General features: G+C 59.1%; 55 protein-coding genes, 1 pseudogene and 1 CRISPR repeat array (1 of these 57 cut by a window edge). Of the genes and pseudogenes, 30 read left to right on the forward strand and 26 right to left on the reverse strand.

The features are described from left to right. Positions 1-282: 282 nt before the first annotated feature. Positions 283-474: a hypothetical protein gene (locus tag F6X40_RS10060; protein WP_187627674.1), complete on the forward strand. Its 192-nt coding sequence runs from the start codon at positions 283-285 to the stop codon at positions 472-474. Between the two features lie 182 nt (positions 475-656). Here F6X40_RS10060 and F6X40_RS10065 read toward each other — a convergent pair whose 3' ends face one another. Continuing rightward, complete coding sequence (locus F6X40_RS10065) at positions 657-1,133, reverse strand: DUF6998 domain-containing protein (protein WP_187627675.1); 477 nt, start codon at positions 1,131-1,133, stop codon at positions 657-659. A 220-nt stretch (positions 1,134-1,353) separates the two neighbouring features. Here F6X40_RS10065 and F6X40_RS10070 point away from each other — a divergent pair, with 220 nt between their 5' ends. Continuing rightward, positions 1,354-1,512 (forward strand): hypothetical protein, encoded by a 159-nt coding sequence (locus F6X40_RS10070; RefSeq protein ID WP_187627676.1) that lies wholly within the window; start codon positions 1,354-1,356, stop codon positions 1,510-1,512. Between the two features lie 81 nt (positions 1,513-1,593). Here the strand turns inward: F6X40_RS10070 and F6X40_RS10075 are convergent, their stop codons facing one another. Beyond that, complete coding sequence (locus tag F6X40_RS10075; protein ID WP_187627677.1) at positions 1,594-1,800, reverse strand: hypothetical protein; 207 nt, start codon at positions 1,798-1,800, stop codon at positions 1,594-1,596. A gap of 194 nt (positions 1,801-1,994) precedes the next feature. Between F6X40_RS10075 and F6X40_RS10080 the strand changes: the two genes are divergently transcribed. Then, on the forward strand, positions 1,995-2,342 hold the full coding sequence (locus tag F6X40_RS10080; protein ID WP_187627678.1) for a hypothetical protein: 348 nt from the start codon (positions 1,995-1,997) through the stop codon (positions 2,340-2,342). A gap of 117 nt (positions 2,343-2,459) precedes the next feature. Here F6X40_RS10080 and F6X40_RS10085 read toward each other — a convergent pair whose 3' ends face one another. Continuing rightward, positions 2,460-2,786, reverse strand: coding sequence for a hypothetical protein (locus tag F6X40_RS10085; RefSeq protein ID WP_187627679.1), 327 nt, complete (start codon positions 2,784-2,786; stop codon positions 2,460-2,462). Between the two features lie 13 nt (positions 2,787-2,799). Between F6X40_RS10085 and F6X40_RS10090 the strand changes: the two genes are divergently transcribed. The 6 genes from F6X40_RS10090 (at position 2,800) to F6X40_RS10115 (ending at position 9,450) form a co-directional block, all read left to right on the forward strand. Continuing rightward, the gene (locus tag F6X40_RS10090; protein ID WP_187627680.1) at positions 2,800-3,282 is read left to right on the forward strand and encodes a hypothetical protein; all 483 of its coding nucleotides are present in this window, start codon (positions 2,800-2,802) and stop codon (positions 3,280-3,282) included. Positions 3,283-3,328: 46 nt separating this feature from the next. After that, positions 3,329-4,492 carry a hypothetical protein gene (locus F6X40_RS10095; protein ID WP_187627681.1) on the forward strand — a complete coding sequence of 388 codons (1,164 nt, stop codon included), beginning with the start codon at positions 3,329-3,331 and terminating at the stop codon, positions 4,490-4,492. Positions 4,493-4,688: 196 nt separating this feature from the next. Then, on the forward strand, positions 4,689-5,597 hold the full coding sequence (gene rdgC, locus F6X40_RS10100) for a recombination-associated protein RdgC (RefSeq protein WP_187627682.1): 909 nt from the start codon (positions 4,689-4,691) through the stop codon (positions 5,595-5,597). A 73-nt stretch (positions 5,598-5,670) separates the two neighbouring features. Next, positions 5,671-6,555, forward strand: a complete 885-nt coding sequence (locus F6X40_RS10105) for a queuosine salvage family protein (protein ID WP_187627683.1) — start codon at positions 5,671-5,673, stop codon at positions 6,553-6,555. A gap of 113 nt (positions 6,556-6,668) precedes the next feature. Next, complete coding sequence (locus F6X40_RS10110) at positions 6,669-7,637, forward strand: hypothetical protein (RefSeq protein ID WP_187627684.1); 969 nt, start codon at positions 6,669-6,671, stop codon at positions 7,635-7,637. Between the two features lie 340 nt (positions 7,638-7,977). Then, on the forward strand, positions 7,978-9,450 hold the full coding sequence (locus F6X40_RS10115; RefSeq protein WP_187627685.1) for a T6SS phospholipase effector Tle1-like catalytic domain-containing protein: 1,473 nt from the start codon (positions 7,978-7,980) through the stop codon (positions 9,448-9,450). Between the two features lie 47 nt (positions 9,451-9,497). Here F6X40_RS10115 and F6X40_RS10120 read toward each other — a convergent pair whose 3' ends face one another. The 3 genes from F6X40_RS10120 to F6X40_RS10130 all read right to left on the reverse strand — a co-directional run bounded on the left by F6X40_RS10120 (position 9,498) and on the right by F6X40_RS10130 (position 11,580). After that, positions 9,498-10,001 (reverse strand): hypothetical protein, encoded by a 504-nt coding sequence (locus F6X40_RS10120; RefSeq protein WP_187627686.1) that lies wholly within the window; start codon positions 9,999-10,001, stop codon positions 9,498-9,500. A 98-nt stretch (positions 10,002-10,099) separates the two neighbouring features. Continuing rightward, on the reverse strand, positions 10,100-10,954 hold the full coding sequence (locus F6X40_RS43200; RefSeq protein WP_187627687.1) for a GNAT family N-acetyltransferase: 855 nt from the start codon (positions 10,952-10,954) through the stop codon (positions 10,100-10,102). A gap of 140 nt (positions 10,955-11,094) precedes the next feature. Further along, on the reverse strand, positions 11,095-11,580 hold the full coding sequence (locus tag F6X40_RS10130) for a hypothetical protein (RefSeq protein ID WP_187627688.1): 486 nt from the start codon (positions 11,578-11,580) through the stop codon (positions 11,095-11,097). A 90-nt stretch (positions 11,581-11,670) separates the two neighbouring features. Here F6X40_RS10130 and F6X40_RS10135 point away from each other — a divergent pair, with 90 nt between their 5' ends. Continuing rightward, positions 11,671-11,919 (forward strand): hypothetical protein, encoded by a 249-nt coding sequence (locus F6X40_RS10135; protein WP_187627689.1) that lies wholly within the window; start codon positions 11,671-11,673, stop codon positions 11,917-11,919. 82 nt (positions 11,920-12,001) lie between these two features. Here F6X40_RS10135 and F6X40_RS10140 read toward each other — a convergent pair whose 3' ends face one another. Then, entirely contained in the window at positions 12,002-12,562 is a 561-nt protein-coding gene (locus tag F6X40_RS10140; RefSeq protein WP_187627690.1) for a hypothetical protein, read from the reverse strand. Positions 12,563-12,595: 33 nt separating this feature from the next. On the opposite strand from F6X40_RS10140, the gene F6X40_RS10145 reads away from it, so the two are divergent. Further along, on the forward strand, positions 12,596-13,231 hold the full coding sequence (locus F6X40_RS10145; RefSeq protein WP_187627691.1) for a hypothetical protein: 636 nt from the start codon (positions 12,596-12,598) through the stop codon (positions 13,229-13,231). A 614-nt stretch (positions 13,232-13,845) separates the two neighbouring features. Here F6X40_RS10145 and F6X40_RS10150 read toward each other — a convergent pair. After that, on the reverse strand, positions 13,846-14,526 hold the full coding sequence (locus F6X40_RS10150; RefSeq protein ID WP_187627692.1) for a hypothetical protein: 681 nt from the start codon (positions 14,524-14,526) through the stop codon (positions 13,846-13,848). Between the two features lie 127 nt (positions 14,527-14,653). After that, on the reverse strand, positions 14,654-14,992 hold the full coding sequence (locus F6X40_RS10155; protein WP_187627693.1) for a hypothetical protein: 339 nt from the start codon (positions 14,990-14,992) through the stop codon (positions 14,654-14,656). A gap of 144 nt (positions 14,993-15,136) precedes the next feature. On the opposite strand from F6X40_RS10155, the gene F6X40_RS10160 reads away from it, so the two are divergent. The 7 genes from F6X40_RS10160 (at position 15,137) to F6X40_RS10190 (ending at position 21,210) form a co-directional block, all read left to right on the forward strand. After that, positions 15,137-15,619 carry a GNAT family N-acetyltransferase gene (locus F6X40_RS10160; protein WP_187627694.1) on the forward strand — a complete coding sequence of 161 codons (483 nt, stop codon included), beginning with the start codon at positions 15,137-15,139 and terminating at the stop codon, positions 15,617-15,619. A 622-nt stretch (positions 15,620-16,241) separates the two neighbouring features. Next, complete coding sequence (locus F6X40_RS10165) at positions 16,242-16,865, forward strand: hypothetical protein (RefSeq protein ID WP_187627695.1); 624 nt, start codon at positions 16,242-16,244, stop codon at positions 16,863-16,865. Further along, positions 16,865-17,119: a hypothetical protein gene (locus tag F6X40_RS10170; RefSeq protein ID WP_187627696.1), complete on the forward strand. Its 255-nt coding sequence runs from the start codon at positions 16,865-16,867 to the stop codon at positions 17,117-17,119. Before F6X40_RS10165 ends, F6X40_RS10170 begins: the two co-directional genes overlap by 1 nt. A 1-nt stretch (position 17,120) precedes the next feature. Next, complete coding sequence (locus tag F6X40_RS10175) at positions 17,121-17,381, forward strand: hypothetical protein (protein WP_187627697.1); 261 nt, start codon at positions 17,121-17,123, stop codon at positions 17,379-17,381. A 128-nt stretch (positions 17,382-17,509) separates the two neighbouring features. Next, a complete protein-coding gene (locus F6X40_RS10180) occupies positions 17,510-18,499 on the forward strand; it encodes a hypothetical protein (RefSeq protein WP_187627698.1) in 990 nt (329 codons plus the stop codon). Positions 18,500-18,632: 133 nt separating this feature from the next. Then, a complete protein-coding gene (locus F6X40_RS10185) occupies positions 18,633-19,022 on the forward strand; it encodes a hypothetical protein (protein ID WP_187627699.1) in 390 nt (129 codons plus the stop codon). A gap of 385 nt (positions 19,023-19,407) precedes the next feature. Beyond that, positions 19,408-21,210 carry a hybrid sensor histidine kinase/response regulator gene (locus F6X40_RS10190; RefSeq protein ID WP_262421423.1) on the forward strand — a complete coding sequence of 601 codons (1,803 nt, stop codon included), beginning with the start codon at positions 19,408-19,410 and terminating at the stop codon, positions 21,208-21,210. A gap of 70 nt (positions 21,211-21,280) precedes the next feature. Here the strand turns inward: F6X40_RS10190 and F6X40_RS10195 are convergent, their stop codons facing one another. Next, positions 21,281-22,159, reverse strand: coding sequence for a response regulator (locus tag F6X40_RS10195; RefSeq protein WP_187627701.1), 879 nt, complete (start codon positions 22,157-22,159; stop codon positions 21,281-21,283). 402 nt (positions 22,160-22,561) lie between these two features. Beyond that, positions 22,562-22,707, reverse strand: a pseudogene (locus F6X40_RS10200) (IS30 family transposase); the annotation flags it as partial. 213 nt (positions 22,708-22,920) lie between these two features. On the opposite strand from F6X40_RS10200, the gene F6X40_RS10205 reads away from it, so the two are divergent. After that, the gene (locus F6X40_RS10205) at positions 22,921-23,979 is read left to right on the forward strand and encodes a hypothetical protein (RefSeq protein WP_187627702.1); all 1,059 of its coding nucleotides are present in this window, start codon (positions 22,921-22,923) and stop codon (positions 23,977-23,979) included. Positions 23,980-24,277: 298 nt separating this feature from the next. On the opposite strand, the gene F6X40_RS10210 is transcribed toward F6X40_RS10205, so the two are convergent. Both F6X40_RS10210 and F6X40_RS10215 read right to left on the reverse strand, forming a co-directional pair. After that, entirely contained in the window at positions 24,278-24,550 is a 273-nt protein-coding gene (locus F6X40_RS10210; protein ID WP_187627703.1) for a hypothetical protein, read from the reverse strand. 54 nt (positions 24,551-24,604) lie between these two features. Continuing rightward, the gene (locus F6X40_RS10215) at positions 24,605-24,985 is read right to left on the reverse strand and encodes a hypothetical protein (RefSeq protein ID WP_187627704.1); all 381 of its coding nucleotides are present in this window, start codon (positions 24,983-24,985) and stop codon (positions 24,605-24,607) included. 224 nt (positions 24,986-25,209) lie between these two features. On the opposite strand from F6X40_RS10215, the gene F6X40_RS43475 reads away from it, so the two are divergent. Both F6X40_RS43475 and F6X40_RS10225 read left to right on the forward strand, forming a co-directional pair. Continuing rightward, entirely contained in the window at positions 25,210-25,800 is a 591-nt protein-coding gene (locus tag F6X40_RS43475; protein ID WP_187627705.1) for a helix-turn-helix domain-containing protein, read from the forward strand. Between the two features lie 69 nt (positions 25,801-25,869). Continuing rightward, a complete protein-coding gene (locus F6X40_RS10225; RefSeq protein WP_187627706.1) occupies positions 25,870-26,199 on the forward strand; it encodes a hypothetical protein in 330 nt (109 codons plus the stop codon). A 117-nt stretch (positions 26,200-26,316) separates the two neighbouring features. Here the strand turns inward: F6X40_RS10225 and F6X40_RS10230 are convergent, their stop codons facing one another. The 3 genes from F6X40_RS10230 to F6X40_RS10240 all read right to left on the reverse strand — a co-directional run bounded on the left by F6X40_RS10230 (position 26,317) and on the right by F6X40_RS10240 (position 31,249). Further along, a complete protein-coding gene (locus F6X40_RS10230) occupies positions 26,317-27,393 on the reverse strand; it encodes a ribonucleotide-diphosphate reductase subunit beta (RefSeq protein ID WP_187627707.1) in 1,077 nt (358 codons plus the stop codon). Between the two features lie 124 nt (positions 27,394-27,517). After that, positions 27,518-30,382: a ribonucleoside-diphosphate reductase subunit alpha gene (locus F6X40_RS10235; RefSeq protein ID WP_187627708.1), complete on the reverse strand. Its 2,865-nt coding sequence runs from the start codon at positions 30,380-30,382 to the stop codon at positions 27,518-27,520. Positions 30,383-30,676: 294 nt separating this feature from the next. After that, positions 30,677-31,249 (reverse strand): hypothetical protein, encoded by a 573-nt coding sequence (locus F6X40_RS10240; RefSeq protein ID WP_187627709.1) that lies wholly within the window; start codon positions 31,247-31,249, stop codon positions 30,677-30,679. 201 nt (positions 31,250-31,450) lie between these two features. On the opposite strand from F6X40_RS10240, the gene F6X40_RS10245 reads away from it, so the two are divergent. From F6X40_RS10245 to F6X40_RS10260, 4 genes are all read left to right on the forward strand, one after another. Then, entirely contained in the window at positions 31,451-32,260 is an 810-nt protein-coding gene (locus F6X40_RS10245) for a hypothetical protein (RefSeq protein ID WP_187627710.1), read from the forward strand. Positions 32,261-33,366: 1,106 nt separating this feature from the next. Beyond that, a complete protein-coding gene (locus tag F6X40_RS10250; protein WP_187627711.1) occupies positions 33,367-33,813 on the forward strand; it encodes a DUF551 domain-containing protein in 447 nt (148 codons plus the stop codon). A gap of 646 nt (positions 33,814-34,459) precedes the next feature. Then, positions 34,460-34,906, forward strand: a complete 447-nt coding sequence (locus F6X40_RS10255) for a hypothetical protein (protein WP_187627712.1) — start codon at positions 34,460-34,462, stop codon at positions 34,904-34,906. Between the two features lie 127 nt (positions 34,907-35,033). Next, the gene (locus tag F6X40_RS10260; protein ID WP_187627713.1) at positions 35,034-35,426 is read left to right on the forward strand and encodes a hypothetical protein; all 393 of its coding nucleotides are present in this window, start codon (positions 35,034-35,036) and stop codon (positions 35,424-35,426) included. Between the two features lie 174 nt (positions 35,427-35,600). Here F6X40_RS10260 and F6X40_RS10265 read toward each other — a convergent pair whose 3' ends face one another. Continuing rightward, positions 35,601-36,635, reverse strand: a complete 1,035-nt coding sequence (locus F6X40_RS10265; protein WP_187627714.1) for a hypothetical protein — start codon at positions 36,633-36,635, stop codon at positions 35,601-35,603. A gap of 422 nt (positions 36,636-37,057) precedes the next feature. Here F6X40_RS10265 and cas3 point away from each other — a divergent pair, with 422 nt between their 5' ends. Further along, positions 37,058-39,658 (forward strand): CRISPR-associated helicase Cas3', encoded by a 2,601-nt coding sequence (cas3, locus tag F6X40_RS43480; protein ID WP_410452393.1) that lies wholly within the window; start codon positions 37,058-37,060, stop codon positions 39,656-39,658. 1,511 nt (positions 39,659-41,169) lie between these two features. Here the strand turns inward: cas3 and cas6e are convergent. The 9 genes from cas6e to F6X40_RS10315 all read right to left on the reverse strand — a co-directional run bounded on the left by cas6e (position 41,170) and on the right by F6X40_RS10315 (position 49,756). Beyond that, complete coding sequence (gene cas6e / locus F6X40_RS10275) at positions 41,170-41,820, reverse strand: type I-E CRISPR-associated protein Cas6/Cse3/CasE (protein WP_187627715.1); 651 nt, start codon at positions 41,818-41,820, stop codon at positions 41,170-41,172. Further along, positions 41,802-42,527: a type I-E CRISPR-associated protein Cas5/CasD gene (gene cas5e / locus F6X40_RS10280; RefSeq protein ID WP_187627716.1), complete on the reverse strand. Its 726-nt coding sequence runs from the start codon at positions 42,525-42,527 to the stop codon at positions 41,802-41,804. Before cas5e ends, cas6e begins: the two co-directional genes overlap by 19 nt. 9 nt (positions 42,528-42,536) lie before the next feature. Next, positions 42,537-43,667: a type I-E CRISPR-associated protein Cas7/Cse4/CasC gene (gene cas7e, locus F6X40_RS10285; RefSeq protein ID WP_187627717.1), complete on the reverse strand. Its 1,131-nt coding sequence runs from the start codon at positions 43,665-43,667 to the stop codon at positions 42,537-42,539. 89 nt (positions 43,668-43,756) lie between these two features. Next, positions 43,757-44,263, reverse strand: coding sequence for a type I-E CRISPR-associated protein Cse2/CasB (gene casB, locus F6X40_RS10290; RefSeq protein WP_187627718.1), 507 nt, complete (start codon positions 44,261-44,263; stop codon positions 43,757-43,759). Further along, complete coding sequence (casA, locus tag F6X40_RS10295) at positions 44,260-45,762, reverse strand: type I-E CRISPR-associated protein Cse1/CasA (RefSeq protein WP_187627719.1); 1,503 nt, start codon at positions 45,760-45,762, stop codon at positions 44,260-44,262. The genes casB and casA overlap by 4 nt, the downstream gene beginning before the upstream one ends. A 340-nt stretch (positions 45,763-46,102) precedes the next feature. Then, positions 46,103-46,559: direct repeats of the CRISPR family, unit length 29 nt; unit sequence GTCGACCCTGCGGGAGCAGGGATAGCTCG. 69 nt (positions 46,560-46,628) lie between these two features. After that, positions 46,629-47,621: an aminotransferase class I/II-fold pyridoxal phosphate-dependent enzyme gene (locus tag F6X40_RS10300; protein WP_187627720.1), complete on the reverse strand. Its 993-nt coding sequence runs from the start codon at positions 47,619-47,621 to the stop codon at positions 46,629-46,631. 8 nt (positions 47,622-47,629) lie between these two features. Next, on the reverse strand, positions 47,630-49,006 hold the full coding sequence (locus tag F6X40_RS10305) for a radical SAM protein (protein ID WP_187627721.1): 1,377 nt from the start codon (positions 49,004-49,006) through the stop codon (positions 47,630-47,632). 68 nt (positions 49,007-49,074) lie between these two features. Beyond that, positions 49,075-49,335 carry a hypothetical protein gene (locus tag F6X40_RS10310; RefSeq protein WP_187627722.1) on the reverse strand — a complete coding sequence of 87 codons (261 nt, stop codon included), beginning with the start codon at positions 49,333-49,335 and terminating at the stop codon, positions 49,075-49,077. A 1-nt stretch (position 49,336) separates the two neighbouring features. Further along, positions 49,337-49,756 (reverse strand): hypothetical protein, encoded by a 420-nt coding sequence (locus F6X40_RS10315; RefSeq protein ID WP_187627723.1) that lies wholly within the window; start codon positions 49,754-49,756, stop codon positions 49,337-49,339. Between the two features lie 145 nt (positions 49,757-49,901). On the opposite strand from F6X40_RS10315, the gene F6X40_RS10320 reads away from it, so the two are divergent. The 4 genes from F6X40_RS10320 to F6X40_RS10335 all read left to right on the forward strand — a co-directional run. Then, positions 49,902-50,657, forward strand: coding sequence for a hypothetical protein (locus F6X40_RS10320; protein WP_187627724.1), 756 nt, complete (start codon positions 49,902-49,904; stop codon positions 50,655-50,657). A 389-nt stretch (positions 50,658-51,046) separates the two neighbouring features. Next, the gene (locus F6X40_RS10325; RefSeq protein ID WP_316251803.1) at positions 51,047-52,381 is read left to right on the forward strand and encodes a TolC family protein; all 1,335 of its coding nucleotides are present in this window, start codon (positions 51,047-51,049) and stop codon (positions 52,379-52,381) included. A 33-nt stretch (positions 52,382-52,414) separates the two neighbouring features. Further along, positions 52,415-53,476 (forward strand): efflux RND transporter periplasmic adaptor subunit, encoded by a 1,062-nt coding sequence (locus F6X40_RS10330; RefSeq protein WP_187627726.1) that lies wholly within the window; start codon positions 52,415-52,417, stop codon positions 53,474-53,476. Further along, positions 53,473-55,990, forward strand: the 5' portion of a protein-coding gene (locus tag F6X40_RS10335) for an efflux RND transporter permease subunit (RefSeq protein WP_187627727.1). It continues 518 nt past the right edge of the window; 2,518 of the gene's 3,036 nt are visible here — the first part of the coding sequence; it begins with the start codon at positions 53,473-53,475; the stop codon falls past the right edge of the window. The genes F6X40_RS10330 and F6X40_RS10335 overlap by 4 nt, the downstream gene beginning before the upstream one ends.

Genomic DNA, 55,990 nt, shown 5'->3' on the forward strand with positions numbered 1-55,990 from the left:
CAAACATGTAGCGCCTTGAGTTTAGCCACTGCGACGCCTTTCTTCGGAGAAGGCACGGTCGCTCACGTTCCGCGCTCCTCGGTTTCCCTGACCAGTCGTCCTGGCGGCTAGGCCGCTTCCGAGACGGGCGGCGCGGGGCGGCGCAGTCGATTAGCTTCCGCTGGGGAACGTTTGCCGTTCTACGAGTTGTGGCGGGCGAGGAACCCTCACGATTGAACGTGTTCGCTACACCCTCGACAGGTCACTACTTGGCGAACGGCAACTTTCTAGAAGAGGCAAACAATGTCAAATGAAATTAAACGCATGTGGATTAATCAGCCTTCCACGCTGCAACCCTTCCACGCATTGCACGGAACAAACGTACTGGCCACGCGCGAGTATGGCGACACTTGGCGGATTTATTTTCTGTCCGGGTCTGTTATCAGCCAGCAAATCAGCGCTTTGGCACTGAGCGAGGGATGGCGCAACGCTTAACGCAATTAAGGCCGACACAGATGCCGGCAGAGCCGCAGCGCCGATAGAAGACATTTACCGGCCGCATCACTGGGCCGTCCGTCAGTTTGGCGACGCAAGGGTCGTCAAGACGGCAAGGATGTAAAGAGCGTTGTCTAGCGTTATTCGAAGCGAGTCCTTTTCGGACTCGCTTTTTTCATCAGTTATGCCGCTTCCGAAACAGGCGTCGCGGGTCGGCGCGGGATGCGCTGGTCGTCCGGAATTTTTGCAGACAGGCCTCTCAGGACCGATACAGGGAAACTGAGCAAATCTTCGCCGATACCCTTCCGGTGGCTGTATCTCTCGAAAATCGGCGCGCCGGGGCCGTTGTAGATTTCCTCGAATGTGCCGTCCTCCCGAAGCTGAAAGCCGAGGTAGTAGTCCGGGACGCTTCCGAAGGTCAAGCTGTTCTGGAAGGTGGCTTTCACCTGAACGAGTCGGCCGTCGGAGCAGACACCGTCATGCTTTTCGCGTGAGGTGTCGTCAATTTGCAAGTCATACTCGAGCGCTGCAATCACTTCGCCAATATGGCCGACCAGAAGCCCGTCGATGGTGAAGCTGCGATTGGGAAACGCCAGCCTAAGCTCCCGGATACCTTGGAAAATTTTGGCGAGTGCGGTGCGAATGGAAGCATGGGACATTCAGGTCTCTCCCGGATGTGGTCGTGCCAATTATTCCCCACAGGAGCCTCGTTCACAATGTGTTCGAGGGAATGCCCTAGTTTGTGTTTGCCAGGCGCCCATCAGGACGGCCCCTTATATCACGGAGGAGGCGGCCGAGTGCCTATACTTCTTCTCTCGCACACAGCGTCGCGAAGGATAACCAGGACAAACGTATCGTACCCACACAAGGACACGGCTTATGAAGTCAAGAGATATCAAGGACAGGCTGAGCGCCATCTTCAAAAAGGCGGGCCTCAAGGACGACAAAATCCCGGATTTTGGTCCGGATGATGACGGCGAAGCGTTCTTCGTCTTGCAGCGTCCCTACGCGTTGCCGAACCCTTTCACGCTGCACTAACTCGGCAGCCTTTGATTGAAAAGCCCGTATCGCTCGATACGGGCTTTCTTTTTGTAAAGTGTGCTGAAGGGGCGCGCCGCGTTATTGGAGAACGCGCGGCGTCATCAAAAGCACATCCAGGTCGCGAGCGACCATCTTCCACAGAAAGTCCTTTTCCGGTTCGCGCTCTCGAAGCGCGTCCAGTGTAACGCGCGCCCGTGCGCCCATCTCGTTGCGGGGAAGGGCGGGAAGTTCTGGTCCAAATACAGCCTTCAGCGCTTTGGTTTCGTCTTCGGTGTAGTGGCTCATGATTTTTCCGCTGGGGTTTATTCGACATTTTAGCTTTCTTCGCGCAAAGGCTCAAGAGTGACTATACGCGTTAAGGTCACATTCCTGACCGAGTGAGCAAGGGGCTCACATCGCGTAAACGGCTGCGCTTAAATCTTGCGCAGCTTGTCTGCGCGCCGTGCCATACCCGAGGCTTACTGGGTGAGGAAATCATCATGAAACAAAACGCTCAACAATGTTCGCGTAACTCCAACGTCGTCAAGAATTTTGGCAAGGGCAGCCAGCCCATCGCGAAGACGCTTCATCTTTCTGTGGAGCAATGCGATTGTCTCGCAGCGCAAGCTCAACGAGGTGGTGCAAGCGCCATCGAAGTGCTGGAGGTCATCACGGACTTGGAAAAGCAGGGATACCGCCTTGGCAAGTTCTGGTCGGATTTGAGGGGTATCGCGTTTCACCGCCTGGGTATTGTCGTTGACCCGGCGCTGCTCGAATCTGAGCATGAGGCTGCACTCCGGTTGGATGAACAGCTTACCGCAGCTCGTTTGCGGCATGACTTGTTTTAAACTGCTTCACGTTTATTCCCAAAGCGAACCCTCTCCCGGGTTCGCTTTTTTTTCTCCCCTCGCAGCGGCGACGCCCAAAGAAAACAGGCTCCCAGATAACCTTGGGAAGCCTGTGAATTAAGGTGATGCGTGGTGTTCAAAGCGCCCGGGTGAACTCAGGAGCTTGCGTTTATCCCTGCGCAACAAGGTGCGAACCTTCACCATGCGCGCGCTTTCTCGACTTCCATCGTCTTCAACAAATCCTGCCCACAGAACCTGGCCGTCTGCTGCCAATCGCATTCTCTTTGGGCGCTCGCCGTCAAACGCTTCGAGGCAGATGTTGCCATTCTCGAGGATGCCGTAGGCGGTGTGGCTTTTCCAGCCCGAGCCAAATACCTTTACAAGGCTGTAGGAATTTTTGTAGAAAAACTGACGGAGGCGCTTTGTCTCAGGCGAAATCGCCATAACGAGGCTCCTTATGTATGTCCTATCCCGGTATAGCCAACAACGCGCCGCGCGCAACTGGCGAGACTTTCGCTATGTTCTTCAGCGGAGCGCCGAAGTCTTGCGCTATCCGCACTTGCTCAACCTTACCGCGCTAAACCCGAATATGCCAAAGCCTTCTCAATCAGAGCCTAACGTCTGCGCGTATGACGGTCAGAGTTTCCCGAGCGACGCGGGCTATGTGCGCCACGTCCTCAATCTCGCTTCGACCGACTTTGCTTTTCGAGCCTACGCGCGGGCCAGCATCTCCCGCATCGAGGAGGGCCTGCGCAACGCCCCCGACGCGTCTGAGCGGGCGGCGCTTCGCGACCATCGTGACCCGGATGCCGACTCCATCGAGCGAATAGCTCGAACTCTTCGGCGCCCGCCCTCAGAGAAGGTCAGAGAGGTCTACCGCGCGCTCGCAGCAGCGCAGCCGGGCGCGCCATCGGCAGAAAGCCAACCCGGCGACAGCTAAATAGACACGATACACACAACATTCAGGCTTCTTTTTCGCAGGGCACATGGCCGCCGCATCTTATCTCAAGCCTTTCGTCGTAGCCGCCGCCTTCGTTGTCGCGGGCGGCGGGATGTATTGGGCCTCAAGGTTTTTGCCGGACGTTGGCTTAGACTCGCCTACGGGTGCGTCCAGCCGGCCGCAAGCCAACATTAGTGCTGCGGCTCCGCCCTCGGCTGCTTCCAAGCGGGAGCAAGGGGCGGCTACCGCTGCTTCGAGCAAGCCCGAAGACCTGGTCGCTGCGCTGCGCGGGGCTGGCGCGACCGACATCTACCCCGTTCTGAATGGGTTCGTGGCTGTTATTCCCGGCTCAGCGATGCCGCTGGCTTTTATCTCCGTCGAGAACGAGGGCGACCACCCCGTTCCAACTATGCTACGTGTCGCGCCGCACGCCGTGAGCCCGTGGACTCCCGCCGACAAGCCATACAACCTGCCAACGACTGAGGGTCACCCCGGCTACTATGACATCTACTGCGTGCATGGCGAGCGAGGTAGTGTCGTTGCCACGAACGACCCGCGTGTGTCAGCTGTGGCCGCGCCGGACTACTCGGCGCTCGTTTCCTTGCAGGGGCCGGACGGTCCGCGAGCCATCAGCGGAGCTGTCGCTGCAAGGCTGCTGGAACCGTTTGACCGGGTGCGGCGCGCGAACTCGGGAGACGCCGAGCTGGTCAGACTCGTCGACGAACTCAAGAGCGGGGCATCGGCCGCCTCGTGCCTGAGCGCGCCGCCAACCGCATTGGTGCTCCCGTGGGGCCTTGCTCGAGGCGCGCGAGTGGAAGATGTGCAGGACCTGTCGCTTCCCGGGGTCAAGTGGAAAGAATCGACCGGTGCAGACGGCAGCAGGGCACTGCAGTCTACCGATGCAGGGGCTGGCACAGAAGTGACGGTCTCCTTCTCGCCTACTGGACGTCTCGCGCACATCACGAATACGCTTTATGCCCCGCTTTCGGCGCTTGCAAAGGTGACCGCCACGAAGGTGGACGAACGCACAACACAGTTCGGCCAGCCTTCACATGCCTATGTGCAGCTGCGGGGCGGCTTGCCGATTGGCACGTTCTCATGGACTTGGCCCAACGGTGATGCGATGCAACTGTCGACAGGCTGCAAAAGCCCGACAGCGTGTGTCGTCACGCAAGACACCGTGTTTGCAACGGACGCCCCGGGTTCCTGACGCTTTACAATCGCTAACCGGACCTTTACAAAAACGGTGAGACGGGCTTATCATTGCGCGTCATCCCGTGTGGCCAGTGGGCGCCTGTCCAGTTGCGGTCTTTGCGGGGATGCGAGGGCAACAAATCGAAACGATGACCGGGCGTTGTACCGGGATTCGTGCTACCAGGTCAATTTACAAAAGATAAGGACGCGCTATGGCGGCCAAGTTGTGGTTTAAGAATCTCTCCTGCTTTGCTCTTGCCAGCTTTCCGGCGCTCAGCACCGAAGACCTGAACGAATTGCTGGAGAAGGAGCAATTCCACCCCTGCGGCGAGCTTGACCGTGAGCAGCACGGCTTCGTCCGCGCGTATGACCAGGACATGTTCGTCCGTAAGGCCGGCGACGCGTTCTGGGTGCAGGTCAAATCCGAGCACAAGCTGCTGCCGGGCAACGTGGTGAAGCGCCTGCTGCAGGAGCGCGTCGAGCAGATTCAGGCGAAAGAAAGCCGCCGTGTTGGCAAGAAGGAAAAGAAAGACCTGAAGGAAATGCTGATTGAAGAGCTGCTGCCGAAGGCGCTCACCGCTCAATCGACGGTCACCGCCCTGATTGACCCGAAGGCTGGTTACCTGTTCGTCGACACTGCAGGCGCGAAGAAGGCCGAGGGCGTCGTTTCGCTCCTGCTGCGCGCGGTGGCGGGCATCGACATGGCGCGCATGAACTTCGACAACTCGCTCGCCGGCAAGATGGCGGACCTGCTGCTCGCCGAAGAAAACGAAACGGCATTCACGACTGACAGCGCGCTTGTGCTGAAGGGTCCGGGCACGCCCGCGTCGACCGTGCGCTTCGCGAAATTCAACCTTCACGAACCGGAAGTCGCGGCCCACCTGACGGCCGGTTTGCGGCCCACCTCGATGGAGCTCACGTTCAACGACCGCATCAACTTCACGTTGACCGAGCCGTTCGGCATTCGCAAGCTCAACTTCCTCGAACTGGTTCAGGAAGATTTGGGCGCCGCAGATGGGGGCAACGAGGACGAGCTTATCGACAGCACGCTCACGATTCAGGTCATGGAACTGCGAGAACTCGTACGCGGCTTGACCGACTGGCTGTCTGACGCGCAGTAATCCGTTGTGCCGGTCGAGGGCGGCGCGCGCTGCCCTCGACGCGATTCCGCTCCATGGACCGCGACACCTTCTCATGACCCGCGAAGACCTCATCCAGCGCATCGCGCTCCTGCACGACGCGACCCTCGTCGAAATCAACCATGATGCCATCGGAGCGCTGAACGCGGACTTCTCGACGTTCTACCTCCCGAGCGCCGGTGTTCCCTTCGAGGTCCGGGACCCGGTGATGGCGGCGCGCTATCTGATAGCGCAAACGGCGCTTCAGTACCGTTTCTGGGATGGCTCTGGGGCAGCGTTCCGCCGCTATTCTCTCGGTGGGCAAGTAGGCACGAGAGGGATGGAACTCGGCTTCAGCCGGGCGTGGGGCATGGATTCCTCTGAGGGTCCGGGTATTTTCGACTGTGCACGCAGCGTTGAAGCCGTGGAGTCCTTCTTCGGGGACATTCCGGACGCCCCGTCGCGCAAAGAGATTCTCGCCGGGGTCCTGCTCTCCGGCTCATTGCAGGACGTCGTCAGCCAGCTCGACCATGCAATTCGCAGCGGCGAGGCGACGGTGAGGGAAGCCCAACTGCTCGCGGATGCGTTTCCCGTTGCCTACGGCGACCCGTTCCTCAAAAAGGCCTTGCTCGCGGTCAGTCTGCTGGGGGCTCAGTATCGGGCAGCGGGCGTTTCGGTGTCTCAAGACCTCCTTTGTTTTGCGGACTACCAGTTGCCGAGCGTCCTGCGGCATCTGGGCGTGCTCGAATACGCACCTTCGTTGGCTGTGTCGGTTGGTAGCCGGCAACTTCTCGCCAGAGGCGGGTCGGAGGAAAACTCGATTCGGGCCGCCACTGTCGTCGCTTGCGAAGCCATTGCGCAGCGCTTCAAAGTCTCAGCAGCGGAGGTGGACTGGTTCCTCTGGCGCCAACGCAAGGCGCCAACGGCGCCATTCCATCTCACGACGACAACGGCGTACTGAGAGAGGCCGTGACGGGTCGCATCTTGCCGGGCCGGGCACAGTCCAGAACCGCTGTTCTCTCGCGTCCTGGTAGATGTCCAGGGGCGATATAAATTAACCGTGGAAAAACTTCAGTGAACAAAGCATTTGCGGGTTTAGCGCTCACGTGCGCTGCCTTTTTTGCGTCGACAGCACATGCCGTTGGAGGGCTGACGCCTCTCGCGGAAGCCCTGCCGCCGAGTTCCAGCACCGCGAACGGCGACCTTGTTGACGACATTTTGCTTGCGGTGAAGGCCGGCGGCGTTGGCGCGCATCGCGCGCCCAAGGACCTCGTTGCGCTGCCCGGCTATTCCGACAAGCTGTTTGGAGCTTTCGCGGGACTCCCGGCAGAGAAGACGCAAGTGAGTGAGTTCGCCGCTTGCGACGGCACGCCGGTGTACCTGTATCGCGTTTCCAAGGGCCATGTTCCAGACGATGACTGGGAGGCCACTGACATTGGCTGGAGGGCCGTTGACCTCGCGCAGCTCGCGAAGAAAGACTCTCGAGCCTTGCTGTACGTCCGAAAGGCTGACTTGCCGGGGGAACTCGCGCATACAGGACTCACACTCTATTCAGACTTTTTGAAATCGGACCCGCGCGCCGCTGTCGAGCGCAGTCAGCTTAATCTCAGGATAGGCTTGTTGCAGGACGCCACTATTCCGCAATCCGAGGTTACCCGTTGCGAAAAGCTGGACCCCCGCGCCCGACTATTTCCGGATTCGCTTGTCGTCGCCGCGCGCGCCGGAGCGTTGTCGCTACTGAAGGACGAGACTGGGGATGCATGGCGCCCGATGCGCGCGCATCGCTCGCAGGACCTCACTCTCGAGACGGCGCGGCCGCTTACGTCTCTGCGCGCCGCCCGGACACTCTTTGAAAAAGGGCTTCAGGCTCGTATTGCAGGTGGCGCGCAGCCTGCAGCGGTGTCGAGAATGTCGATACTGAAGGGGGACCGCACCACGGTTTCATACTGTTTTGCGGTTTTCAAATTCAAGGACGGACGCACTGAGTTCCTTTTCATGACCTATCGTCAAGGCTCGGCTGTCCTCACATGGACAGTGTCCTAAAACTTCAAGACAAGACAATGCAGCGTCTAATCATGCTGTATGTAAGGCGGGTCCGGGTCGCCGCGCGGCATCAATGCGGTGAAAGCGTGATGACCACCGAGGAGGATGCATCAGGCAATTACCGCCGTGTAAGGCGAGACACGCTGTATTGCGCCGACCGAAGCCTTTTCATTGACATCCGGGGTTTGGGCGAACACACCCGGACCCAACTGATGACGGGCGCGATGACCAGGCTCTGTACAAGTCGCTTCAGCTAGACCGCGTTGCCACGGGCTTTCGGTTATTCCTGCCTCGTTCGGTCAGGTCGTTATACGAAGCATCCTTTATAACGGAGCTTCGTATGAGCGGCTATAACGATGAAGTCGTGGCGCTGAGCCCCGCAGAGAAAAGCGAGTGGATAAACAAGCTCCATGACGTAAGCGAGCAATTTCTGCCGGCTACCTGTTACCAAGGCGGCGACAATTCGAATAAGCGGGTGTACGTCGTTTCCTTCGATGGCACGTGGAACGACCGCGATAACGTGACGCCTGGCGGCATCCCGACCATTCCGGCGCAGCTGGAGAAAGAGCTGAGCAGCCACTACGATGGCAAACACATGGCGGGGCACTATTACCCCGGTGTCGGCACGCAGACCTCACCGTTGATGGCCAATATCGACGGCGCTACAGGCCGGGGCGCCGAAAACATCGCGGAGAAGGCGTTCTCGGACTACCAGAAGCAGGCCGCCGAGTGGCATAAGGAAGACCCGAACGCGCCAATCGTCGTAATGGTTATGGGCTTTAGCCGAGGCGCCGCGAGCGCCCGCCACTTCATGAATCTCGTCGATGACCGAGGCATCCCCTCTGACGGGGGCAAGGAAATTGAGCACGGCGATATGTTCCACCCGCGCCAAATGCATTACGACAGCTACCTTGCGGCACCGGGGAGCGTGCACACGACGGCGCTCCTGTATGACACGGTCGCAACTGGGCAGGAGCACAACCTGAACCTGGGCATTCCCCCTTCGACCGATTTCGTCGTGCATTACACGGCGGCCGATGAACAGCGCATCACTTTCCCCCTCACGCCCATCTCGCAGCCGGACTTTGACCCGAACCACCTTCGCACTCTCGAAACATCGTTGCCCGGGGCGCACTCGGACATCGGCGGAGGATATCCGGACGGAGTCGATAAGCTGAGCAAGTGGTTGGGGGAAGTGACGCTCGACAAGCTCGGATTGCCGATGAAGGACCCGGGGCCGCCGCCGCTTGATGCTCTCGATGAAGGGCGCCACGACAGCACGTGGAGTGTCGACAAGGTGGCGCTGCCCATCAAGGAAGAGCTGTTTGGCCCGGCCCGACTGGTCGAACGGGTGCCGAATGAAGCGATGACGCCCGCCGAGACAGCGGCTATGGAGCACCACAACGAGATATTGAAAGCAGCAGCGATGGAAAACGGAATCGGCGTGACGAAGTACACGGTTCAGCTGCAAGGCGACGGTAACGGGGTTGTTACCCTTCGTTCGAGCCACCCGAACTCGGTTTCGCTTGACGGACAGACGCACGACGTTTCGATTGAAGGGCAGCCGGCACACCAACTCACCCCGGCCCAAGTCAAGACATTGCTCGACGGAAAAGACGTGACGCTCCAGTTCGACGCGGGACACGCGCTTGTCGGCGCGAATGATAAATTGGCGCCTCAGAACAGCGTTGAACCAGCCGACCAGGGACAGAAGGCCGACGTCCAGAAAGCCGAGGGCCAGAAGCAGGACCCTCAGCAGCCGGCACCGAAGCAGCCATCGCGGGAGACGGCCGGAGCGGACATGACCATGTAGCCGGTGGCGGCCCCCGGGACGCGCGAAAGGCGTTTCCTGCGCAGCGGCTATGCGACCTTGCGCAACGGCGGATGGGTGGGCACGGGGATAACGTCGTCGGTCTCGACGTCCGCGCACTCGACACCGGTGCTACGCAGGTGGTCGACGATGTACCGGCGAAAATGTGGCAGGTCGAAAAAGCTCTCGACTCCGTCCGGGCACTCGGCATCATAGTGTCGCTTACCGCACGCCACCCAGGTATGCTCGCCGAAGCGGATTTGGTGCAGGCCCACCCAGTCGATGCCAGCCGGTTCGTCGATATTCCAGTCCTGAACCATCAGCAAAAGGTCCCAGCGGTCCTCGTCGAGCATGAAGTTGCCGTTGGACACTGCCCAAAGCGCGTTACCCGGCAGCTCCTGCAGGCTGAACTCCAGTTGCGATGCGAACTCTCGCGACAGCTCATTGGTGATTTGGTAAAACGAGGCAGCCTGTCTGGCTTTGATGAAGTCCTTGCGCAAGCGTCGGATGCCATCGCTCAGGTGCTTCCGGAGGGCTTGTTCAGTAAGTTCCATGGCGTGTGGGAGGTCGGTGTTTTGATGGGTCCGCGCGCTGGATGACCCGACGCGCGCCTTTACAATTATCTCACTGACGCAGGCCCCTGAGAAGCGAATTAGTATCCGGCAGCTTCCTGAAGCTCATGCACCATAAGACGCCGGTCCCCCGACAGCATGAACGTTTCCGCGCGCGAGCGGAGCAGCCGGCCAAAAATGTGGTGTGCCAACTTGCCGGTGAGGCTTGCCCACTCGGACTCTAGCTGAGGGATGAGTTCAAGCTGCGGAGCGACGCCCATCTCAGAGGTTACCTGCGGGCCGATGCACACGAGCTCTTCGGCAAATACATCGCTTGCGAAGGTCAACATTGCCGTTGCGGCACCATGCCCCCGGTGCTTTTTTAGAACGTAAATGGAGTCAAGTGCAACGCGCAAAATGATGCGCGCGGCAGCTTGGTGGTCCGTGACCTCCGACCACGCCGCGCAGGACGGCGCGAGATGCAGTTGGAACTGGGCAAATCCCACGATGTCCTGTGCCTCATCAGCTGCAACAATGCAGTAGTGAGCAGCATTTGGGGCCACCCGCATGCCGGTGCTGAACTCGTCAAATGAGGGGACGCGCAAATCTTCGGCGTAGAGGTCAACAGGCGAGATAGCCTCGTCGCTTGAAAAAACGTCGTGAGAGAAGCGGGGTGCAGGGCGAGCGTGACGGTCTGCCTCGAACAGCTCCTTGAGCTCGGAAGGGGGCACGTCACACAAGCACGGCGCCATGATTTCAAACTCCGATTCCGCACCGGCCTGACAGCCGACACCGGCGGACACCGAGCGATGCAAGCCGAGCGCGTCGGGTGAAATGGCATGCTTGAGCGTTATTCGACGCACCGCATCGTAGAAATGCTTCAGGGAGTGACCCATCTCTCTCTCAATCGTTTTTAACGGCGTGTTGACCACATCCGAACCGCGCTCGCCTTTCACGTTACCTGCCTGCCTGACGACAACCGAGTCCGGCCGTGGTGATATAGCGGTCAGTTAGATATCAAAATGATAAGTATAGTCCGACACAAAATAGTTGTGTAAAGGATTGTCGTTGGCGAAGGGGACAGGACGTTATCCAGTCAAAGGCGATTGCTACACGTTTTCACCCTTCTTCTTCTTATCTTCTCATGTCCATCACAACGCTCGAGTTCGCTCCTTTTATCCGCATCGGGCGCGTCCTCGATTTCGTTGAGCAAGGCGATGCCGAGCTCGCCCAGCACCTCTTTGGCAAAAAAGTCGGCAAGGACGAGTGGACTTTCGAGCTGGAGGGCGAACACCCGCATATTTTCGCGCCGACCGAGGAGGCCGTGCGTGAAACGGCCGAGTGGTATCTGTTCGAGGTATGCGGGGAGCGTGCGGTCGAAGCGCTTGCGAAGCTGAAGCGAGCGCGTAAGTTCGATGTCGCTTTCCTGCTTGCGGAGAAAATCGGCTACTGGCGCGCGCGAGCAGAATATAAAACGCGCATTGACGAAGAAATCAAGCAGCTGACGAATCGGCTTCGCTCGCTCGCCAGGTAGCACGTCAGCACTGGCGCTAGAGCAGCCGGCCAGTGCTTCAGGATTCATCGCGTCCTTTTCGCTATACCTCGGAGATTCGAGGTCAACGAGGACGGAAGTCCGCCGCCTGAAAAGGCCGGTTCACATTGAGGCAAAACCATGTATTACTCCACTCCGACGCGCCGCAACGCAGGTCTTGCGCTTTTTGTCTTAGTCGTGGTCCTGTCGGTCGTGCTGCTGCCATTTCTGCTGGTCGAATTCACGCTCGACTACAACTTCTGGCCGAAGTACCGCCGATTCATTGTGGAAAGCTTAAAGCTCTTCAAGCGCGCACCGGCGCCTGTTAAGCCGGTTGCAGTAAGAGCACCGCAACTCCCAGGCAAAACCTGTTCTCTGGCTCGCCGTTGATTTTATGCCGTCTCGTTCGCGAGGCGGCTTTTTCATGCGCGGTCCGCACAGAAAAAAGCCGCTCAGAGCGGCTTTAAATCAACTACGGCATCGAGCGCGGGAGGGGTCTTGCGATAGCCGCCCGGGCGATAGCGGCCGTGGGCGTTCCTGAGGTCGCTGCAGCAGCAGGGGAGGCCGCCGTCACGCCCTTGGCCATATAGCCGAGTGCAAGCAGGTCGGACAACGATGGGTCCTGTTGGGGTTGAGCGGGTGCACGGCGGGTGCGATTCAGCGGTCCTGTGCTCAAGACAAGGTCGCGACCTTCGCCGGCGTCCTGTGCAGTGGACGGTCGGATGCCGTACCCGGTGCTCAGGATGATGTCGCGCCCTTCACCGTTGATGTCTGCGTTGGATGGCCCGATGCCCGTGTCCGAGCCGAGGATAGTCGAGACGCCTTGGGCGTGCGCGAACGAACCCGGGAGGATGATGGCGGCGAGCAAAACGACAGTGCTAACGAAAGAAGCTTTCATATGGGCCTTTTGTAAAGTGTCCTCAATGGGAAAAAGCGGCAGATACAGCAACGTGTAGTGATTGAGCGTTCTCGCACCCCACAGCGCTTCCGTTCCCGTCTTTACTTTGCAAAGGCAAACCCGATACAATGGCAAGCATTGTAAGACTCCTTCAATGTGTTCAGCCCCATGCTACTAGACGTCCCTGCAGCCTCCACCGAACACGCCTCGGCCGAAGAAATCGCTGGCATCAAGTGGGCAGACTTCTGGTTCCTGCACTACGCCGACCCGCTGGGTTCCGACGATGGCGGACTTCACTTCTCTTACAGACCGGTTCAGGTCGGTGCGCTCGATGCAAACCGTCGTTTCGCCAAGAACCGGCTGACGGGAGAGCTTACGCGCTTGCCACCGCATGCCTTTCTGTGCGCGCGTGAAATGTCACTGGACGCCTGGCTTCCGGATTCACTTCGCGTGAGGGGACTACTGCGCGGGCGGCTCCCGTCGATGCTTGACGAGCCGCTGTCGGTTTTTTCGGCTGTTCGACATGCAACACCGGTCACCCGCGCGCCCGGCCGACTCAGCTTCGAGGTGGAAACGGTCGATGAAGTGGAAGGAACCATCGTGACATTGCCGCGATTGGCGACCGATTGGTGGACATTCATTCGGGGTGAGGTGGTCTTGAGGTATGCGGTAGCCGAGTATGCGGAGAGCTACGAGCGCGAGCGTACTTCACTGGCGGCAGGACTGAGCCGCTCGGGCTTCGTCGCACAGCAGCTCCTCGTGCAGCTTGTGGCGGCGTGTCCGACGGACGGTTCGCCGTCGTAAGCACGCCGTTCTGTCGTTCTGTCGTCCACGAGGTCCACATGTAAAAAGCGACCCCTAAAAAAGAACCCCGAAGCTGAGCGCTACGGGGTTCTGCGAATGACACTTTTGTGTAAAATACTTTACAAAATGCGGCGGGATGGCTCAGTAAATCCGAATTCCTCGAATCGCGAGGCGTTCTCGTGCATGTGGGTCATCGCGATGCAGCTTCGGAGCCGTCAGCGCGGTGATGATTGCATCGAAAATTTTCTTGATACGGGTCATTTTGCCCTCCGGGGGTTGTGTTTGATAAGGCATATAGCAACCCGAGGGGTGGACGGACACTAAAATGTCCAGGCACGGCGGGGTTTTACACGCGGATGCGCAATGATAAGGCCGCACCGGCCAGAAAGGAAGCGGAAAAGGATTATTTTCAACGTCCTTTTAGTGCGTCCGGTGGTCCGTCGCAGCAGCCACGTAATTTTTTCCGGTCGTCGCATATAAAGCCAAGTCGGGCACGCCATCCAGAACATTCCAAAGAAAGCAGCCTTCTATGTGAAGACCGGCAAAAGTGTTTACAGGACTCCTGCGGTAACACGCGAGGCACGCCGCCGCGCGCTAAAGACGAGGGGCAGCCCTTATTGGGCTGTTCGAAGTGGTGGCGTCAGTTCCACGTTGAGCCAAAGGTAGCCGGGGACTGTTTGCCCAAAGTCGGTGAGGGACAGTTCAATTGTCTTTTTGTTGGGTCCGACGTTGTGCCAGACGAGTTTGGTCGCTGTGCCATGGACTTCCGCCCCGGGCGTTCCAACTGGCGCATCACTCTTGACCTCAGGCTCGGAGGGGGCGCCGGCGACGCGGACGATTTCGGCGCGCGCGTGCTGGAACTCTCGCACCAGGCGCGAATCCCAGTACCGCTGCGATAGTCGCACCCACACAGAGCCGTACTGCAGGTGGTAGGAGACGAGGGCCCGTTTGAACTTTGTCCCGCCGACCGTTAGGGACATCGGTACCTCGGATACCGCCTTATGGTCTTCGGCTGCCGTCCGATACGCTTCCGCCAACCCGGGAAGATGTGACTGGTCCACGGCCGTCAGCAGTTGTTCCAGAGTGGCTTCTACGCGAGCCCCCTGAGCGTTGTCGGCCGCCTGCGCTGTCTGTGCTGTCTGTGCTGTCTCCGCGAATGCAGGGGTGCCTGCCAGCGCGAGGACGAGGCATGCGCCGGCGAAGACGAAACGACTGGTACGGGGCTTATTCATAAAGTTGAGCGCAAACGTTGGCATAACGACGGCGTGTAGCGACTGAATTTGGATTGCCCACATAAATCTCTTCAAGACATTGTTTCGGCCGTAGGTCTCGCCATCCCTGCCGTTGATACTCAGCTATCGGCCTACGGCGCCCCCAATGAAAAGCGAGAACCGGTTAAGGTTCTCGCGAAAGGCGTTGAAATCAGCTTGCGAAGCTTTCGTCATCCTCTTTCAGCGCGGACCACTCGGCGTCCGTCTCCACTGTCTTGAAGCCACAGCTTGAAAAAATCCCTTTCAGGTAGTTCAGGGCCTTGATTGCGGATTCTTTACCGATGTGGGCCATCGTCATCTGCGCGCTCGAACGGTCACTCAGGGTCTCGGCGACCATCGTAAAGCCCGAAGTCCGGCTGTCTGCCCGGATGTAGGCGCGAACGACGGGTTTTCCTGCTTTCTTGCTGATGGGCGCTTCCGTCAGAACACTCTTGGCCAGCTGTGCAGCGTTGTTCGTTGCGTAGTCAGATTTCGGTGTGATGTTGCGCATAGTTAACCTCGGGAAAAGTCGTGGCGATGTCCTTGCCATCATTGGCTATTGGTATAGCGACCACCAATCGCAACACGACGTCGATTCGTCGGCACTCGAAAGCCACTTGCTGGCGCTAACCTTTTTCTGCTCGATTTCCTTACTATGTACACGCTGCGCCTCCTCACGCAGGCCGACCTTGACCGACTCGAGGCGCTCCTCCTGGGCTTATCGCCTGAAAATCGCCGCCGGCGGTTCTGCGGAAACGTGCGCGACCACAACATCACCGCGTACGTGCAACGCATCGACTTTTCACGCGCACAGGTGGTCGGTGCGTTCACACCCGCAGGCGAACTCGCCGGCGTGTGCGAGCTTGCATTCGCGGCCGTCGGCGATACCTCCGGCGAGATGGCTTTCGCAGTCGCCGAGGCTCACCAAGGCCACGGCCTTGGCAGCCGACTCGTTGCACGCGCTCTCGATTTGGCGCGCGCCGCCGGCGTGCAGGCTCTGGAAGTCCACTATCAGTCGGGGAACACTCCGGCCCGCCGGCTTACGCGCCGATTCAACGGCGTGGAGCGGTGGTACGGAGGAACTGACTGCACCTCAACCGTGCGCGTAGCGGATGGGCGAGCCGTAAGGGCCTCGTGAGGGCCGCGCAGCCTGCGAGGGCGGCACCGGAAGGACTCGGGCTATCCACGCAAAATTCTGGTGACATTACAGCGCAGCATAGTAGCGACGTCGAACGAAGAAAGTAGTGCCCTTGACAGGTCTTGTTTGGTGAAAGCGTTGACGGAGTTTTCGTAGGCGACTACAATACCTTTACAAATACTAGGACGGGCGCCTGCCGTGACTTCCATCTACGCTTACATTGCAACGTGTCCGCAGACTTCCGCTATCATCGGCGTTTGTCTTGACAGCCCTCTGCACGTTCAGCATCTGCATGCCGTTATTTCCGAGTGGACCCTTAACCGGCGCGCACAGGTTGAGAGGGTAGAAGCGAATTCCCTCTTGCAACGGCTACCGCATGACCTCAAGGTCCAGTTGAACGAGGAAACGGGCCGACTGCTTGAATGGCTTGTTGGAATGGACCGCATAGAGGCACTCCAACACGCGCCGACGCTGAGGAACGGCTCGGTGCCGCCGTCCTTCCTTACGGGGCTGGACGCAATGCGCAGTAAGTCGCAAATGGGCACGTCGGCGCTCGCATCCTAACGCGTGGCTCGTGGTCGCGAAGAGCGGTCACTTTACAAAATTAATTTGGACGGGTGCCTTGAAGCGAATCGTTTACATCAGACCCGGCGACATGGTCGATATCCGCGTTATGCAGGACAGTGGACTTCCCCATACTGCCACGGCGTGGAAGGCTCAGTCCCACCCGGAGCACATCCTGCTCAGACACAGGGGAAACAAGCACCTCGCATACTGCGACGCGTCGCTTCGCGTTGACCGAAACTGGGACGACTTGCTGCCCGCAGCCCAGTTGGCTGATAGTCCCACGCCGCCGACGGTCGTTCTCGAGTCAGAGAAGAGCGCGACGGAGAACGCCGACGATTTCGACGGCTTCATCAACGAATACGAAACGCGGCGCTGGCCGTGGATAGGCTGCCGGGTGCTGGTTAAGCTGAGCGACGGCAGTATTGGGACCGGGCACCATACCGGAGGGTCGTGGCGGGTCAAGGGCATGCGAGGTTCGCTTCCCGGCGACCCAACAGCGCCGGACGCGCATACATACCTGCACGTCGTCGGCTGGCAAATTGACGAGCACAACCTTCCGCATCCGGACACGGTTAAAGCGTATAAACAGGGGGTTGCGGCATATCACGCGCGAAGCGAGGCGGTGGTGCAAGCTGGCAACGGGATGGCAGAGAATCCCTCACAGACAAAGGAGCAGTGATGGAGCGGACTTTGGAGGCGATTAAGCTTCGACCGGATATCGGCGCGCGACTTGCCGGTAAAGTTGTTCATATTTTTTCCGGGGAGCACGGATACTACTGGCGCCCCGAAGCGGCTGGTTATACCGGCAACCCCAAGGAAGCGGGGCAGTGGCCTTTTGAAGAGGCGCTGGCTCTCTCCCGGCACGCCGGTAAAGAAAAGCGCATCAAATACCGGGTGGTCGGTTCGGCCTGCGCCGTAGACGTGAGGCGCTAACATGGGCCGACCAGCAATTCACGGCACACCGCGCACTGCAAGCCAGCGGGTGAAGGATTCGGTGAGCGCGCTCCGGCAAGCTGGCGGCGCGCGCAAAACGTTCCGGCTATCGCCCCAGGGCGTGCAGGCGCTAACGCGTATCCGCGCGGCGCACGGCCTTCGTACCGAGACAGAGGTCATCGAGATGCTGTTGAGCGCCGAGAGCGCTCGCATGGAGCAGACGTCAGAGGTTGCCAGGCCGGGCGGCCCCTTGCCCGGATAAAGAGAGGTTTTATCCTTCTTCGTACCCTGTTGACCCGCCGGCTGAGTTCGACAGGTCCTTCGCGCGCCAGGCGCGCAATGCAACGCTCGATGGCGCAGCGCGCCTCGACTTCGATTACATAGTGCTGAATGAGCTCCGAATTTTTTCAAGACACCTCCGGCTACTGCGAGCTGCGCCTTCTACAGGCGGGGCTGGCTGCGCGCGAATGGGTGTCATCCCGCTTTACTCCGCGCACAAAAGAGCGCTTTTTGCCGCTGGAGGACGGGCAGGACGGCCGGTTACTCTGTTTCCAAAGTGGCGCGCAGCGGCCAGTCAGTGTCGAAATCCAGGCAGACCCTTATCCGCGAAACTCTTTCCTTAGTTTGGTGCAGCTCGACCAGCTCGAGCGGACTTTCGGGTTCGGCAGGCTTGCGCAATCGGAGGTTGACTATCTGCTGCTCGTCAACATTCCCGGCCGGTATGCGATGCTGGTGCACCGGGCGAAATGGATGGAAGCGGTCTACACGCTGGCCATTCAGCGTATCGATGTGCGCCATCACAGTCTCTTTGCTGTGCCGGATACGGACGTTCCCGATGCTGTGCTGAGCGTATCGTACGGGCTTGCCGTCTCAAATCTCGAACTGCTGAAGACCTATAAGGCGGCCGGCGGGACTTTGTCCATCTGGGACCTGCTGCCATACGTGGGAAAGCCTGCGACCGCCGACGCAATTGCACAGGCGCGGGCACTTCCAATCGAACGGGCGTACGAAGTCGTGGAAGAGGGCCGCAAGGACCGCAGGCGACTGGCTGAATGGCTTATTACGCCGGGCGATGTGATGATGCCTCTGGACGGGCTGGGTGAGACCTTATCCGCGCTGCGTCCCGACGCGGAAGCCGCGCCAGTGCTCCATCCCCGGATGCGCCTGTTCGTCACCAAGGCGTCGAAGGAAAGCGTGGTGACGCCCGAAATCCTGTCGGTCGTAAGCTGCGTCGAAGGCCGCTACACGCCAGCGACGCCCGCCGTGGGCGCGTTCTATAACAAAGTCCCGTTCGTCGAGTTTTACGCTCCCGCGTTGAAAGCGAGCCCCATCGAGGTGACGATGCATACGCACAGCTGGCCAGAGGACATTGAGGAATGATTCGTCTGGGCGACAAGAAGTCAAGAATATGTTGGAGGCGGTAGGGCAAATCGAGAGGAAACGCCGGCATAACGTTGCTACACAGCGTTAATAGGCGAACCATTCAACGCACCGAGACGTTAGTAACACACAAATGAAGAACCACAACATCGAAGCGATGGCAGAAATGCGCCGGCTCCGCGACACCATTGACGGGCAGGCCACGGAAATCCTCCGGCTGAACGCAATGCTCGAGGAGGCGCGGGAGTATTTTGCGAAACTGATGAGCAGCCACGAGGACATGGAGAAGCTCCTGCAGCAGACGTCCGAACAGGTCCTCAATCTCCAGGAGCAGCTCGCGCAAAGCCAGGGGCAGACGCATCGGACGACAGCCCTCTACGAAAATGCCCTGCGGGCGGAAAACGACGCACGGCGGCGCCTGGAAACGACGCAGGACGAACTCACGGCGGCGTTGCGTGAGCTCGGGCAGCTGCAGCGCAAACAGCGGTTTTTGCCCGGCCGGTCGATGCTCTCCACTGCGTAGGCGTTGCGGCCGGCGGTCGGACTTAAGCGCGCCAGTTCCTCGCGCGGGGGCATCGGCACGCGCACTGTGAATAAAAAGATACGCGAATAGATTCGAAGCAAACTCATCGTGTAAAATCGCCGGCCAGAATCCTAATTATGCTCGCCCGTGCGCCGAAGACCCGGAGCTGATGCGAGTTGAGGAAGGCGTTGTCGATTGCACCTTGGGGCAGCACGCGGGATATGTCATACCAAAATCAGATGCTTGCGGCTTCCCCGCTTACCGCCGCCGTAGGTAGAGCGGGGGCGTCGCTCCCCGCGCTTTCAAGGCTTGACGACAGCTTCGTATCAATCTCGTTGGCCGCAGCGGCGCGCTCACCGGGCAGGGGCGCGCGGCGTTGCTCAAGATGAAGAGATATTTGGCTGAGGTGCCGTTTCGAAAGCTGACTGGGACGTTTCTCATTACGGGCGCTGTTCTTACCTGCGGCGTGTATATGGCGGCGCGTTCCTTCCTGGTCCGCGCTGACGCGATTAGCAGTTCCCCCGTCTTCGACGAAGACATCGACTGGGCACCCGCCGCACTTCGGCGTGCCGACGAGAGACTGTCGGAGGGAGCTGCGTTAGCTCTCGCAAGCGGGCAGAAAGAGGGAGAGGTGCTGGACCGCTTCGGGGAGTTAGAGGCGCAGGTCGACGCATTTCAGTCGGCCGACATGGCTAGACGCCTCGGCAGCCTTACTGCGTATCCGGAAGTGGTCGCTGAAATGACTGCGCTGATAGCGGACCTTCGGTCGAAAGTCGAGGCGCCCGACCGGGACGCGTTGCTTTATATCCGTGAGCGGGTCGCGGCGCTTATTCCGTATCTGAACGACCTGGTCATGCAGGCGCGCGCGAAAGAAGCGGAAGTACGAATGGAGCGTCGCGGTCAGATAAAAGAGAACGGGAACCGTGCATTTATCGCGATTATCGCGGGCTGGGCCGTGCTTCTGGCGCTAGGGTGGATTGTCATCTTGCGACTTCGGGCAGACTCGATAGCGCTTGCCAGGGAGAAGGCAGCCCATGAGGCGGTCGCGGAGGCCGAGCGCGCCCGCCATACCTTCATCGGCAAGGTATCGCACGAAATCAATGCTCCGCTGCAATCGATAGTGACCAATATCCAGCTGCTAGAAGCGCAGCTTGTGAGCCAGCCGTCCTTCGACAAAACGTTAAGTCGCCTGCGCACGAGTCTTGACCAGCTGCGTTTTCAGGTCAATGACTTGCTCGACCTGTCTGAAATCGGGAGCGGAGAGCTAACGCTCGAGCTAGAACCCGTTGACGTGGAGGCGGTTGCGCGAAACGTCATCGCGGTCCAGCAATTGGGTGCTGATTCCAAACGCATCTCCTTGCAGCTCAAAACCGAAAATCTGCGGCGCGTCGTGACTGACGGGCGCCGTTTCAGCCAAATTTTGACAAATCTTGTTAGCAATAGTATTCGGTATGCCGACGCCGGCGTCGTCTCGATATCGCTGAGTCTTGATGCGCTGCGGACCAATGTCCGCCTTGTTGTGGCAGACAATGGTTGCGGTTTTGCCCCCGAAGTCCTCGCGAAGCTGTACCAGCCCTTTACACAGCCCCAAAAGCGTCGCGGAGGAACCGGGCTTGGCCTGGCCATTGTCAAAGGCCTCGTTGAGCAGCTCGGAGGCCGCATAGAGCTTGAGTCTCAGCCGGGGCAGGGCTCGAGATTTACGATTGACATCCCTGTCACGGAGCCGAACGCGAGCGAAAGGCGGCTATTTCTGGAAAGCTTGCCGCCGTGCGCGGCGGCCACTCCCGCGAATTCGGATGCGATGCCCAGCACTGGCGACGAGACATCTCCGCTCGTCCTGCTGGCTGAGAGCGACGAAGTCATACGCGAGACGGTGTGTGACTTGCTGAAGGTGAACGGAATTCGTTGCGACAGCGTTGGGGGTGCTCAGGAGGCGATAGGTCGGATGAGTCAGCGTGAATACGGGGCGATTCTTATCAATGCCCACCTGGGTATGCCTGGATGGATATCCCTCGCGCGCTCGGCCAAGAAAACGGTCAACCGGTTCGCTCCCTTGGTGGGAATGGCCACTCACACTCAGGCGTTCGACGAACCCGGCGCAGAAATTTTCGACGCGCGCGTCGTCGCGCCGGTCGACGCGGCCTCACTGGTGAAGTTGGTCAGAGAGCAGTGCGCACGTGATGACTGACACCAATCGGGAGCACCGCTGTAAGTAGTTCTTGGTGAAACTGCCAAGGGCGTCGATTCTTGCCCGGGCCTCAATGTTTGCCGCGATGTGTCCTCAACATATTTTTCAAAGTCTTGCCCAGCGCAACGTTGTCGACAGGTTTTTGCATATAGATTGCATTCTCTTTTTCGTCTAAAGCTTGTCCAACGGTCTCGTTGGCGTCGCCTAACCCCTGAGAAAGAACCCCTGTCAACAAGATAAGCGGCGCCGCCGCACTAGAAGAGCGCTGAATCCGTCGCATGACTTCTAGTCCAGTGTAATCTCCAAGGTTCCAGTCGACGATGAAAGCGTCGAAGACGGGGCCGTCTCCGTCCGCCTGCAACTCTTCGTAAAACTCAGATACGTCGGAATAGGCAAGAGCGTCCAGTCCCTGTTCCTGCAAATATTCTGCGATAGCCTCGGCGAAACTTGCATCGTCATCGACTATGGCAACTCTATCGCCCTGACCCAAGGGGAAACGCATAACGAAACGGTCAACGATGAATGGCTGAAATCCCGCGCTGGAGGCGAAGTCGACGACTTCCCACCGTCCCTCTTTTTCGAGCGCCACGAATTCTGGGCGTCGGCCTAAAAGGGGAAAGCGTTCCCCCACCCAGAGCTTCCCCGGTATGACTTGCTTCCCAACGATAAAAGTAGCGTCGACAGAACCTTGGTCGGGGTCCGTGGGAGGTTGTAGGAGGCGTTCAGCCTGCACCTCGAAATGCTCCGCGACCTGACGTAGTTGGGGTACGGTCAGTGGACTGACGCCGCGTAGCTTTCTGGAAGACTGGGACGGACTCAAGCCTAATATCTGCGTGAGCTTGCTCGCGCGGGAGCGAGGTGGGATGCCCTTCTCCTCCATAAGTGCGTGGAGGCGCTGTGCCATCTCTTCCGCTTCGTTCTGCGCGAGCGGGCTTTGACTTTCAGACATAAACGACCTTGGAACAGCAAGAAACCAAATTTGCGGGAAGCGGCGGGGGCAGGTGGTTCAAATTTGGGGCTGGAATGAGAAATAAACCTAGATGATAAGGTGCGTACCCCTCGTTTTGCAAATATTACGCTTTATTCCTTGCTGTCGTTATGTGCCGAATATTTGGCGGACGCGAAAGAAGTATAAAAGGCCCCCAAACTTTGGGGTTTTGAGGGCTGGAATTACGAATGAACGAACCTGTCACTAATGACGAACCTGTCACGGCTTCAACATGGAACGCCTATCGAACTGATAAGCTTTTCCCGTCACCCGCGCATAGCACCCATTGACGTCCACACCAGATGTACCACCGACTGCTGCCCGGACACTGGAACAGCGACTTCATAGGGCGCGGCAACCAGTCATGTCGGGAATCTGTCCGCGTCGGTCTGTGCCGCGTGTACGCGGCATGCGTGTGCTGTGGCCATGGCGCAGCCAGGCGATGAGAGGCGCAGTTCGCCGCGCGGCTGGGCGGAGATGGCCGTGTAGAGCGTTTCATGCGATATCTGCTGGGGTGAACATTTCCACTCGAGCAAGGTGAGAACGATACGCCAGCAGAAAAAGAGCTGTTCAAGATACCTCACAGGTGCAGGAGTTCTTTACTCTGGCCACTTTGCACCGCCGTTCCTGACCTTAAGGTGGTTGTACGCTTATTCGCGAATGAGTTAGAGTCCCGAGATTGGGTAGAGAGCCTCGCACATTCAAGCTTCGACGGAGGTAGCGTGTCAATACTTGATGGCATTATTCGCGCGACAGCTCTGATTTCGAGCGGCGTGTTATTTTACCTTGCGGCTTGCGTGTACGAAAACGAAGAGAAGCGTCTCCAAAATAGGATAGAAGGCTGGTGGGCCCAATTTGACGATTTGCGCTCTCAGATGATAAGTCGCAGCGCTGCGCTTTTCGCAATTTCGGCAGAAAAGACCCTTATTGGATTGAACATGCTGCTCCCCGGGTCAGACAAGCGCATAGTTGCCTATGGGCGCTCACTGCTGGCCTGCGGTTCAAGCTTTTTTATCTTTCTCGCCATATTTTGGTATTGCGGTGAGAGAGGTTGGATTCCAAAGTTCACGGGACCTCGTTCGGACTTTGACTCAACCTCCGACATCGTGTTCTGGCTCTTCGGACTAGTATTTCTTGCTGTATGGATTATGGCCGGGTTGGCATTCGAACGTCGATACGTCAGGGGTTTATTTTGGACGGTCATAGGTTTTAGTTCGCTTTTTATTGCCGATGGGCTGGTAGGTCTTGCCCAAGAGGGAGCTAATTCTCTCAATCCGGCGTCTCCCGAGAACCGGGCCGAGCTCGTGTCGTTCCTGCTAGGATTGCCAGTTGCGCTGAAATCGACTCTTTGGATTTCGAGTTGCCTGCGGCGCGCGTTGACATCAGCAGCGACCGGGCACAAAGGACTTCGCTTAACAAAAAATTTTGTCCTCCCGACAGTCTGGGTTGTTGCTTTGGTCCTGCTGAGCATTGTCGCTCCGGCTCCTCACAAAGCAACAAATTATGTGGGATACGACATATTCATCTCAGTCTTTTTAGTTCTTTTGTGCAATACTTTCATCCTATGGGTAGTCACCCTGCTAGCATTCTCAGTTTTCTTGGTCATGCTCTTGCATAACGCAACATGGCCGATTTTAAGCAGACTGCTTTACAACGTTCCTCGCCATGACATTCTGAAACAGAAAAAGACGTTATTCGCAACGTCAGCTACGCTGTTCTTGATAGGCGTGACCGGCATCTACAGCTGGTCCGATTTGCGGCACCTCGTACTAGGAACCTAACCCGTTTGACGATGAATCGCGTCGCGCCTCTTGCCGTACATTCGGGCGTAATAGCCTTTGGATGGTCAGTCGGGAGGCCCGAGGCAAACTATTATGGACACGCCGCCACCTCACCGGGGCCTTTCGGCATGCGCTTTTCTTTTGCGGGGTTGTCAATAGCGGCTAACTCTGGCTTGATTACGTTTTATTCTTGCTGAAGAGGCCCAAGGATATTTGCGCGGACGCAGAGAAAGTATAAAAAGGCCCCCAAACTTTGGGTTTGAGGGCTGGAATTACCAATGACGGGCCTGTCGTAGCTTCAACAGGGAACGCCTATCGAGCTGATAAGCTTTCCGGTGTGGGCGCAGAGTGGATTTTCGTCAGTCTCAACGACGCCGAACCCCACGACCCGCCAGCCATTATTTGTCTGCGCGATGACAGCGTCGCGGATTTGTCCTGCGTTTTCCTGCGCCGCTTCAAAGCTCAGAAATTCTCCGTCGTCCGCCAGAAATGCACATTCGTAGCCACCCGGCCATGCCCATTTGCCATGCTCGAGTGCCTTGTTGAAGTCGAAAACGTGTCTGATGTCCATGTTGGGTCCTAGTGTTGAATGCAACAACGTCTAGCGACTCGAGCGCTTGCCTTGTCAATGGGCCGGGGGCGGCGCGTACGCTTTGCAGGCAGCGATGATGTGCTCTGCGTCGTCGAGCCATTGCTTGAACGCGGACTCCGCGTTCATGGCCGATTTCGGGGCCTCCGCGATAATCCGTAGCTCGTCGTCGCGGCCGATGCGCAAGGAGTAGCCCGTCATGCTCAGGCGAAGCTCGCGCAGAGGGTGGGCAAGCGAGGTTTCCGTCTGTGTTTCAGGAGTGGGTTCGAGGGCGGCTGCGGCGGCGGCAGTGACGCGGCGCGCGACGTCTTCCGTAAGGGCCGTTCGGCCTAGGGTCAGGTGCAGCACCGCTAGCACTGCGCGATGTATTGCCTCTTGCTGAGTGCTGTCGGACGACGGGGACGTAATATTTTCCATGTGCAGTTTCGTACTCGTCCTTTACAAAAGAAGCATTTTACCAAAGCTGGGCGGTGCTCTGCGGTGTCCGCCGGCTTTCGGGGGCATCCTTGCGCGCCGGGCGTACCGGCACTCCGTTTCGGGTTCGACCCCGCCGGCGCGCTGAGTTGCGCATGAGCTGTTCTTGAGGACCAGCGCTGGAAGCGGTATTATATTGGCCCGAAAAACCGATACGAACATTCCCGATGTACTCCACGGTAACCGCCACGCCAACGCGACGTAACGTCGCTCGCCGAATCCGGGAAGTGCGGCTGACGAAAGGCCTCACGGGCCGCAAGGCAGGAAAGCTCGCCGGATGTGGGGAAGGGCACCTTCGACGTATCGAGGCGGGAAAGGTCGATGTACGGCTTGCTACGTTGGAAGAAATAGCGTACGCGCTGGGCACCGACGTGCGAACATTCTTTCGAACGCACGGTGAGGCGCCAACCCACCCCTCGTTCGCTATCGCGCGAGTGGCCAAGAATACACGTCGTTCGTGCATCAAGGCCCGAATGGTCATCGCCGCGTTCGAGCAGGCGGTGGGGCTAGCTACCGGCACCCTCACTTCGATGGAGAAAATAGGACTCGACCTCTCTGTGGATGCCCTCGACAAATTTTGTCGGACGCTCGGAATCGAAGCGGATACCCTTCTCGAGCCTCCGAGTGCTCCAGCATCTCGTACCGCTGTACCGTCCAACGGAAAGAACCAACAACCTAGCCCGATGGTTGCGCTTCCATGGTTTAAGGCCCCTCGCCGCGCGCCGGCCGCCAACGGCGGGGAAAAAGTCGTCTCTTGAGCGTCGGATTGCTCTCCCTGTTCCTGCTGTCGCTAGACGTCGTAGGCCCCCTTATTTGGAGTGACACCCATGGTTAAGATTGACGATGCAGACGCGCTCGACCGTATCGCGGCGATAGAAGGGCAAGCGTGGCTCGACCTGCAGCACCGCAGCAAGGAGAATCCCTACGGGTTCTTTCACTTCCTGGCGGCGTGGAAGGCCAAGCTCGAAGGAGAGCTCGCCCACGACCCCGAGATAAGCTGGAAAGAGTACCTCGAAGGTGGCGACGGAGCGATTTACGGCGCCGGCGGATACCACCGTTACGTTGTAAGCGATGCTGGCGTCATCGGGTTTTCGTCGTTTCACGCGCGCGAAGAAAACAGGGCTAAAGCGCTGGCCGAGGGTTTCGACCTCGTTTGATTCGAAAGCACCAGCCCTTCAAGGGCCGGTGCTTTCTTTGTTTTGGCGGTACCAAAAAGAAAAACCCGCACATAAGACTGTGCGGGTTTCGAATAACATCTGACCAAGCCTACAGGCTCAATCCCAGCTCAACGCGCCGCCCGTCTGGTACTCGACGACACGCGTTTCGAAGAAGTTCTTTTCCTTCTTCAGGTCCACCATCTCGCTCATCCACGGGAAAGGATTCATCTCGCCCGGGAAGAGCGCCGGCAGTCCAATCTGCTCCATACGGCGATTGCAGATGAAGCGCAAATAGCCCTTGAACATCCCTGCGTTCAGGCCGAGCACGCCGCGCGGCATGGTGTCTTCCGCGTACGCATACTCGAGCTCGACTGCCTTTTGGAACAGCTGCATCAGGTCCTGCTTGAAAGCATCGGTCCACAGATGCGGATTTTCGAGCTTAATCTGATTGATGAGGTCGATGCCGAAATTGCAGTGCGCCGACTCATCACGCAGGATGTACTGATACTGCTCCGCCGCTCCGGTCATCTTGTTCTGACGACCCAACGCAAGAATCTGCGTGAAGCCGACGTAGAAGAACAACCCCTCCATCAGACAGGCAAACACAATCAGCGAGCGCAGAAGCTTCTGGTCCGCCTCCATCGTGCCGGTCTTGAAGGCCGGGTCGCACAGCACATCGATGAACGGAATCAGGAAGTCATCCTTCGCGCGAATCGACGGAACTTCGTGATACGCGTTGAAGATTTCCGCCTCATCGAGTCCGATGCTTTCCACGATGTACTGGTACGCGTGCGTGTGAATAGCCTCTTCGAACGCCTGGCGCAACAGGAACTGGCGACATTCCGGCGACGTGATGTGCCGGTACGTTCCCAGCACGATATTGTTCGCAGCCAGACTGTCGGCCGTCACGAAGAAACCCAGGTTGCGCTTGACCAAGCGCATCTCGTCTTCGCTCAGCTGGCCGGTTTTCCACTGTTCGATGTCCCGCTGCATGTTGATTTCCTGCGGCATCCAGTGGTTCGCGCACTGGGCTAGATACTTGTCCCAAGCCCACTTATGAGCGAACGGAACCAGCTGATTTACATCGGTTTTGCCGTTGATGACGCGCTTTTCTGCGGCATTGACGCGGCCGGCGGCAGCCGGGGTGTTGTCCTTCGAAGTCGAGGGCAGACCGCTTTCCTCAAAAATACGCATGATTCAATTCCTTTTGTTTGTCCTGGTACTGCACGTTTTGTAAAAAGGTCCGGGGTAAGTGACTCGCCCCGGACCTCTGGTTAATTACCGAATCCGGGCCGTGATACGGCCCGTCGACTCGTTTTTACTGGCAAGCCTCGCACTCGTCGAAGCCTGCGTCGCCGGGGCGCATCATGCACACCGGTCCCGCTACTTCTTCTTCAGCGGCCTGAACCGACGGTGCTGCTGCCGGTGCTGCTGCGAAAGCCTGCACGCCGCCGTGAGCTGATACAGCATTGAGCTCACCACCGCGTCCCGTCGATTTCTCGGCGGCACTGGCACTCTGGGTGCGAAGGTAGTACGTCGTCTTCAACCCACGCAACCACGCCAGCTTGTACACGTCGTCCAGCTTCTTGCCCGATGCACCTGCCATGTAGATGTTCAGCGACTGGCCTTGGTCAATCCACTTCTGACGTCGCGCGGCGGCTTCGACGAACCACTTCGGGTCCATCTCGAACGCCGTTGCGTACTGCGCCTTCAGGTCGTCAGGGACTCGGTCGAGTTTGCTGACGCTGCCGTCGAAGTACTTCAGGTCCGCCACCATCACCTCGTCCCACAGTCCGCGAGCCTTGAGGTCGCGTACCAGGTACTCGTTGACGACGGTGAACTCACCTGCCAGATTCGACTTCACGAACAGGTTCTGGAAAGTCGGCTCAATGCAAGCCGACACGCCGATGATGTTGGAAATCGTCGCCGTCGGCGCGATGGCCAGACAGTTCGAGTTCCGCATCCCATACTTCGCGATGCGTTCGCGCAGCGGCGCCCAGTCCAGGCCTTCGGTCGAATCCACCTCGAGATAACCACCGCGTTCCTCTGCAAGCAGCTTCATCGAGTCTTGCGGCAGGATGCCCTTGTCCCACAGGCTGCCCGGGTAGGTTTCGTACGTGCCGCGTTCTTCTGCCAGCTCGGACGACGCCCAGTAGGCGTGGTACGCCACCTGTTCCATCGACGAATCCGCGAACTGCACGGCTGCGTCCGACCCGTACGCAATCTTCATTGCGTGCAGGCAGTCCTGGAAGCCCATGATGCCCATACCGACCGGGCGGTGACGCAGGTTCGAATTACGGGCCTTCTCGACTGCATAGAAGTTGATATCGATGACGTTGTCGAGCATCCGCATGGCGACCGTGATGGTGCGCTTCAGCTTCGCTTCGTCCAGCGTCAGGACACCGTCCTCGCCTTCGACCAGGTGCGCGACCAGATTCACCGAACCCAGGTTGCAGACCGCGATTTCATCCTTGCTGGTGTTCAGCGTGATTTCCGTGCACAGGTTGGAGCTGTGAACGACGCCCACGTGCTGCTGCGGGCTGCGGATGTTGCACGGGTCCTTGAACGTGAGCCACGGATGGCCGGTTTCGAACAGCATGCCCAGCATCTTGCGCCAGAGGTTCAGCGCCTCCACCTTCTTGTACACCTTCATCTCGCCGCGCGCGGCTTTCGCCTCGTACTCGACGTACTTGGCTTCGAACGCACGGCCGTACAGGTCGTGCAGGTCCGGAGCTTCGGACGGCGAGAACAGCGTCCACTCACCACCTTCGAACACGCGCTTCATGAACAGGTCCGGAATCCAGTTGGCCGTGTTCATGTCGTGTGTGCGACGGCGGTCATCGCCCGTGTTTTTGCGAAGGTCGAGAAACTCTTCGATATCCGCATGCCACGTTTCGAGGTACGCGCAGACTGCACCCTTGCGTTTGCCACCCTGGTTCACCGCGACTGCCGTGTCGTTCACCACCTTCAGGAACGGCACCACGCCTTGCGACTTGCCATTGGTCCCCTTAATCCAGGAACCCATCGAGCGCACGTTCGTCCAGTCGTTGCCCAGGCCACCCGCAAACTTTGAGAGCAGGGCATTGTCCTTCAGACTGTCGTAAATACCGTCGAGGTCATCCGGAACGGTCGTGAGGTAGCAGCTCGACAGCTGGCTGCGCCGCGTGCCCGAATTGAACAACGTGGGCGTCGAGCTCATGAAATCGAAACTCGACAGAACGTTGTAAAACTCGATTGCGCGAGCTTCACGGTCCGATTCGTTCAACGCGAGGCCCATCGCCACGCGCATGAAGAACGCCTGCGGCATCTCGATTCGCTTTTCCTCGATGTGCAGGAAGTAGCGGTCGTACAGCGTCTGCAAGCCGAGGTAACCGAACTGCAGGTCACGCTCCGCGTACAGTGCTGAACCCAGAAGAGCCAGGTCGAACTCGGCCAGTCGGGGGTCCAGCAACTCCGCTGCAATGCCCTGTTGGATGAACGCCGGGAAGTACTCCGGATACGTCGCCTGCATCTCCTCGGCGCTGAACGGCGCGCCCAGAATTTCCAGGCGGATGTCGTCAAGCAACAGCCGGGCCGTCACGTAGTTGTACGCGGGGTCCTGCTCGATTCGCGTACGCGCCGCCAGAATGGCCGACTTGTTCACTTCGTGCTCGGGGATGCCGTCGTACAGGTTCTTCAGCGTCTCCGTCAACAAACCATCGACGTCGACCTCTGCGTAGCCTTCCGATGCGGCAGCAAAACGACCGCGCAGTGCCCCCAGATTCAGCGGCACAATCCCGCCGCTCGTCAACACAACGTTCAACGGCCGTGCCTCTGCCGTTGGCTGCTGGGCGGCCGTCTTGGCCCGCGCTTCAGCGCGACGTTCGCGGTACAGCACGTACGAACGCGCAACATCGTGCTCACCCGCGCGCATCAGCTGGAGCTCAACCTGGTCCTGAATCTCCTCGATGTTAATCGAGCCACCTTGCGGACGGCTACGAACCAGCGCACCGACGACCGACTCCACCAACTCGGAAACGCCGTCATGCACACGCTTCGAAATCAGCGCGTCCTTACCGCGAACGTCCATGAAAGCCTTCGAGATGGCGACCTGGATTTTCTGCGGCTCGAAACCAACCACCGAGCCGTTACGACGGACCGTCTTGTACTGCGACACATCAACACTGCTCAGATGACCTGACATGATTTTTCTCTCCTAAGCGAAGCCGTAGCTCCGTAAAAACGGTACAAAAAACTGGATGTCCCACAGATTTGCAAACAGCCCGGGTGCCTTTACAAAAAGCGGCCGGAATCGTCGTGCGGTCTGAAGGGCGAAGGAACGAACAACACCTGAATCGTTGCCTCTTTCGAGGCCTGTTAAAGAAATCGGCTGTCCTGGTGTGTATAGCGCATTCCATGGAAAAACGGCGAGGACCAATGCCGGCGAGGCCTGTGGGGGCGACCGCTCTCGTGACCCGTGTTCCATCCGGGGAAGCCGCTAATTTTTGCATGCGCCAGCCGGCCTTGCGCGCGGGACAGCCGGAGGCCTCAACGGGGACGCGCGCGGCCTGAAGGCGTAGAGAAGGAGGTTGGGGACAAACTTGGCGCCAAGGCAATGGCGGCAATAGACGTCGCTGTTCGCGAGCGCAAGAGCAAATGCGTCGTTTCCGAGTTTCTCGCGACGAACTTCATGGACGGGCGGCCCCTCGTATCCGGGCTTACGGTACAGATACAGTTCCCCACCGGCGTCTTTGAGACACCTGCAGCAGTGCCTACCCGCGAGATAGCTGTCGGTCGCATCTGTGTACGTCTGCTTGACGACCTTGTTGCGGGTGCTGACCCGCGTGAGGTACTCGTCCCGATTCTCTGCGTAGTGGTCCTTGGTGTACGCGTTCTTGCAGGCTTTACACTTGGTGTGGAGCGTGCCGAGCGCCTTGTTCTTGAAGCTGAATTCGGACTTGGGCTTGATTTCCTTGCAGGTTCCGCAGCGCTTCGTTGCGGAGGGGAGAGCCGGGAAGGGCGACAGTTCGCCGGCCGCTCGAAGGGCGGCGGGGGATTGAACGAAGTCCAATGCGAAAATCCTGAAATGTGAAGGCGGAACCGGGCCGCCGGGCATCTTTCAAATCAGATGGCCCCGGAGACGGCTCGCTGTAAAACTGACGCACCGATTCTAACCTCATGGCCCGTAAAGAGTCGAGCAGCAAGTGTAAAGATTGAGTTTCTGTGAAGGTTTTCAGCCACGTTGCGCGCCGTAAAGCCGTATAATAGTGGCATGACCTCTGCCGCCCTGATGGAAAATTGCCTCCGCTGGAATCGGACCCGTGCAAGCTATCGTCCGGCCGGCGAGGTATTTGACACAACCCGCGCCGAAGTTGTGGGCCTCGACGAATCAGACGCCAAGCTGTTTGTCAAGGCGCATCACTACAGCGGCTCTTATCCAGCCGCCCGGTTTCGCGCCGGGATTGTGGTCAAGCCGCCATTTGCGCCCGCCTACCTTGGGGGTGTTGCGGTGTTTTCGGTTCCGATGACCCAAAGCGTAATTCCTGCGACGCTGGCGCTGGCACCCGCACACGGCGTCGAGTTGGGGCGCTTCGTATTGCTGGATTCTCTTGAGGCTAACGCGGAAACCTGGTTTCTGGGCCGCGCATTTCGTCTCCTGAAGAGGCATCTCCCGGAGGTAAAGGGCGTGGTCGCGTACTGCGACCCGGTCGAACGCAGAAATGCGGCCGGAGAGCTGGTCAAGCGCAGTCACACCGGTACCATTTACCGAGCCCACAACGCAATTTACAGAGGGCAGGGTAAGGGCAGGACACTGTGGCTACTACCCAATGGGCAAGTTGCGTCGGAGCGGGCCCTGTCCAAATTGCGCTCAGGGGAATGTGGCACTGAGTACGCCGCGCGTCAATTGTTGGAGCAAGGCGCACCGGCTCGCCTGTTCGCCGAATCAGGCGCGGACTGGATTGAACGGCTGAAAAATACCGGGTTTTTGCAGCCACTCGCGCATCCCGGCAACCATCGATTTGTCTGGCGGCTAGACGGAGCACGGCTATCGCCCGACTCTGGCACGCGCAGGCCGGAGTAGAACGAACCACTCCACCCCCCCGGCACATGCGTACTTTTGGGAAGGGGCTTCTCGATTATGGCGCGAAGCTCCGCTTGGGCGGGGACGGTTCCCCGCCAACTCCTTCTCGGTTCCAACGAGCACCCTCGCACCAGGGCGGGCGTCGTACGCACGTCCCTGTCAAATTCAAGGTTGGCTTTGTGGCGCCGGTGCAGCAGCCTTTGGCTCGCGGGTGGGAGGGGGACGGAAAGGCGCGGCGCGCCGACGCTTTTTTTTGTAAAAACGCCGGACTAGCGTCGACTTTGCAAATCGTCCACTGGTTGTGAAGCGCGAGGGGCGCGGGGCAAAAATTATTAAGACGCAGGCCGGCGGGGATTGGGGTTTCGTCCGAGGCGGCCTCTAAATTTGCTATTTCAGCTAGTTTAGCTGTACAGCAAAAATAGGCAAAACGCCAAAAGTAAGACGTTTTGTCGGCGCACATGCGCGAAGGGGCCGTGCAAGGGCGGCTTCTGCTGGCAGGCGGACGGTAGAAGAAAAAAACACCGGCGCATCCTCAACGAATGGCCGGCTTTCAATCAGGGGACGGTCACTGGCAGAGGCTGTCAGCGAAAGTAATGGTGGGCGACCGGTTGCGGTATCGCTTCGCAGTTCACCCATTTGCTGCGGAAGTGGCTTTTCAGGAAGTCCGTTGCCTCGTCTCTCGACATCGCCTTTCCAACTCGGCGCGAAATTCGGCCGGTTGAGTCGGCAACGCAAGGGTAAAACTGACCCTCTTTCACAGACAGGGCGGGTAAAACTTTGGGGTTTTGCGGTGACATAAGTCTCTTCCTCAAGTGGCTCAGTAGCTGAACCGGGTTATGGCCTCAATGCTGTATAGGGCTTCCAGGCGGGCACGGCTACGCCGACTGCGGAATTCGGTTCAGGTTGAGTGACGTAATCGAGTTCCCCAGCGGCCCGGGTTCGCCCGGTATTACCGCTTCGCGCCAGCCCGGCCGGCCTCCGAGTGTTCGCTGTTGCGCCCGCGCCCTCGTGGGGGGCCGTCTGACCGAGACGGACCCCTGAGCTATACAAAATGGTCCGCTAAGCAAGCGACCATTCGCTGTTCACAATTGCAAGGAGGGCATTTCTTGAACGCTTCAGAAGACTTGGGACAACTCATCGCAGACGCGGCAGAAGGGAAGGTGATAACGGTTTTCGCGGAGCCCACGGCACGTCGCGACGCCATTATCGAAGCGCATCTGGGGAGTCTCTTCCCAGAAGGACATCCGCAACGCAAGCAGGTGCTGGCGGCAGCCCACCGGATTGTGGAAGAGTGTTTTCCTCAGATTCCCGGAATATCGACGGACGGCTGGATTCCACTTAGCGAGCGGATGCCGGCAGAGGGCCTCGAGGTGTTCACGCTGACGGAGCACCCTGACGCGGCGGGCGACGCCATCGATACGGACTGGCTCGAGCAGGGCTTTTTCGCGGGTAACAAGGGCCGACCAACGCATTGGCGGCCGAAGTACCCCGAAGTTGTGCATCCCCCGCGCAACTACGACCGTGAGTTCGCGGAGGCGGTCAGCTCCCTCTGACACCTCCGGGAAGCTGATTTATCTAAGCCCCGTCCGCATCTTCGCGGCGGGGCCTTTTCTCGGGCCAGCAACTCGGTCGCTACATAGGCTGTAAGGGTGCAGATTTTCGAACGACCTAACTTGAGGACACTAAACAAATGCGACTTACAGAAGACCAGATGCAGGGGCCAACCCCCGAGGCGAAGGCAATTCAATTCGCTCAGGAGACCGCGCTTCACGCGTATTACGATGCATCGAACAGGGCCAGACTCGAGAATCGAACTGACTGCCCGGTAAAAGTGGCGGCGCTGGCTACCTACAACGATACCGTGACCCGGCTCATCGCGCTGCTCGGGCCCGAGGCTCACTGCAGGCGGTGTCGATAGCGAACTGTATGATTCGTTCTCTGACTTTTACAAGAGCGAGGTGGGTTGCCGTCCCCGGTTCCACATCACGCGCGACGGCGTTCTTGAGTGGATGCGGAATCACGGCGGCCGTTGCTAAAGTTCGGCGCACTTCCTGATTGGCCCGGCGTTGTTTATACGACGCTGGGCCTCTTGTTTTTCCACCGCGACCGCAGGGTTGCGCAGGCGGGGTCGCCGTGGCGCCCCCGAGCCGCTTTCCATGCACGTCGGCTATACACAGCAGGCCAACAAGGAGATTTTCAATGAAAGTGGTACCGTATCTGATGGCTTCAGAAGCCGTGGCGCGCCTTCAAGCCCTCGGGGATGTTGTAGGAGGGGAGGACCCTGTGCTTATCTGGAGCCGTAAAGCCCGAGAGTTTCGGCGTTGCACTATCAAGCTGGTGCGTGCCGGAAAGGGCGATGTGTACCACGCGGTCAGTCGGGGTGGTCAGCCGGTCATCGTTGCAACGGCGGACGATTCTTTGACGCCGGTGCTGTCGACTGATTCGGCCGTGACCCGCATCAAGGCGCTTGTGCTGGAGGCGGGCGTTCAGGACCTGCCGTTTCTCGCTGGGGCTTCGCGCCCCGGGGAGTTCGTTCTGTGTGACCTCTGGTCCGGCAGGGTCGGACTTTCGGACATGTTCCGTAGCGTTACGCGCGGCGGCCGGCCGATTGTTCAGGTGGCGCTGAACCCGCCCACGAAGAACTGATGTTCTCATTCATCCGCAGGCTCGCGCTGCGGATTTTCTTTCGCGTGCTCGGGCAGTCTCTCGTTTTCCGGTCGCGTCGAAGGCCTGCTCGCTACACGGGAGTAGGTCAACTAAAGAGGAATACTCCATGTCAAAGCATGTTCTGGTGTTCATGGGTTCGCGTTGTCACGGTTGGAAGCACTTTGAGAATCTTCACGCCATTCTTGATTACGTCCCCGACGCAGCGCAGCTTGTGGAAATGGTGCAGGCGTTTATTGGCGCTACGGGCGATGAGACCGATGTCGACTGGGTGGATGTGCTGGTTAAGGAGCAGGGCGCAGTTCCGCAGCAACTGTACTGGGAACTCGACCACGCCGATTCTGCGGATGAACTCCGCGCAAACGGCTTTTCGAACATATTCCAACTCGGGGGAAGCGCGAGCAATCCCGCACACGACGGCATCTACTACGGTATTTGCGAGATGACGCGGGTAGGCCCGTCTCGATACGCGGCAGGACGGTACGAGTACGCACCCAAGTAGCTCGTTGACGGCAAGCAGATGATTTTAGGCGCCCGGAGGTCTCTGACTTCGGGCGCTTTCTTTCGCCAGCGTAAGGCGGCCGGGTGCACAAGTGCTTGCTACAGATGAGCGTCAGGCTGGCAAAGAAAAGCTGGCGAAGACCCGGAGGTTTCGCCAGCGAAATGAAAGTGCGTATTACGACGTGGCCGCAGCGTCGTTTCCTGCCCGGCGCTCCATCCGCTCCCTCAACTCCGTGAGTGTTGGATTGAGACCCAGATATCCTTCCTCGTAGTCGGTTGACGCGAACACGTATTCGGTCGGCTCGCATTCCGGGTCGGCTGACGCCGGAATCGCGAACGTGTCGACTGCGATGCCGTAGGCGTGCCCGTTCAGATACTCGTTGTAGTCCTCCAGCGCCTCCCGCGCATATTTCTCGCACAGGAGCACGATTGCCTTCCGTGTGTACGCTTCTTCAGCAAGGGAAGCGTTGCCAAGCCAGTAGTCGCGGGTGGCTTTCACAGCGGCGTTAAACGACTCGTACGTACCAACGACGACGCCATTGTGGATAACCTCGTGAACATTCTTGGAACCGTCGAACCGGTGTCCGAACGTCACACCCTGGGGCTGGAACATCGCTTCGTACAGGTACTTCTCCAGCTCAGCGTCCGGCACCCATACAGCATCAGCGGAGAACTTCTCCAAGTCGCCCGTCAGACAGTGCTGGTCGACTCGATACTCGATTGCTCCGTGTTCGTACTTGTCCAACCTCACGGCAAACGGGTTGCCGACTGCGCCTGAGCGGCGGGCGCGCCGCCAAGCGGTCAGCCATTGTTCTTCCGACAGGTCCCCGGCGGTGCTGCCCGCCCGTGCTGCCATCTCTGCAGCAATGGCTTGGACGGCCGGGTGTTCGAAGTTGGGGTGGCGGAAGATGTCGAGTCCCAAGACCTCCAACAGCCTGCCAGACTCATCTCGGGGAGGCATTGCATAGATTTTGCCAACGGCATCGTCATCGGTCGGGTCTTGAGCATCCTCTTCGACCAGATAACCGATGAAAGCAGTCCGGCCTTTCACCGCCACCTGCGCTCCGCCCCAAGGGCGGCGCGAGAGCGCCAGGGCCTGGCCATCGACGTCGATGGTGTACTGCGTGCTCTCTTTGACGTACGCGAAATGGATTGATGTTTGCATAATGTTGTCCTCTTTTTTGGGTTGTCCTACATCCGTATAGCTCACGACTCGGGGCTTTTGTAAAGACAGTCACCGGGACGGTCGGCATTTTGTTAAGATTCCGTGGCTTTACAAAAACGTCGCTCCGGTTACCGCTTGCGGCGGCTCCACGGATGCCCTGACGGTTGAGCGTGACTTAGCTCGTGGTCAGCAATCCATCGACCTTTTCTACGGTCGTCCTGCGCGAGCAGGGATAGCTCGCTCACACACATCCTTGAGCAGGCGAAGATGCAGTCCCCCCGCGTATGCAGGGATAGCTCGACCCGGATGCTGGCACAGGTCCGCGATACAGCGTCCGCCCTGCGCGAGCAGGGATAGCTCGCATTCAACGACCCGGGGGTGGGCGCGTAGAGCGAATGCCTTGCGTGAGCAGCGATACGCCACCGGGAGCAGTGCACCAAGCAGGATACGAAACAAATGGAAGGCATATGGACTATCTGAACTTTTGGGGTAAAGCCCACCCCTTGCCTGAAGCGCGCTCCGTCGGTGCGGACTGGCATCCGTTGGCATATCATTCTTTGGATGTTGCAGCGGTAGTGGGGGTCTTTCTCGAAACAAACCCTGCCGTCTTGCGCAGGCTTTCCATCTTGCTTGCCTTACCCGAGAGCGATACTCGCCACCTTTCAATGTTTTTGGCGGCGTGTCACGATGTGGGTAAATTTGGCATCCCTTTCCAGTCCAAGGCTGATGAGGCGTTTTCGGTCCTGTTCCCGGGCGAACGTCGGGTGGTGGAAGGGGAGCCTCACTCCGAGGTAGGGCTGACGACACTGCTGGAGTTCTTGGCCGCCCATTGGATGTCTTCGGACGAGGCCGAACAATCCGAGGCGTTTCTGGAGCCGTTGGCCAATGCGACTTGCGGGCATCACGGCCGACCCGAATCGCTACGCGTGCGGCCACTCAAAGGCCTTTCGGGCAGGGCCGCCAACGCTTACCTAGTAGAAGTAGCACGCCTCTTCGGACAACCGGCACTACCTTGGCGAGAGCTTCCTGACCCGCAGCGTTTGCGGGATGCGTCCTGGCTGCTAGCCGGTGTTGTCACCCTGTGCGACTGGGTCGGTTCTTCGCAGGACTTTTTCCCGTATCAACTGCCACTTCAGAGCCTCGACGACTACTTGTCCGACACTCTGAATCGAGCGGAGGTCGCTGTAAGCAAATGCGGACTGGTTGAGAAGCCGCGCAGTTCGCGCTTCGGATTCGACTGGTTGTTTGGGGCGGCGCGGGCACTATGCGAACCGGGCTACGCGGCAAAATCGCCGACACCGCTGCAGGATTTTGTAGATACCGTGGCGTTACCGTCCACGCCAGAACCCGTTTTATTCGTACTGGAAGACGAGACTGGCGCTGGCAAGACAGAAGCGGCCCTTACTTTGGCATCTCGTTTGATGTCAAACGGATTCGCGCGTGGCGTGTTCTTCTCATTGCCGACGCAGACTACGGCAAATGCCGTTTTTGAGCGGGTCGAGCCGCTCGTCAGTCGATTGTTCGAGCCGGGCCACCAACCTATCGTGACGTTGGCGCATGGGCAGGCGAAGACGGCTCTTGCTCGTATGAGGGCTTCACGCGCGCAGCCCGGTACTGTCTCGTCGGAGCTTGATTCATGGGCGCAAGAAAGCGCCAAGACGGCCCTCCTGTCCGACGTGGGAGTAGGGACGATAGACCAAGTTGTCATGGCGGGACTGCCTGTTCGCCACGTCGTACTTCGTCATGTGGGCTTGGCCGAGAAGGTCTTGATAGTCGATGAGGCACACGCTTGTGAGCCGTACCTCCTCGATATTCTCAAGAACGCGCTCACGCAACATGCGCGGCTAGGGGGCAGCGCCATTATTCTGTCGGCAACACTTCCGCGTACGACCAAGCAGGCGCTTATCAAAGCGTTCGCGCGCGGAAAGGGCGGGCCGACTCCGACGCCACTTCTCGAGAACGCATATCCGCTGGCTACCGCTTTTTCGGGTCTGGCCCAGCTAGAGAAACCAATCCACGCCAAAGGGACTCCGCGCACGTTGTCGTTTGAACGCATTGGTGAAGCCGACGCTATCGAAAAAATCGGTGAGCTACTGGAAGCGGGCAGGTGTGTCTGCCTGATGCGCAATACCGTAGGCTCGGCGCAAGCAGCGTACGACCTGTTTGCGGAGCGGTACCCTGGAAAGGTGTCGCTTGTTCACGCCCGTTTCATGCTGGGCGATAGAGGGGCCAATGACGAGGCATTGCTGCGGTCATTCGGTAAGAACTCTACCCAAGCGACGCGGGCCGGCCGATTGGTGATTGCTACCCAGGTAGCAGAGCAGTCGTTGGACGTGGATTTTGACGAGATGTTCACCGACCTCGCGCCCGTTGATAGCTTGTTGCAGCGCGCCGGTCGGCGCCGCCGGCATCCGCGCGACACGCAAGGTAATCCTGCGGAACTGGACGCACGAGCGCCCAGTCCGCTGTATGTGATTATGCCGGCCAGCGTGGACGGCGAGCGGTTCTTAAACGACTTGCCCGGCGGCACAGTGTACGTGTATCCGATGCCCGGGGTCTTGCTGAGAACTGCCCAGATTGTTAAGGATTGGCAGAGACTGCAAATTCCTAGTGAGGTGCGGCGGGCGGTCGAGTACGCGTACGATGAGCGTGCGACGGTGCCGAGCCCTATGGAGGGTGCGGAAAAACGCGCGCAGGGTAGGACCTCGGCGGCACAGCAGCACGCCCGCGTCAGCATGCTTCGTCTTGACTGTGGGTACAGTACAGAGGCCGGCATTGAGACGTCCGAGCGGAGCGTGACGCGACTGGGAGAGGCTTCTGTTCAGGTCGTTCTCTGCGATACTGCTGCCAGTCCTCAGCCACTGTTTCGGTCGAAGCGTGACGGAGCTGTCTTGTCTCAGATTTCGTTGAGAGCGCGGTTGATTGGGGAGCCTGTCCAGAATGACGGTCGCGTGTACCTCCGAATGTCCGAGGTTGCGCAAGGCACTTGGCGTGCTCAAGTACGCGACGCGCGGGGAAAGGTGTTCACTGCGCGCTATAGTCGGGAGAGAGGCTTTTCCTTAGAGTAGCCGCCCTGCGTGAGCAGGGATAGCTCGACGCCGTGCCGAGGGTAGGGGCGAAGGAAGGCGTCCGCCCTGCGTGAGCGGGGATTGCTCGCTGTGGCTGCCATATCCCGGGCCGAACTCTATGTCCATCCTGCGTAAGCAGGGATAGCTCGATGCCTTCCTCGTGGGTCCAGGGCCGTTCATCGTCCGCCCTGCGTGAGCAGGGATAGCTCGTCGAGCGACTCGCCGGCACTATCCAGATGGGAGTCCGCCCTGCGTGAGCAGGGATAGCTCGAACACCAGTCGTTCGTACATGGCTCACGCTTCGTCCGCCCTGCGTGAGCAGGGATAGCTCGCCGACGCCGTGCGCGCGCGAACGAACGTTACTGTCCGCCCTGCGTGAGCATAGCTCGAGCTCCTTCATCGGGACCTTGGTCAGCTGCCGGTCCGCCCTGCGTGAGCAGGGATAGCTCGGTTTTCAAGTCCATGTGGACTGGCGATACCGGGTCCGCCCTGCGTGAGCAGGGATAGCCCGAAAAAGAACACGACGAGGGCGCTGCCACGAGCTATCCCTGCGTGAGCAGGGATAGCTCGTGGCAGCGTAGTACGGGAAGGGGTACCCGGCCGTCCGCCCTGCGTGAGCAGGGATAGCTCGTTTTACGAGTACGAAGCGCAGGCCAGCAACGGGTCCGCCCTGCGTGAGCAGGGATAGCTCGGGCTTGATAACGGCGACGCGCCGATTGAAGAAGTCCGCCCTGCGTGAGCAGGGATAGCTCGCAATGCGGTCCCGCGCCGTGGGCGTCGCGGAAGTCCGCCCTGCGTGAGCAGGGATAGCTCGTCCGCAATCCCGCGAATAGTCGGCGAGATATTGTCCGCCCTGCGTGAGCAGGGATAGCTCGGCGTGCAGCCCTATATTCAGGATGACCCGCGCGTCCGCCCTGCGTGAGCAGGGATAGCTCGTAGTCCATAAACCACCACATGCCCGGCGTCAGGTCCGCCCTGCGTGAGCAGGGATAGCTCGGGCAATAGATGAATTCAGTGAATCGGAAATCCGTCCGCCCTGCGTGAGCAGGGATAGCTCGCAGACGCTGGCCGCGCACCGTGCCCAGCTCGAGTCCGCCCTGCGTGAGCAGGGATAGCTCGATAACGAAGCCGCAGGGGATGAGGTCTTTTCAGTCCGCCCTGCGTGAGCAGGGATAGCCCGTAAGCCGCCAAAAGCGGGCCTTCGGGTTTCGGGTCCGCCCTGCGTGAGCAGGGATAGCTCGGGGAACACGTGCGCGCACCTCGTCAAGTAGTCGTTCGCCCTGCATGAGCAGGGATAGCGGCCCGGAGGGTCAAAGACGCCGTGGCGCCCGAGCTTTACGTCCGCCCTGCGTGAGCAGGGCGGACTTGCATGAGCAGGTATTGCTCGAACGAAGCGCTGAAGGCGTAGGCGTCGTAGCGTGGATAGTTCCAGACACCGCACAGGCCTCGAGTCGGCCGGCGCCTGTTGCCTTAAGCAGAAATAGCCTCCGACTGGGGAGGCATGGAATCTGTCACCTGACAGGCCTAACAAGCATTAAGCCCATGCCAGCGAAGCGCGTCTTGCCAAAGCCTGCAAGGTGTCTCGCGAGGAACGACTCGGGATTGGTGACCTCGAGTGTTCCTTCCATGTCCAGAACAGGGACTTTGAACGGTTGTTCTTTTTCCCTAATTGTGACGCAGTGGTAGTTGCTTGCGGCGGAGTCGACCAAGCGAAACCCCGCATTCTCGCTTCGGGCCGATAGCCATTGCGACGCGGCCATTTGGGCTACTTGCTGCACTGGAACCCGGCCTTCGAACTCGCGATATTTTTCCATCACCAAATCTTTGCGCTGGCTGCGTTTTCCTTCCTGAGCCTTGTCCACCGTTACCGCCGCGCGCAACTTGAAGTTCAGCAACTGGCCTTCTCGGAAATCCGGCTGATATGGCTTGACCTTGGCTGTCCAGGGCGCCCGCACGGCGTTGAGCGGCTGTTTTGATAGAACCAGGAGCTCAAGGCCGGCGTCGGTTAAGTCCGCCCGATAAAGGAAATCGCGGGTGGCGCTCTGCGAGCGCCCGGCCAGTTCCCACAGCAGCTGATGCTCGCCGTACTTGCTGGATAAGAACTGTGCGATGCTCGATGCGGCCTCGGCTGACTTCGCCAACCTCAGTTGAGTGATGTGCATGGGACGTCCTCGAATAATGCGGTGCCTTCAAAAACGTCTCGGAGGTCAAAGTGGTTATGCGTAAGCCGAGTCCGAACGTCGCTTTTTCGAATTTTTGCTAGAGGAGATGCCTTGCAAGCGACACGGCCATCCCAGTAGAGCGCCGCCTCCCGGGGCAGCGTTGCCCCCGTTCGCTGCGCCCATTGCCGAAGGGCGTCCTCCGCGAACTCTGTGTCAATCAACAGGGGGGCTGTGTACGCGGATAGAGCGCAGGACTTCCGCCCGAGGTAAAGCGTGAACGCCGGGAAGGACAGGGCTTCGGCTAAATCGTGGAGGGTTGACGCATCACCCGGGACCGCAACTAGCCAATGACCGTCCTGAAGGTATTCTCTACGCGTCACAATGGTCCCGGAATAACCACCCTTGGACCGCTGTTTAACTTCTAGCTCGGCAATCTGCTCCGCTCGAGAATCGGCTTCGCGGTTCACCGGAGACTGGACGGTATGAAAGTCCAGCAGCTTCAGGGGCTCTTTGAGAACGCAGACTGCCATGTGCAGCGAACTGGCGAGTCGCTGAAACGCCTCCGTTTGCTCCCTACGAATGCCCAGCGCTGCGGCTAGCAAGCCAGTTACGGCCGATTTACGGGGCTGCTTGTCCGACAAGCGCATCTCGCCCACGCTGCTGCCAAACGATGACAGCGGTGCTTTTAGCTGAAAGATGAGAAACATGCTGAGGACTCAGACGCCAAGAGCGTCGCAAATAAGCGCTTCGACGTCCGCAAAAGAACCTTGCTGACGGACTCGGTCTACCATCGTGGCTTTGGTTGCCTGACGGGGGAACGCGCTTTCAACGCTATCGCGCGCGGTGAGCAGCGCCGAAATGGCTGTTTCGGTCATCGGCTCTTTGTTCACCGGTGTCAGAAACGCATCGGCGAAGGACCGGGGCTGAGCATTCCCGTGTTCGGCCATCAAAAACGAGGCGTAGGAGCGGGCAGCGAACGAATTCTGCTTGCCACCGGGCGCGACCGTAGCGATAACTTCCGCCAAGGCAACGAGCAACTTCCGGGCTTTCTCGACGTCGCCGCTCAAGTTGCTCAGCAGAAGCGCTAGGTCGACGTTCACATAGCCATAGTAGAGGCCGGAGCCAAAACCATTGGACCCCATGTGACCCGACCCGACCTCATTCAAATCGTCCACAGCGACAAAGAAATCATCGTCAACTACGGATTTATTAACGGTGAACGGGTGCGCGACTTGAACGGCGCCCTCAATAGCCAGCGCGCCGTTCGAAGCAACCATTCGCCCAAACATGGCTACATCGCCGCTGGCTGGCAGTGCCTTGATTTTCTCCGCGACGTCTTCCGCTTTGGCTGGCGTCCCGACTTGGGTCAGGCTGTCGATAACGACTGAACGGATAAACTCTCGTTCCGATTTGCTGAAATAAAACAAATCGCCCTTGAGCGCATCGAGTCCGCCAGATGGTTTCTTCTTGCCGACTTTTTTGCCTTTCGCTGCGTCGGCAGGGTCTTCGCTACCATTTTCTTCACCGGTTTCTTTGCGGGCACCCTCAAAAGCTTCGCGGACCGGCGCAATATGCGCAAGTACGTTTTCCGTAGAGTGTCCCGCCTTTACTAACTCGGCCCCCAATTGAAACCACATTTCGCGACTACGAACGCCTACCTCTCCGGCTAGGGCTTCGTGAACGGCATCGCTGATTCTCCACGCGCGCTTGATGGATTGCGACGAGATGCGCAGGCGCGGCGTGGCACCGAAAACGAAGCTTTTCGGACGCGAAAGGTCATCCCGGTTCAGATTGTTCGCACTGAATGCGGTCAGGAAATGCAGCTGGAGGAAACGCGATTTAGCCACGAGAAATATTCCAGTAAGATTAAAGGCAAGGCCTTCTGGCCTCGACAGAGGTTATCCAAACGATTGGAAAAACTAACGATTTCTTTGTTCTAGGCCGCAGCCTCCTGCGTAAGCCCGTAAAACTCAGAAATCAGCCTTTTTCGGGTGTACGGCAACTGGCTTTCTCTCCAACCGAAGACGATTCGAGCCAAATCGAAAGGGCACACCCTATTGTCGCAATAGCGCACCGCCCGCTGCAGGTGAGTGAATAGCTCCTCCGGCTCCTCACAACGAATCAGCGTACTGAACCGCTGCGCCGAGTAAGGGGAAGTCGAGCTTGCCAGTGCCCGGGCAAGGCGCGTGTTACTGGGTTTTTCGTCCAGCCTTGCGAGCAACAGGACTGCAAGCGCGAGCAGTTCGTCTTTCACCGGGGACTGGTTTGCCTTCAGCTCTTCCTTTATTTGGTGAAAAGCCGGCTCTAACATTGCGTCTAACAGGGATGTGCCACGCCTCAACCGGAAAAAGCTGGGGTCCTGGCTTTGGCGTAAAGCGCTTACTTTGCCCACCACGGTGTTCTCAGCGCGCGGCGAAGTTCGTTGAACTGAGAGATTAGTCATTTCTTTGGATTCAATTTTTTGGATAGATTCACCCGGCGCGAAAGCACTCCACGGGACACCTGTGCGTTGTCGCCGTAATCGACGGTCACTCGGTCAAAGATTTTTAGGGCGGACGCGCAGGCGCTTCTCCTGAAGTCCGTCGCCGCATCAATCGTAATTGGCGTATCCGTAATCGACCGAAGGATAGTTGTAATGGCTCGGCCCAATTCGTCCCACAGCATCTGCCCTGCTTGGGTTGGGCTGGTCACGAGCGGAAGCTCAGGGTTGTCAATTCCCTTTTTGGGGTCTCGGAACAGGGACGCTTTAAGTGCTGCAACAGCTTTTTGCGCGGCCGTGACTAGTTCTCCCGCACTGGTTTTTAGAGCGTCGCGGTTAGCGGGGTCGTGCGGTACCAAAATCGGTGTAACTTCATCAAACCACGCCACCGGCGAATTTTGGTTCATCGCAAAGCCAAAGGCGCGCAAGCGTACTTTCTCGGCCTGATGCCAGTTCAACTGCCCCCACGCAGGTAGGCTATCTTCAAGTCTCGCGCCAATGGTCAAGGCTTGCCAATGTTCGAAACTGAAGCCGTCATTCGGCACTTCGATAGCGCGACCTACTCCCTTGTTCGCGTCAGGCCTCCACCCGGTTCGGGGGTGCTTAATAGCGCCGGCTAACTTGCTTGCCGTCGCCTTCCAAGACAGCGATTCAATGTGTTCTGGATGAATCTCCCCGCAACCGCTGCAAACTTTCCCATCTCGATTGTCGGTGACGTGAAGATGCAAGGCGAGGGGCGTCCACCAAAGGACCCCAAAGCGCCCGAACTCCCCTAAGGGTTTCTCCACTTTCTCGCGGAGGCTGACCTTCGGATTCGTCCACGGAAACGAGTCGAGAATCGACGGCGCATTCTCGCCCTCTAGGCCCGTTTGCGAGTCAAACCAGCCCACAGGTAACAGATTTAGGCAGACCGTTTCCCATAGAGTCGCTCCCTCGATGATAGCGGCTAGCGCACTGAGTGCGCGGGGGCCGACACAATAGCCTTGGCCACCCATCCGTGCATGGCTTTGTACTTGATACAGTGCTACTGGAGTACATTGCAAGCAGAGGGAGGACACGGCGTCTCGGGACACGAAGAGGTCTTTGTTCAGCTTCACCGTATTTGCGCCGGGGGCCTCAAAAAACAAGGCGGAGGCAGGCGATGCCGACTTCGTTTCGAACGGAGCCACTTGCATGAAGCGGGGGCCGTCACCGACAAGCTCAAAAGCGGCGCGCAACCCCTCGAACTGGTCAGGGGTGGGCTGCTTTTTCTGCGACACATACTCCGAGCATTGCAGCCGCGACGCTGGCGCACAGAGCGTTTGAAAAATGTCAATCAAAAGCTCGGTGGCGAGGGCCGAATAGTCAGCTCGAGCGTGCGCGACCCGAAGAAACGGTGAACCCGGCAGGTCGACCGGAGCAATCGTTGTCACTTCCCCCTCGGGTGCTTCGACGGGGAGCCACTTGTCAAAAAGTAGGTTCAAAGACCGGCTCGGGAGTTATTGGTGATTTTTCGCATCCTTTACAACGCAAAGGACGTCGGCGAAAGACTTTACAAAGTATAGGGCATCGGACGTCGGCTTTACAACTGCTAACTGGCTGGGTAGCAAGAAAAGGCTGCGGACCCTCAACCCCAAAATAGATGGCGGCAGGCACAATACGCCCGCCCGGCTGTGCTCCGCGCGATTGCCCCGCGCTGCGCGGTCATAGCGAGTGCGCCAAATCGGCGTTCCCCAGGCGACGGGCGTCATTGCTTCCGGTAGAATTTTCGGTAGAATCAAGGGCGGCTGAAAGCGGCCGTATTTTCAAGGGCTTAGTGAAAGAGTCGACCCTGCGGGAGCAGGGATAGCTCGGGATGCAGCTGGGTGTGGCTTTGCGTTAGGTAGGTCGACCCTGCGGGAGCAGGGATAGCTCGCCGATAGTGCCCCCTACTGCCTGCCCAAGTACGTCGACCCTGCGGGAGCAGGGATAGCTCGTTCCTCAACAACTGGGTTCGAACAAACAAGCGGTCGACCCTGCGTGAGCAGGGATAGCTCGGCCAATCTGCCGGGATTGCGCATGCATGACCTGTCGACCCTGCGTGAGCAGGGATAGCTCGGTGAAGACGCAAACACGGTACAGGGGCGAGGGGTCGACCCTGCGCGAGCAGGGATAGCTCGGCCGGTCACCCTGACTTTACAAAAGACGGGTTGTGGACCCTGCGTGAACAGGGATAGCTCTGACTGAAGCACAATCCTTAAAAAACTGCCGCTGTCGACCCTGCGTGAGCGGGTATAGCTCGCCCCGAGCCGGCCTCGCTACAGGCTGCCTGAGGTCGAGCCTGCTAAGCAGACCTGACCGCGCCCTTCTGTCAGGTCGGCAACGACAGGTAGCGCAGCGATGACACCACCGAGTAGGGTGTATCCTCGGAGCCAAAGACAGACAAGGGCAGCGCGAGTACTCCGTAGCGCTCGAGAAGTTGCTGATGGGGCGCGGGCACGACGCGCAGATAGCGCGGCACGGGAGTCAACGGCGCGAAAGCATAGATGCCGCGTTCAGCCAGAGCGAAGTTCAACTCTTTCTCGCTGCGCTCCAGCGCTGACGCCAATTGCTGTGGAAAGTCGGCGCAACGCTGCATGAAATATTGCGCGAGCTTGAGCTCTTCCTGCTCGGCGGGCAGCGCGCGGAAGGCCGGCGTGAGGCGGTCGACATCGTCGTGCGGAACGAGCGCGACACCGAACACTTCGGGCGCAGCCCAGTTCTTCGCAAGCGAGTGGAGGACGATACATTGGCCGGTCCCGTACAGCCGTTCCGTGACCGCCGAAAAGCGCGCACCGAAGGCATAGACGGCATCGAGAACGATACGCCGGGCCGGCCGCGCGGTGAGCCATTGCATCAGTTGCTCGCACTCCTGTTCCGACAAGCCCGACCCGCGCGGCTTGACCGGTTCAGCGATGAGCAGGATGTCAGCCTCAGGCAAATCGGCCAATTGCGGAACCGTCGAAAACGAAACCGAACGCAACTGTGCGGCGGCCGCGAGTGCGCCATAGACCGGATAGATGTCAGTGGGCAGGGCGACGATTTTTTGCTCAGCATGCCAGACTGCGAAGAGCGTCGCGAGGCTATGGCGAACACCGGACGAAACCAGCGCGCGAGGCTTCCACTGCGCGGGCAATCCGAAGAGACTCAGCCAGTCCTCTGCGAGATGACAGCGGTGTGCGCGACCCGGAATCGCGTCGGGGATAAACGATGGGCGCACGGGCGCGAGAACGCTTGCGAAACGTGTCTCTGACAGGTCCAGGACGGTGTCCGCCTGCGTTTCGAGAACGTGCTGCCGATGTTCGGCGAACTGCTTGATATCCATCGTTGGGCCTATCGGGCGAAAAAAGTAACGGGTGAGGTCTGTCCGGCATTGCCGTCGACGTCGCTTCGCGGGTCCTCGAGCGAGACAAGGCAACGGCCGTCAGCCATCAGGTTCCAGCTGCGGGCGACGCCGGTGTGCCGCTCCCAGAAAACGGTCGGTTCGGTGTAGGCGGCGACCGCCAGCGGCCGGCCTTTCCACTGTCCGACATAGATTGGTGCGCCCCAGGGCAGGCGCTTCGCTACGGTAAAGCCGAGTGCCTCGAAGTACGTGGTGACCAGGCTGAGAGACACCTGATGCTCTCGCGACCACTGGTTCGTCGCGTTCGGGTGATACGCGGACTCCAGCGTCGACGAGACATAGAGTTCCTTGAAGCAGAGCGCCTCGACGCCCTGTTCGGACGCCCAGTCGACGTAGGCCTCGAGCGACGAGGGGCTATCGATGCCACCTTTCTGAAGGACACAAATCAGTCGCGCGGTGAGGCTCGCCGAAGGATAATCCGACGCCCGCAGGGAATCGAGCACAGCCCACGTGTTCGTGTCGGCCCCCATGATGTCGTGGTTCGTCTTGCGGTCGTGGTGATGGCTTGACACCGAAAGCACTGACAGCCCCGCTGCGCGGTAGTCGTCAAGCATCCAGCGCCGCACCGCGCCGGTTTCCTTCCACAGGTGGATTCCGTTGGTAATCAACACGACCTTTCGGAAATGCTCGCTGCCAATCGCCATCAGCCGGACCAGATGTTCGTGCGGGAGCACGCCTGGCTCGCCACCGCCGGTAATGACGAACCGCTCGGCGCCAGCGGCACGCGCACGCGCCGCCCAGGCGGCAATATGCTCAAAGTTGGGCATAGTTGGTCGTTGCTCCGCCGACACCGACGCTTCGGAGAAGCAGAAGCGACAGCGCGCCTGACAGGCCTGCGCAATCGGGAGAACCGAGAAGGTACGCGGTCGAAGAGCGCTATAAGGCTGCAGTTCCCCTTCCAGAAGCGAAAGGGAGGCCGCGTAAGCTTCCTCGACACTTACCGGCACCAGCTCTCCCGCCGGACCGACGTAATGGAGGCCGGCGAGGGTGATGGTGTGCTGCGCGACATACTGCCCAATGCCCGTGCGCTGATTCGAATGCAGGGCATTCGGCGCCACGCTGGTCTCGAGCACCAGCAGGCGGTCGTGCGGATTGTTTCTGCGCGCGAGTAGCGCAGTCGCTTTGGCAATGCCTGGTGCGAGGTCTTCGCGTTCAAGCAGGAAAAACTGGTCGGGATACGTGCTCTCAGGTATCGCTGCTTTGGAGTAACTCAGCGCGTATTTATCGAACGCGCGCGCGAAATTCGAGAGGATGGTGACGTGAAAGCGAGCCACGCGAGCCACCGAAATCGGGTTTGAGGTTGTCATTGTTCTTGTCGTAAGCCAAAGGCAGTGTAGCGGCTCGCGCCGGCGCGCCTACCCCTGTATTGCACGCATCAGTCGATAACGACGTCATGAGAAGGGAGGCTTTCCCACACATTCACGTCCAGGAGCCTATAGCGCGTACCGTAAGGCGAGCCGCCGCAAGACTGTTCGGACTTTCGTTGGTAATGGTCTCGGACCTTGCGCTCGGCGTCACGCGCGTCGTCAGCAGTGACCAGATGGAAAAACCGCCGGGTGTCGACGGTCTCGCGTTCGTAGCCCACATTAACGATGCGTACTTCGCCTTCGGCGATGAAGAGAGTGCTGATATCCATTTCATTTCTCCACGGGCTTGACATAGACGGACAAGACGCACCACAGGCCGGGGACGCCTGCGATGGCCCCGTGGGGCTTGCTAGCGTCGAACAATAGGACTTCTCCGGCCCGAAGGCGCTGGTATTCGCCGCCGACTACCAGTTCGATGTTGCCGTCGTCGGATACGGGAGCTGCGAGCGTCCAGAGCGCTGTGAGCTGCTCGTCTGTGTGCATCCCGACGCCGTGCAGGCTGGCGAACAGAAGGCAGGGTTCCCTGTTATCAATCTCGTAGCCGGCCTCACGTAAAAACCCGACGAACGCTGTGGGCGGCTCGACGCCGTTCTCAAAAGAATTGAGTTCGAAACGTGCTCCGAGGGCACGGACGAGAAGCGAGGTGTCCGGGGCGAGCCGACCAATCTGTCGGACGAGTGCATCACCCACGGCCGCCCTCCCGTTGACGACAGGCGAACACTGCCGGGCCGGGCCCCATTTTGGGACCCGCGATGTTAAACTTGCGCATGAGTTTTGACTTGGGTAATCCGTAGGACCGGCCAGCGGCCAGGTTGTTATTGTAAAGGATAAGCAGTTGTTTAGACAGGCGGTGCTGGAGTTTACATTGCGACTGATGTTTTTCACTATACGTCGCAGGTCAACTCGGAGTTTAGAAATGGAAAAATTTCAAGGTCAGAAAGACGTGCTGGGTCGCGAATACCGGGGAATGGGCTTTTCAGAAAGCGTTGCCATCCCTGTAGGCTCGCGCGTGCGTATTGTTCAGTGCGACTACCTGAGGCTGCGCACGGAGGCACACGTCGGTCGTGAGGCGGTCACCCTGTTGCCCGCGCAACCGGACCGGGACCGTGGCTTTTATCAGGAGCAATTGGTGCGGCTCGTACAGCCGGCGACCGACTGCTACGTGAGCGACAGTCTGCTGGTCGCGCCGTTGCGTTCGCTCGAGGTGCTGACGGTTGGGGATGGTACGGTCATGCCCCGGCGTGACTACGTGCTGAGCAAGCGTGAAATCTACGACGCGCGTTTTGCAAAGATGGACCATCGGATTGAGGGCTGGACGAATGCGGCTACGTTCATTGCGCATCTTTACCTGCGTAATTCACACATCCACTACGAGGCAATGCGCGCGTTCCGGCGTGCTGGCGGCTCCATCAACCCCGCGCGAATCAAGAGCTACTTTTACAGGAACGCAATCCAGATTGATGACTGGGCGAAATTCCCGGAGGGCTTTCCGCGTTACGACCACTATCGATATCAAATCGACTGGAATTCGATAGCCGGGGAGTTCAACCAGGTATTTGCGGAAGCCGACAGGCATCGCGCAATCGCGTAACAAGAGCAGGGCGGTACGGTTTGATTGAAGCGGCGCTTGCGCCGCTTTTTCTTTGTGTTGAGCATGCTCAGCAGTTCGGGGGTGGGAGTTCCTTCTGTCCGGCGAGCATTGTAACAATTTGGTTGTCCTGACAATCATACGTACTCTATGCGAAACGTGACCAGGAAGACGGTTCCAGCGCTCACTCTGTGAGCGTTTTTCTTTTCTCCCCGCGCTGTTCTGGCCAGCTCGGGGCTGCAGTAACAGGATGGCACTCGGTGCGGCGGCCGTAATGCGTAGCAACATTTTTGGGGCCTGGGTCTTCATTTTGCCGCTACACGAAACATGACCAAAAAGACGACAGGTGTTTTGTTATGAACAGGCGTAGTGCTCGTGCGGCGCAATTGGCCGTGTTCGCGGCCATAGCCGTCTCTTCGTTTTCCCAGGCGGCGCGCGCCGGTTCACTGCTGGACCCATTTCAGGTCATGCATTCCGCCCCGGCGCAACTCGACTGCGGCGTAGGCGACCCGAAGGCCGCGTTGAGCGTCAGCGACGCAGTGGTCCGGGCGTTGTGCCAAGACCCCGGCCTTGCGGCGGCCCTCTATGCTGAGCGCGCCGCATCGGCCCAGGTGGGCGTGGCGACGGCCGCGTATCTTCCGACGCTAAGCGTGCAAAGCACCATTGGCCGAGCCGATACAGCGAGCCAGTTTGGGTCCGCTTCAGGCCGCGATGACAGCGTGACGGCGGCCCTTTCGTACGTGCTGTTCGATTTCGGCGCGCGCGGTGCGAAGCTCGACGAAACCAAGGCGTCGCTCGCGGTCCAGCGCTACGCCCGCGATGCGCAATATCAGCAGGTCATTCTGAACACAGCATCGTCGTACTTTGCCGTCAGCTCCTTGAAGCTTCAACTCGATGCGGCCGTCCAAGCCCAAGCGGCGGCCCAGGAAGCACTCACGGTCGCCCTGGCAAAGTACAAAGTCGGTGTAGTCGCACGCTCGGACGTGCTCCAGGCTCAAACGACGCTCGCGCAAAACCAGCTCGCCGTTGTTAATGCGCAAACCGCTCTGCGCGTTCAGGAAGCGAGTCTGAAGCTCGAACTTGGCTTGCCGATGGATGCGCCCTTAGAGCTCGCACCGGCCGATGTGAAGGGGCAGGCGCTCGATACCGCATTGCTCGATGCCCTCCTCGCTCGAGCCGCCGACCAGCGCCCGGACATCCGGGAAGCGAAAGCGCTGGTCGAGGTGAACGCGGCGCGCATCACGCAGACTCGTGCCCAGTATCTCCCTTCGTTGTCGGTCACTGCGCAAACCGGCACGAGCCTTGTGCCGGGGTCCGGCCGTACACGTTCGAGCGAGGTACTGCTCTCCCTCAAGATTCCGCTTTTCAGCGGCTTTGCTGGCCGCTACGACAAGGAATCGGCCCTCGCGACCAAGCAGGCGAGCGAGGCGGACCTGGCGAACACGCAGCGTGCAGCGGCTCTCGACGTTTTTACTCAGCGGGCCTCGCTCCTCAATGCTCAGGCGTCGCTTGCCGCCGCACAGGCATTCAGCGACAGCGCGGCCGAACAGGGGATGGTGGCGTTCAAGCAGTACAAGGCTGGAGTGGGAACCATGACGGACCTGCTCAATGCGCAAAGCCAACTTGCACAAGCGCGCCAGCAACTGGCGCAGGCGTACGCGTCGATTCAAACCTCGAAGCTGGCTCTGGCTAGGGCGCTTGGCGAGTTGTCGCTTCAATCCCTGTAATCAAAAGGTGAACCAATGACAAGAAACAGGACTATGCCGCTCACCGTGGCGGCCCTAGCCGCTGTTGTGCTGTTGGCAGGTTGCGGAAAATCCGCAGCGCCGCCAGAGAAAAATGTTGGGGCGACGGCAGTGGCGACGGTACACCCTTCAAAGATGCTCTTCCATGAGATGCGGTCCGTGGAGGGTGACGTGGTGTCCTATGATTCGCCGGATATCGCTGCTCAGGTCGCCGGCCAGATTCTGGCGGTCACCGCGCTGCCGGGGGCTCGTGTAAAAAAAGGTGACCTACTCGCACGAATCGACCCGACCGACTCCACTCTTGCGAGGGCAAATTCTCGAGGTGCGCTCGCCCGTGCCTCGGCGGTCCTCGCGGAGAAGAAACGAAACCTGACGCGCTACGCTGTCCTTGCGAAAGAGGACCTGATTTCGCAGCAAACGCTGACGGCCGCCCTATCCGATGAACAGGCCGCAGAGGCTGATGTCGTTGCCGCACGCGCGAGCGCCGACCAGGCAGGAGTCACGTTAGAGCGCACGTACGTGCGTGCACCGTTCTCAGGTGTCTTGACCAACCGTAAGGCGCAGCCCGGCATGTACGCTCACCAAGGCGACACGCTTTTTACGTTGGCGTCCGAACGCCCGGCGCTCCTTCAATACAAGGCCCCCGAGAGCTTGCTTGGCGTGGTTCGGCCCGGACTGCCCGTTACGGTCGACGCGGGCGGCGCACCCATGCACGGCAAGGTCGAGTCGGTCGAGCCCGCGATTGACCCCGTCTCACGCAATTTCACGTTCACCGTGCAAGCACCGGCCGGCGTGCCGGCGGTGGTTCCTGGACATAGCTTGACGGCTCAAGTGGAGCTGCGGGCAACCCGCTCGACGGCGGTACCGGATAAGGCCGTTCAAACGGTCGGGAGCGCGAGCTACGTTTTCGTCGTCAGGGCGGGGAAGGCGAAGCGTGTCCCAGTCAAAATCGGCGCGCGTGAAGGCGGCTTCGTCCAAGTCATGGATGAACTGTCGGCGGACGCTGACGTGATTACGGACGGTGCCGCTTTCGTCAACGACGGCGCACCGGTGAAGACGTCAGAGGTGCGGAAATGAACCTCGCCCGGCTGGCGGTCAATCGCCATGTTCTTGCTGCCTCGTTTTCCCTGTGCATCGGCCTCTTCGGACTTGTCTCCTATAACCGGATTGCGGTGGACCGCAATCCTGACGTCGAGATTCCCGTTATCACGATTTCGACGACGCTCGCCGGGGCGACGCCCGATACCATCGCGAAAACGGTGACGAATCCGCTTGAATCGAGCCTGAACACCATCTCCGGCACCGATACTCTGTCGTCTACGTCGACCACGGGCACGTCTATCATCGCGATGCAGTTCGATGTCAACAAGGACTTGAACGAAGCGTTCAACGATGTGCAAACAAAGGTCAATAGGGCGCGCGGGAGTTTGCCGAAGGACGCCGACGCCCCGGTTATTCAAAAATTAGACACCTCTTCGCAGCCTGTTCTGTGGTTGTCGCTCTCGGGACCGCGTAGCCAGCTCGAGCTTTTCGACATCGCGACCGCCTTGCAAAAGCGCCTGCAGACCTTGAGCGGCGTGGGTCAGGTGCAGCTAGTTGGCGCGCCGACCAAGCAGATGAACGTCCTCGCCGACGACAAGAAGCTCGCCGCATACAAGCTCACCGTAGCTGATGTTCAGGCCGCACTTACGCGGAACCATCTGGCCCAGTCGGGTGGTCGGATTCACTCGGCGGGTAAAGAATTCGAGCTGAAGCTAGACTTCCAGGCCTACAAGCCCTCCGATATCGCGAACATGGCTATCACCGAGAAGAACGGTGTAGTAATTCGAATCGGGGACATCGCGACGGTCACAGAAGGCACGACCGATTCCCGGCAGTTCGCGCGTTTCAATGGCGCGAATACGGTTGCGCTGGGCATTGTGAAGGTGACGGGCGGCAATACGGTCGAAGTGGTCGATAATGTGACCCGGCGCCTTGATTCGGAACTCAAGGCGACGCTGCCAAGCGACCTCAAGCTCGCCATCGCGACCGACGACGCCAAGCCAATTCGAGCGATTATCTCAGCGCTGAAGGAGCACCTGCTTGAAGGAACCGTTCTCACGGGCTTGATTGTGTGGCTCTTTCTGAAGAGCTTCCGCGCGACGGCCGTCATCTCGACCGCGATTCCCGTGTCGTTACTGGGTGCCGTTGCCTCGCTCTACTTCTGCGGATACAGCCTCAATTCGTTCACGCTCCTAGGTCTCTTGCTGCTCGTCGGCGTAGTGGTTGACGACTCGATTGTGGTGCTCGAGAACGTCTACAAGTGGGCTGAACATCATCCGGAGATGTCCATCAAAGAGGCCGCCGAAAAAGGGTCGAGCGAGGTGTTCTTTGCCGTCATGGCGGCAACATTGACGCTAGTCTGCATTTTCGTGCCGATTGTATTCATTCCCGGCATCACGGGCCGGTTCTTTCGCAGCTTCGCGGTTGTCGTCGCGGTCGGCGTGCTGGTGTCGTGGTTTGTCGCGGTGACCCTCACGCCAATGCTGACGTCCCGATACATGAAGGTCACTAAGGATGGGCCGGTGGCAGCGCGCCTTGAGAACTTGTTCCGGGCGATGGAAGCTCGTTATGTATCAATGCTCGGCTTAGTGTTGCGGCACCGCATCCTGACGCTCGTGCTCGCGTTAGCGACGCTCTTGCCGGCGGCCGGCGCGGTGGGCAAGCTACCCAAGGGATTCATGCCGGACTCACAGGAGGGTCGGCTGGTCGCCACGTTCAATTTGCCGGCGGGCCTCTCGAAGGTAGATGTCGAGCATATCGCTGACCGCATTGAGGCGGAGGTAAAGGAGCAGCCTGAGACACATCACTATTTGACGACATTTCAGGACGGCGGCACATCGGGCCAAGTCGACCAAATCAAGATGACGATTACCCTTCAGGATAAGGATATCGGCACGCGCTCACAAAACCAGATGATGGCGTTTTTCCAGAAAGAGTTCAGCGCCATTCCCGGGGTGCGTGCGGCGGTCACGCCTGCAAGTTCGATGGGCGGGGGCGGCGGCGCGTCGTTGCAATTCTCGCTGCTCGGCCACAATTTTGACGAACTCGCCACGACCTCCGAGGCTTTCTTGAACACGCTTCGCGCGCGGCCGGGTATGCAGACGATAACCAGCAACCTGAATCTGTCCACGCCTGAGGTCACTGTGGTTCTCGACCGTGAGCGAATTGGCCGGCTTGGGCTGAGCGCGCAGGATGTCGCACTGGCGGCAGCGAGTGTGACGGGCAGCGTCATTCTCGGGCAGTATTCCGACGAGGCGGGGGACCAGTACAATATCGCCTTGCAAACCGCAGCAGGTCTGCACCTCGGCTCGCCAGACGCGTTGAAGGACGTTCAGATTCGAACCGACCAAGGCGACTTCGTGCCTTTGAGTGAGGTCGCTCACCTGAAAGTCGAGGGGGCGGCCGCATCTGTTACCCGAGTCGACCAACAGTACGCCGTGACGTTCAGCGCGAACCCCACCATCAGCCTTGGCGAAGCGATGGCCGACGTGAACTCCGAGGCCGCAAAGCTGGGGGAAGGGTACACCGTCAAGTACTCCGGGCAGTCGC

It is taken from the genome of Paraburkholderia sp. UCT31, assembly GCF_014397655.1.
Lineage (GTDB): Bacteria > Pseudomonadota > Gammaproteobacteria > Burkholderiales > Burkholderiaceae > Paraburkholderia > Paraburkholderia tuberum.

Bases quoted from the DNA above. Each gene is read 5' to 3' on its own strand.
- F6X40_RS10060 (WP_187627674.1), top strand. From the start codon at position 283: ATGTCAAATGAAATTAAACGCATGTGGATTAATCAGCCTTCCACGCTG.
- F6X40_RS10065 (WP_187627675.1), bottom strand. From the start codon at position 1,133: ATGTCCCATGCTTCCATTCGCACCGCACTCGCCAAAATTTTCCAAGGT.
- F6X40_RS10070 (WP_187627676.1), top strand. From the start codon at position 1,354: ATGAAGTCAAGAGATATCAAGGACAGGCTGAGCGCCATCTTCAAAAAG.
- F6X40_RS10075 (WP_187627677.1), bottom strand. From the start codon at position 1,800: ATGAGCCACTACACCGAAGACGAAACCAAAGCGCTGAAGGCTGTATTT.
- F6X40_RS10080 (WP_187627678.1), top strand. From the start codon at position 1,995: ATGAAACAAAACGCTCAACAATGTTCGCGTAACTCCAACGTCGTCAAG.
- F6X40_RS10085 (WP_187627679.1), bottom strand. From the start codon at position 2,786: ATGGCGATTTCGCCTGAGACAAAGCGCCTCCGTCAGTTTTTCTACAAA.
- F6X40_RS10090 (WP_187627680.1), top strand. From the start codon at position 2,800: ATGTATGTCCTATCCCGGTATAGCCAACAACGCGCCGCGCGCAACTGG.
- F6X40_RS10095 (WP_187627681.1), top strand. From the start codon at position 3,329: ATGGCCGCCGCATCTTATCTCAAGCCTTTCGTCGTAGCCGCCGCCTTC.
- rdgC (WP_187627682.1), top strand. From the start codon at position 4,689: ATGGCGGCCAAGTTGTGGTTTAAGAATCTCTCCTGCTTTGCTCTTGCC.
- F6X40_RS10105 (WP_187627683.1), top strand. From the start codon at position 5,671: ATGACCCGCGAAGACCTCATCCAGCGCATCGCGCTCCTGCACGACGCG.
- F6X40_RS10115 (WP_187627685.1), top strand. From the start codon at position 7,978: ATGAGCGGCTATAACGATGAAGTCGTGGCGCTGAGCCCCGCAGAGAAA.
- F6X40_RS10120 (WP_187627686.1), bottom strand. From the start codon at position 10,001: ATGGAACTTACTGAACAAGCCCTCCGGAAGCACCTGAGCGATGGCATC.
- F6X40_RS10130 (WP_187627688.1), bottom strand. From the start codon at position 11,580: ATGAATCCTGAAGCACTGGCCGGCTGCTCTAGCGCCAGTGCTGACGTG.
- F6X40_RS10135 (WP_187627689.1), top strand. From the start codon at position 11,671: ATGTATTACTCCACTCCGACGCGCCGCAACGCAGGTCTTGCGCTTTTT.
- F6X40_RS10145 (WP_187627691.1), top strand. From the start codon at position 12,596: ATGCTACTAGACGTCCCTGCAGCCTCCACCGAACACGCCTCGGCCGAA.
- F6X40_RS10150 (WP_187627692.1), bottom strand. From the start codon at position 14,526: ATGTGGGCAATCCAAATTCAGTCGCTACACGCCGTCGTTATGCCAACG.
- F6X40_RS10155 (WP_187627693.1), bottom strand. From the start codon at position 14,992: ATGCGCAACATCACACCGAAATCTGACTACGCAACGAACAACGCTGCA.
- F6X40_RS10160 (WP_187627694.1), top strand. From the start codon at position 15,137: ATGTACACGCTGCGCCTCCTCACGCAGGCCGACCTTGACCGACTCGAG.
- F6X40_RS10170 (WP_187627696.1), top strand. From the start codon at position 16,865: ATGGAGCGGACTTTGGAGGCGATTAAGCTTCGACCGGATATCGGCGCG.
- F6X40_RS10175 (WP_187627697.1), top strand. From the start codon at position 17,121: ATGGGCCGACCAGCAATTCACGGCACACCGCGCACTGCAAGCCAGCGG.
- F6X40_RS10180 (WP_187627698.1), top strand. From the start codon at position 17,510: ATGAGCTCCGAATTTTTTCAAGACACCTCCGGCTACTGCGAGCTGCGC.
- F6X40_RS10185 (WP_187627699.1), top strand. From the start codon at position 18,633: ATGAAGAACCACAACATCGAAGCGATGGCAGAAATGCGCCGGCTCCGC.
- F6X40_RS10190 (WP_262421423.1), top strand. From the start codon at position 19,408: ATGAAGAGATATTTGGCTGAGGTGCCGTTTCGAAAGCTGACTGGGACG.
- F6X40_RS10195 (WP_187627701.1), bottom strand. From the start codon at position 22,159: ATGTCTGAAAGTCAAAGCCCGCTCGCGCAGAACGAAGCGGAAGAGATG.
- F6X40_RS10210 (WP_187627703.1), bottom strand. From the start codon at position 24,550: ATGGACATCAGACACGTTTTCGACTTCAACAAGGCACTCGAGCATGGC.
- F6X40_RS10215 (WP_187627704.1), bottom strand. From the start codon at position 24,985: ATGGAAAATATTACGTCCCCGTCGTCCGACAGCACTCAGCAAGAGGCA.
- F6X40_RS43475 (WP_187627705.1), top strand. From the start codon at position 25,210: ATGTACTCCACGGTAACCGCCACGCCAACGCGACGTAACGTCGCTCGC.
- F6X40_RS10225 (WP_187627706.1), top strand. From the start codon at position 25,870: ATGGTTAAGATTGACGATGCAGACGCGCTCGACCGTATCGCGGCGATA.
- F6X40_RS10230 (WP_187627707.1), bottom strand. From the start codon at position 27,393: ATGCGTATTTTTGAGGAAAGCGGTCTGCCCTCGACTTCGAAGGACAAC.
- F6X40_RS10235 (WP_187627708.1), bottom strand. From the start codon at position 30,382: ATGTCAGGTCATCTGAGCAGTGTTGATGTGTCGCAGTACAAGACGGTC.
- F6X40_RS10245 (WP_187627710.1), top strand. From the start codon at position 31,451: ATGACCTCTGCCGCCCTGATGGAAAATTGCCTCCGCTGGAATCGGACC.
- F6X40_RS10255 (WP_187627712.1), top strand. From the start codon at position 34,460: ATGAAAGTGGTACCGTATCTGATGGCTTCAGAAGCCGTGGCGCGCCTT.
- F6X40_RS10260 (WP_187627713.1), top strand. From the start codon at position 35,034: ATGTCAAAGCATGTTCTGGTGTTCATGGGTTCGCGTTGTCACGGTTGG.
- cas3 (WP_410452393.1), top strand. From the start codon at position 37,058: ATGGACTATCTGAACTTTTGGGGTAAAGCCCACCCCTTGCCTGAAGCG.
- cas6e (WP_187627715.1), bottom strand. From the start codon at position 41,820: ATGCACATCACTCAACTGAGGTTGGCGAAGTCAGCCGAGGCCGCATCG.
- cas5e (WP_187627716.1), bottom strand. From the start codon at position 42,527: ATGTTTCTCATCTTTCAGCTAAAAGCACCGCTGTCATCGTTTGGCAGC.
- casB (WP_187627718.1), bottom strand. From the start codon at position 44,263: ATGACTAATCTCTCAGTTCAACGAACTTCGCCGCGCGCTGAGAACACC.
- F6X40_RS10300 (WP_187627720.1), bottom strand. From the start codon at position 47,621: ATGGATATCAAGCAGTTCGCCGAACATCGGCAGCACGTTCTCGAAACG.
- F6X40_RS10305 (WP_187627721.1), bottom strand. From the start codon at position 49,006: ATGACAACCTCAAACCCGATTTCGGTGGCTCGCGTGGCTCGCTTTCAC.
- F6X40_RS10310 (WP_187627722.1), bottom strand. From the start codon at position 49,335: ATGGATATCAGCACTCTCTTCATCGCCGAAGGCGAAGTACGCATCGTT.
- F6X40_RS10330 (WP_187627726.1), top strand. From the start codon at position 52,415: ATGCCGCTCACCGTGGCGGCCCTAGCCGCTGTTGTGCTGTTGGCAGGT.